Origin of the sequence: Paenibacillus typhae (assembly GCF_900099765.1) — a bacterium.
GTDB classification, from domain to species: Bacteria; Bacillota; Bacilli; order Paenibacillales; family Paenibacillaceae; genus Paenibacillus_AQ; species Paenibacillus_AQ typhae.
On record NZ_FNDX01000009.1, the window covers coordinates 115344 to 173014 of the forward strand.

39 protein-coding genes and 1 pseudogene (1 of these 40 only partly in view) are annotated in these 57671 nt (G+C 51.3%); 14 read left to right on the forward strand and 26 right to left on the reverse strand.

Going from position 1 to position 57671, the window contains the following annotated elements:
- Positions 1-973, reverse strand: the 5' portion of a protein-coding gene (locus BLR64_RS10545; protein ID WP_090714073.1) for a 2-oxoacid:acceptor oxidoreductase family protein. 20 nt of this gene lie to the left of the window's left edge; the window shows 973 of its 993 coding nt (coding positions 1-973); the start codon lies at positions 971-973; its stop codon lies beyond the left edge, outside the window.
- 40 nt (positions 974-1013) lie between these two features.
- Positions 1014-2063, reverse strand: a complete 1050-nt coding sequence (gene hydE / locus BLR64_RS10550; RefSeq protein ID WP_090714074.1) for a [FeFe] hydrogenase H-cluster radical SAM maturase HydE — start codon at positions 2061-2063, stop codon at positions 1014-1016.
- Between the two features lie 975 nt (positions 2064-3038).
- On the opposite strand from hydE, the gene BLR64_RS10555 reads away from it, so the two are divergent.
- The 3 genes from BLR64_RS10555 to tlp all read left to right on the forward strand — a co-directional run bounded on the left by BLR64_RS10555 (position 3039) and on the right by tlp (position 8880).
- The gene (locus BLR64_RS10555) at positions 3039-4271 is read left to right on the forward strand and encodes an MFS transporter (RefSeq protein ID WP_090714075.1); all 1233 of its coding nucleotides are present in this window, start codon (positions 3039-3041) and stop codon (positions 4269-4271) included.
- Between the two features lie 36 nt (positions 4272-4307).
- Positions 4308-8546, forward strand: a complete 4239-nt coding sequence (locus BLR64_RS10560; protein WP_090714076.1) for a sulfite reductase subunit alpha — start codon at positions 4308-4310, stop codon at positions 8544-8546.
- A 109-nt stretch (positions 8547-8655) separates the two neighbouring features.
- Complete coding sequence (gene tlp, locus BLR64_RS10565; RefSeq protein ID WP_090714077.1) at positions 8656-8880, forward strand: small acid-soluble spore protein Tlp; 225 nt, start codon at positions 8656-8658, stop codon at positions 8878-8880.
- Between the two features lie 193 nt (positions 8881-9073).
- On the opposite strand, the gene BLR64_RS10570 is transcribed toward tlp, so the two are convergent.
- Positions 9074-9973: a fumarylacetoacetate hydrolase family protein gene (locus BLR64_RS10570; protein ID WP_090714078.1), complete on the reverse strand. Its 900-nt coding sequence runs from the start codon at positions 9971-9973 to the stop codon at positions 9074-9076.
- Between the two features lie 232 nt (positions 9974-10205).
- Here BLR64_RS10570 and BLR64_RS10575 point away from each other — a divergent pair, with 232 nt between their 5' ends.
- Complete coding sequence (locus BLR64_RS10575; protein ID WP_090714079.1) at positions 10206-11960, forward strand: cache domain-containing sensor histidine kinase; 1755 nt, start codon at positions 10206-10208, stop codon at positions 11958-11960.
- Positions 11950-13644: a response regulator gene (locus tag BLR64_RS10580; protein ID WP_090714080.1), complete on the forward strand. Its 1695-nt coding sequence runs from the start codon at positions 11950-11952 to the stop codon at positions 13642-13644. Before BLR64_RS10575 ends, BLR64_RS10580 begins: the two co-directional genes overlap by 11 nt.
- A 299-nt stretch (positions 13645-13943) precedes the next feature.
- Here BLR64_RS10580 and BLR64_RS10590 read toward each other — a convergent pair whose 3' ends face one another.
- From BLR64_RS10590 to BLR64_RS10655, 14 genes and pseudogenes are all read right to left on the reverse strand, one after another.
- Positions 13944-15497: a hypothetical protein gene (locus BLR64_RS10590; RefSeq protein ID WP_090714082.1), complete on the reverse strand. Its 1554-nt coding sequence runs from the start codon at positions 15495-15497 to the stop codon at positions 13944-13946.
- A gap of 51 nt (positions 15498-15548) precedes the next feature.
- Positions 15549-18299 (reverse strand): FAD-dependent oxidoreductase, encoded by a 2751-nt coding sequence (locus BLR64_RS10595; RefSeq protein WP_090714083.1) that lies wholly within the window; start codon positions 18297-18299, stop codon positions 15549-15551.
- Positions 18300-18318: 19 nt separating this feature from the next.
- The gene (locus BLR64_RS10600; RefSeq protein ID WP_090714084.1) at positions 18319-19155 is read right to left on the reverse strand and encodes a carbohydrate ABC transporter permease; all 837 of its coding nucleotides are present in this window, start codon (positions 19153-19155) and stop codon (positions 18319-18321) included.
- Positions 19156-19158: 3 nt separating this feature from the next.
- Positions 19159-20142 carry a carbohydrate ABC transporter permease gene (locus tag BLR64_RS10605; protein WP_090714085.1) on the reverse strand — a complete coding sequence of 328 codons (984 nt, stop codon included), beginning with the start codon at positions 20140-20142 and terminating at the stop codon, positions 19159-19161.
- Positions 20143-20197: 55 nt separating this feature from the next.
- Positions 20198-21718, reverse strand: a complete 1521-nt coding sequence (locus BLR64_RS10610; RefSeq protein WP_167360646.1) for an ABC transporter substrate-binding protein — start codon at positions 21716-21718, stop codon at positions 20198-20200.
- Between the two features lie 196 nt (positions 21719-21914).
- Complete coding sequence (locus BLR64_RS10615) at positions 21915-25148, reverse strand: alpha-mannosidase (RefSeq protein ID WP_090714087.1); 3234 nt, start codon at positions 25146-25148, stop codon at positions 21915-21917.
- Between the two features lie 32 nt (positions 25149-25180).
- Positions 25181-28333 (reverse strand): alpha-mannosidase, encoded by a 3153-nt coding sequence (locus BLR64_RS10620; RefSeq protein ID WP_090714088.1) that lies wholly within the window; start codon positions 28331-28333, stop codon positions 25181-25183.
- Positions 28334-28520: 187 nt separating this feature from the next.
- Positions 28521-29570, reverse strand: coding sequence for a LacI family DNA-binding transcriptional regulator (locus tag BLR64_RS10625; RefSeq protein ID WP_090714089.1), 1050 nt, complete (start codon positions 29568-29570; stop codon positions 28521-28523).
- 408 nt (positions 29571-29978) lie between these two features.
- Positions 29979-30125 (reverse strand): hypothetical protein, encoded by a 147-nt coding sequence (locus BLR64_RS30280; RefSeq protein ID WP_167360647.1) that lies wholly within the window; start codon positions 30123-30125, stop codon positions 29979-29981.
- Between the two features lie 24 nt (positions 30126-30149).
- Complete coding sequence (locus tag BLR64_RS10630) at positions 30150-32453, reverse strand: amylo-alpha-1,6-glucosidase (RefSeq protein ID WP_090714090.1); 2304 nt, start codon at positions 32451-32453, stop codon at positions 30150-30152.
- Positions 32454-32484: 31 nt separating this feature from the next.
- Complete coding sequence (locus BLR64_RS10635) at positions 32485-34341, reverse strand: glycoside hydrolase family 13 protein (RefSeq protein ID WP_090714091.1); 1857 nt, start codon at positions 34339-34341, stop codon at positions 32485-32487.
- Positions 34342-34454: 113 nt separating this feature from the next.
- Positions 34455-35222: pseudogene (locus BLR64_RS10640) on the reverse strand (nucleotidyltransferase domain-containing protein).
- 318 nt (positions 35223-35540) lie between these two features.
- Entirely contained in the window at positions 35541-36050 is a 510-nt protein-coding gene (locus BLR64_RS10645) for a DinB family protein (RefSeq protein WP_090714092.1), read from the reverse strand.
- 918 nt (positions 36051-36968) lie between these two features.
- Positions 36969-37496, reverse strand: coding sequence for a hypothetical protein (locus BLR64_RS10655; RefSeq protein ID WP_090714094.1), 528 nt, complete (start codon positions 37494-37496; stop codon positions 36969-36971).
- Positions 37497-37812: 316 nt separating this feature from the next.
- Between BLR64_RS10655 and BLR64_RS10660 the strand changes: the two genes are divergently transcribed.
- Together BLR64_RS10660 and BLR64_RS10665 are read left to right on the forward strand one after the other, a co-directional pair.
- Complete coding sequence (locus tag BLR64_RS10660) at positions 37813-38862, forward strand: ArsR/SmtB family transcription factor (protein WP_090714095.1); 1050 nt, start codon at positions 37813-37815, stop codon at positions 38860-38862.
- Positions 38863-39013: 151 nt separating this feature from the next.
- Positions 39014-40651 carry an ABC transporter ATP-binding protein gene (locus BLR64_RS10665; protein WP_090714096.1) on the forward strand — a complete coding sequence of 546 codons (1638 nt, stop codon included), beginning with the start codon at positions 39014-39016 and terminating at the stop codon, positions 40649-40651.
- A 179-nt stretch (positions 40652-40830) separates the two neighbouring features.
- Here the strand turns inward: BLR64_RS10665 and BLR64_RS10670 are convergent, their stop codons facing one another.
- Genes BLR64_RS10670 through BLR64_RS10680 form a run of 3 tightly spaced genes read right to left on the reverse strand, consistent with a single transcriptional unit; the run spans position 40831 to position 42738 of the window.
- Entirely contained in the window at positions 40831-41394 is a 564-nt protein-coding gene (locus BLR64_RS10670) for a 5' nucleotidase, NT5C type (RefSeq protein WP_090714097.1), read from the reverse strand.
- Between the two features lie 26 nt (positions 41395-41420).
- The gene (locus BLR64_RS10675) at positions 41421-42233 is read right to left on the reverse strand and encodes a GNAT family N-acetyltransferase (protein ID WP_090714098.1); all 813 of its coding nucleotides are present in this window, start codon (positions 42231-42233) and stop codon (positions 41421-41423) included.
- A gap of 19 nt (positions 42234-42252) precedes the next feature.
- Positions 42253-42738, reverse strand: a complete 486-nt coding sequence (locus BLR64_RS10680; RefSeq protein ID WP_090714099.1) for a GNAT family N-acetyltransferase — start codon at positions 42736-42738, stop codon at positions 42253-42255.
- A 130-nt stretch (positions 42739-42868) separates the two neighbouring features.
- Here BLR64_RS10680 and BLR64_RS10685 point away from each other — a divergent pair, with 130 nt between their 5' ends.
- From BLR64_RS10685 to BLR64_RS10700, 4 genes are all read left to right on the forward strand, one after another.
- Positions 42869-43456 (forward strand): P-loop nucleotide/nucleoside kinase family protein, encoded by a 588-nt coding sequence (locus tag BLR64_RS10685; RefSeq protein ID WP_090714100.1) that lies wholly within the window; start codon positions 42869-42871, stop codon positions 43454-43456.
- Between the two features lie 438 nt (positions 43457-43894).
- Positions 43895-44713: a glycosyltransferase family 61 protein gene (locus tag BLR64_RS30775; protein ID WP_279615461.1), complete on the forward strand. Its 819-nt coding sequence runs from the start codon at positions 43895-43897 to the stop codon at positions 44711-44713.
- Positions 44714-44853: 140 nt separating this feature from the next.
- Positions 44854-45492 carry a nitroreductase family protein gene (locus tag BLR64_RS10695; protein ID WP_090714102.1) on the forward strand — a complete coding sequence of 213 codons (639 nt, stop codon included), beginning with the start codon at positions 44854-44856 and terminating at the stop codon, positions 45490-45492.
- Between the two features lie 90 nt (positions 45493-45582).
- Positions 45583-46008: a MarR family winged helix-turn-helix transcriptional regulator gene (locus BLR64_RS10700; protein WP_090714103.1), complete on the forward strand. Its 426-nt coding sequence runs from the start codon at positions 45583-45585 to the stop codon at positions 46006-46008.
- Here BLR64_RS10700 and BLR64_RS10705 read toward each other — a convergent pair whose 3' ends face one another.
- The 3 genes from BLR64_RS10705 to BLR64_RS10715 all read right to left on the reverse strand — a co-directional run bounded on the left by BLR64_RS10705 (position 46009) and on the right by BLR64_RS10715 (position 49484).
- On the reverse strand, positions 46009-47676 hold the full coding sequence (locus tag BLR64_RS10705; RefSeq protein WP_090714104.1) for a DUF6138 family protein: 1668 nt from the start codon (positions 47674-47676) through the stop codon (positions 46009-46011). It abuts the gene before it with no gap.
- 222 nt (positions 47677-47898) lie between these two features.
- The gene (locus tag BLR64_RS10710) at positions 47899-48450 is read right to left on the reverse strand and encodes a GNAT family N-acetyltransferase (RefSeq protein ID WP_090714105.1); all 552 of its coding nucleotides are present in this window, start codon (positions 48448-48450) and stop codon (positions 47899-47901) included.
- A 110-nt stretch (positions 48451-48560) separates the two neighbouring features.
- Complete coding sequence (locus BLR64_RS10715; protein ID WP_090714106.1) at positions 48561-49484, reverse strand: NAD(P)/FAD-dependent oxidoreductase; 924 nt, start codon at positions 49482-49484, stop codon at positions 48561-48563.
- A gap of 157 nt (positions 49485-49641) precedes the next feature.
- On the opposite strand from BLR64_RS10715, the gene BLR64_RS10720 reads away from it, so the two are divergent.
- Positions 49642-49866 (forward strand): DUF6199 family natural product biosynthesis protein, encoded by a 225-nt coding sequence (locus tag BLR64_RS10720; RefSeq protein WP_090714107.1) that lies wholly within the window; start codon positions 49642-49644, stop codon positions 49864-49866.
- A 61-nt stretch (positions 49867-49927) separates the two neighbouring features.
- Here the strand turns inward: BLR64_RS10720 and BLR64_RS10725 are convergent, their stop codons facing one another.
- Positions 49928-50749: a helix-turn-helix transcriptional regulator gene (locus BLR64_RS10725; protein ID WP_090714108.1), complete on the reverse strand. Its 822-nt coding sequence runs from the start codon at positions 50747-50749 to the stop codon at positions 49928-49930.
- Positions 50750-50857: 108 nt separating this feature from the next.
- Between BLR64_RS10725 and lacZ the strand changes: the two genes are divergently transcribed.
- A complete protein-coding gene (lacZ, locus tag BLR64_RS10730) occupies positions 50858-53971 on the forward strand; it encodes a beta-galactosidase, LacZ type (protein WP_090714109.1) in 3114 nt (1037 codons plus the stop codon).
- 48 nt (positions 53972-54019) lie between these two features.
- Here lacZ and BLR64_RS10735 read toward each other — a convergent pair whose 3' ends face one another.
- Entirely contained in the window at positions 54020-55801 is a 1782-nt protein-coding gene (locus BLR64_RS10735) for an SgrR family transcriptional regulator (protein WP_090714110.1), read from the reverse strand.
- Between the two features lie 114 nt (positions 55802-55915).
- On the opposite strand from BLR64_RS10735, the gene BLR64_RS10740 reads away from it, so the two are divergent.
- Positions 55916-57157: an MFS transporter gene (locus tag BLR64_RS10740; RefSeq protein ID WP_090714111.1), complete on the forward strand. Its 1242-nt coding sequence runs from the start codon at positions 55916-55918 to the stop codon at positions 57155-57157.
- Between the two features lie 58 nt (positions 57158-57215).
- On the opposite strand, the gene BLR64_RS10745 is transcribed toward BLR64_RS10740, so the two are convergent.
- A complete protein-coding gene (locus BLR64_RS10745) occupies positions 57216-57641 on the reverse strand; it encodes a VanZ family protein (RefSeq protein WP_090714112.1) in 426 nt (141 codons plus the stop codon).
- Positions 57642-57671: the final 30 nt, after the last annotated feature.

A 57671-nucleotide genomic window follows, 5' to 3' on the forward strand; every position in this document is an offset into this window, starting at 1 on the left:
CACGGTGCTGCTCGGCATATCCCGGCTCCTCGCGAAGGCTGCTCAGCGCATCGGTCGGGCAAGCCTCGATACATTTCAGGCAGCCCTTGCAGTACTGGTAATCGATGCCCCTCAGTACTTGTTGCATCCGCCCGCGTTTATCGGCTTCCGCTTCCCACACGAAGCAGTAATCCGGACAGACATTATCGCAGGCCGCGCAGCTGATACATTTCTCAGCATGGAACTCCGGCAGAAGTCCGGCCCGTGAGCCGCCCAAATCCTTCAGAATACTGTTGCCCTGTGCCATAATTACGCCGCCGGGCAGCTGTGTTTGATATCCAAGCAGCGATTGCACCCGCTTAAAGGGCTTGATCTGAGAGCCCTCCGGCACGTCATAGGTCATGAACCTTACCTCATTGAAGCCCCGGTCGAAGGTGCGAAGGTTGGGCTCCACGAGCTGCGGGTACTTTTTCTCAAAGGTCCGGCGGATAACGGTGCGCATCGCTTCAGGATCAAGAAAATCACAGATACGGAACATGGCCCCGAGCATGGCTGTGTTAATCTTGGTCTTCTCCTCCACGGCAATGCCCATCGCATCGATCAGTGCGACTGTACCAGACTCCACATTAAGACTGGAACGGACTTCATCAAAGCCGCGGGTCGTGTTGACCAGAATCACCCCGTCGGGCTGCAGCCCGCTGGCGACATTCACGATTTTGTACAATGCTTCATGAAAAACAGCGATCAGATGCGGCTGCTCAATCGGGCTGTGATCCCTGATCTCAATCTCCGGATCACAGAAACGGACAAAGGTTTTAACAGGAGAGCCCTTTTTCTCGGAACCGTATGACGAGAAATTGGCGGCATTAAAGCCCAGCTCCAGCGCTCCTGTCTCGGCCAGCATTTTGCCGGCCAGATTGGCGCCAAGCCCCCCGATGGACTCCAGGCGGATCTCAAAGAAGCCGAGTGCATTTTTCTTGGTCAAGGTAGACAACGGATTTCCTCCTTAATAGTGAAATTATTCACTTACTGTTTTATAGTTGAACGTTAAATCTGCAGTGATCCCCCCGGCTGAACTCCATCCGGTAGCCGGTGACGGCAATCCGCATTTCAAGACAGCTGCGGCAATGCTCCGGTTCATCGCCCATGCAGATTTTTTGCTCATACAGGGCATATTTGCTGCGGATCTGCAGCGGCGAGAGAATGGGCATGACGACATTTGCACCTGCCTGGAGCGCTTTTTCGCGGCCGGACGGGTCCAGCGTGCCCATAGCAGTAGTTGCAGGCATTAGAGCATCCGGCACCATAAGTCTCGCCATTGCAATCATTACCAGTGTGTCTTCCACCGTCCCGCCGGCCGCATGTTTAAGCGGTGTAGAGCTGTGCGGGATAAACGGGCCGATGCCGATCATCTCGGGCTGGAATTCTTTTAGAAACAACAGATCTTCGGCAAGGTGCCGTTGTGTCTGGCCGGGAAGCCCGACCATGAAGCCCGCCCCCACCTGATAGCCGATCTCCCGGAGGATGCGCAGGCAGTCCATGCGGTGATCATAAGACATTCCAGGATGCAGAGAGTCATAAAGCACGCACGATGCAGTTTCATGACGCAGCAGATAACGGTCAGCTCCGGCATTATACAGTGCACGGTAAAAGGCTTCACTCCGTTCCCCGACCGACAGGGTGACAGCAGCATCCGGAAAACGCAGCTTCAGCTTCCGGACAATAGTGGTCATTACCTGCTCAGAATAATGGATGTCCTCCCCGCTCTGCAGCACGAACGACCGGTAGCCCAGCTCATAGCCCTCCGCCGCACATTCGATAATCTCGTCCTCCGTGAGCCGGTAACGCTCTGCACTGGAATTGGAACGGCGCAGTCCGCAGTACAGGCAGTCCCGCCTGCAGAAGCTGGAAAATTCAATCAGCCCGCGAGAGTAAACGCTTACACCATAATGCTGCTTACGGACCTTTGACGCCCGGCTATAGAGTTGTTGCCGTAGCTCAGGGGTCAGATGCCCTAGAAACCAGACGATTTCTTCCTCAGTCAGTTCTTGCTGTTCAGATAATTTGTTGAGCAATGCTTCCATTGTTCAGCGGCCTCCGTCCTTGCGGCAGGCTTAAGCCATAGCGGAATCCTGTGCCTCATGATTTCCTAAAATAATTTACTCGCTGAGAATACTCTAGACTATGCCGCACCTGATGCTTAAATGCCGGGTTTTGTCTGCAGGTTATGATCTTTTTGGGAATTGTTGAAATGTATATGCATAACGGGTATGCCGACAGGGTTTGTCGGAGATGTGTCATTCTCAATCCAATTGAGAATCGGGGCGGATTGCTTCTACTTAAATAGAAAACAGCTAACGCAAAAATAACTAGGAGGACAAATTCACCACCACGCCAAATGTAGCGATTCCAACTCCGGAGTCCCGTCATTCGGCGGTGCCGTGTCTTGATCCGGTGGAAGAATCGTACATGCGGGGGTTCCCATCTTCGAGCAAAACGGCGCGCACCCCAGCTAGATAGCAATGTCAAATATCGTTTCGTACAGTCATTCGCAATTCCGCTCGGAAGAAACGTCTCCCCGTCGATTGAACTCCTCGTGCAGTTCGGATAATTACCCATTAGAAGAAGATTTCCACTGAGTTAGTGAAACGGGCAGACGTTGAAAAAAAGAGATCGACGACAATTTGCATCTTAATATGTAATATAACCTAACGCAAATACTCTAAAACCGCTTTAAAAAAAGCGTAAATATGAATTATTCAAAATTTATATGTCATCATTATTGACATTATCAGTGTGACTATTTATATTGACAATATAAGATTTCAACGACACAACATTGTGTCAACGAAGGAAACAGCGGGTTCTCCCCACAATGTTGTGGCTGGACGGCTTGTTGTACCGGCATTCTTACATTAGTTTATAAAGTCAGCTACGATGACGTGGCTGCAATTGGCAACGGGGCCGATTAACACAATCCGCAGGTATGCGGGTTCTGTCAGTCGGCCCTTTTTTGTCAATTTACTTACTTGGGGTTTATTAAAAGGAGGATGTCAGCAATGGAAGCAAAAAGTTTTCGCAAGGCGGGGCATGCCCCGAGTCTGTTATCAGCTTTTTTGTACTTTGACGTAAGTTTTATGATTTGGGTACTGTGCGGAGCGCTATCGCTCTATATTACCAAGGACTTCGGATTGTCAGATACCCAAAAAGCAGCCATGGTCGCCATCCCTATCCTCGGCGGTTCGATCTTCCGGATTCCCATGGGGATCCTGGCAGACCGCATCGGGAGCAAAAAAGCGGGCCTGACCGGGATGTTTCTCACCATTATCCCCCTCCTGTGGGGCTGGCTTGGCGGAAGCAGCCTGCTGCAGATTCATATGATCGGATTCCTGCTAGGTTTCGCAGGTGCGAGCTTTGCCGTATCGCTGTCCCTTGCAAGCCGCTGGTACCCTCCGCAATATCAGGGGCTGGCGATGGGTATTGCCGGTGCAGGAAATAGCGGAACCGCGCTGGCCACCTTTTTCGGACCGCAAATCGCCCAGGCTTACGGATGGCACAGTGTGTTCGGATTCGCGCTGATTCCTTTGGGGATCGTAATGATTGTTTTTGCTGTATTGGCTAAAGATGCACCAAATGCCCCTGCGCCCAAACCGCTCAAAGATTACCTCAGCGTCTTCAGACATGCGGATACCTGGTGGTTCTCGATGTTCTACGCCATTACCTTCGGCGGGTTTGTCGGATTCGCCAACTATGCGAGCATTTTCTTCTATGATGTATACGGCGACGGCGCACACCCGGGAGGGCTGACCAAAATCCAGGTAGGATACCTGGTCACCATTACAGTCGTCGCGGGCAGCTTCTTCCGGCCTTTAGGCGGATGGATTGCGGACCGGATTGGCGGCATGCGCCTGCTGCTTGTTTTGTACAGTGTAATCTCGGTATGTGCGTTTGCTATTGCCTCAATGCCGGGTTCATTCCTGGTAATGCTGCTCTATACCAGCGTGATGATGGCCTGCCTCGGAATGGGGAATGGCTCGGTCTTTCAGCTCATCCCTCAGCGCTTCTCCAGTGAGATCGGAGTCATTACCGGCATTGTCGGTGCTGCAGGAGGTCTTGGCGGATATCTGCTGCCGACTTACGTTCTGGGCCCGTTGAAGCAGTCCACAGGCTCACAAGTTACCGGATTTCTCGTGGTTGGTTCCATTGTGCTCCTCACTACGCTTATCTTCTACGCTGTAACAAGATCCTGGAGAAAATCCTGGGCGAAGGCAGAATCCGGGGTTAATTTCTAATCAGCTCGTACAAAAACTTCGGGGCGGTGAACTCACATGACAACTGGCAAAGTTAAAAGCGTCTGTCCTTACTGCGGGGTTGGCTGCGGGATCATACTCGAAGTAACCGATAACCGCGTAGTTAAAATCACCGGGGATAAGGAGCATCCGGCCAATTTCGGCCGGTTGTGCACCAAAGGCAGCACCGCTGCAGCTGCGATTACAGAATCCGGCCGGATCGAGTATGCCTGCATCCGCCCCTCCCGGGGGGCTGAACCTGTAAAAATGGAAATCAGCGCAGCCATCTCCGAGACCGCGAAGCGGCTGCGCAGCATTCTGGAGGAACACGGCCCGGATGCACTCTCCGTCTATGTATCGGGGCAAATGTCGCTGGAGGCCCAGTATCTGATTAACAAGCTGGCCAAAGGCTTCATCCGGACGCCGAATATTGAGTCCAATTCACGTCTGTGTATGGCTGGTGCCGGGAACGGCTACAAGCTCTCCCTAGGAGCGGATGGCCCTCCGGGTTCCTATCAGGATATGGATCAGACCGATTTATTCTTCGTTATCGGCGCCAATATGGCCGATTGTCATCCCATTCTGTTCCTGCGGATGATGGACCGGGTGAAGAACGGCGCGAAGCTGATTGTTGTTGACCCCCGGCGGACGGCAACGGCCGAGAAAGCCGACCTGTTCATGCAGATCCGACCCGGAACGGATCTGGCCCTGCTCAACGGACTGCTGCATCTGCTGGTTAAGAACGGCCATACAGACCCGGCCTTTATCTCCCGGTTCACCTTGGGCTTTGAGAGTATGGAGGAATTCCTGGAAGATTATCCGCCGGATAAAGTCTCCGAAATCACCGGCATCCCGGAAGCGGTTATCCGTAAGGCAGCTGAGTGGATTGGTGAGGCGCCGGAGTGGATGTCCTGCTGGACCATGGGTCTCAACCAGAGCATCCACGGCACCTGGCACACCAATGCTATCTGCAATCTGCATCTGGCTACAGGAACGATCTGCCGTCCGGGGAGCGGTCCCTTCTCCCTCACCGGACAGCCCAATGCCATGGGCGGCCGGGAGATGGGCTACATGGGGCCGGGCTTGCCCGGACAGCGTTCTCTGGTGTCTGAACCTGACCGCAGCTTCATAGAGAAGCTGTGGGAAATTCCCCAAGGCACTCTTCGGACAGATGTCAGCGGCGGTACCATCTCCATGTTCGAAAGTATGATTACAGGCAAGATCAAAGCCTGCTGGATTATCTGCACCAATCCAGTGGCTACCGTTCCGAACCGTAAGAAGGTCATTGCGGCCCTGGAAGCAGCGGAGCTGGTCATTACCCAGGATAGCTTCCTGGATACCGAGACCAACCGGTGTGCGGATATTATGCTGCCCGGAGCCCTATGGGCTGAAGGTGAAGGCGTGATGATTAATTCGGAGCGCAACCTGACCCTGATGCAGCAGGCCGTGAAGCCGCCTGGAGAAGCCATGCCGGACTGGCAGCTCATCGCCCGGGTAGCCGCTGAGATGGGTTATGCTGAGGCTTTTTCCTACTCATCTTCAGCCGAGGTCTACGCGGAAATCCAGCAGGCCTGGAATCCGAAAACAGGATACGACCTGCGAGGGGCAACTTACGAACGGCTGCGGGAAACGCCAGTGCAGTGGCCGAGTGCGCCGGATCAGCCGAACGACCGGAATCCCATCCGGTATCTGAACCGTCAAAGCGGCACAGGACAGCTTGTCCATTCAGATCACAGTTCTCCGGATCTCGTGTTCCCGACAGAAAGCGGAAAGGCTGTATTCTGGGCACGTCCGTATATGCCGCCTGCAGAGCTGCCGGACAGCGACTATCCCTTTGTACTGAATTCCGGCCGCCTGCAGCATCAATGGCATACGCTGACTAAAACAGGCAAAGTCCAGAAGCTCAATAAATTGAATCCGGGCCCCTTTGTGGAAATCCACCCGGAAGATGCTGAATCCCTGGGAATTAAAGACCGGGAGGCGGTGGAGCTCCGCTCGCGGCGCGGGCTGGCCATTCTTCCCGCGGTTCTTTCAGACCGCGTGCGCCCCGGCAACTGCTTTGCCCCTTTTCACTGGAATGATGTCTTTGGGGTACAGCTGGCAGTCAATGACGTTACTAATGATGCCGTCGACCCTATGTCCTTGCAGCCCGAGTTGAAATTCTGTTCGGTGTCTCTGGTCAAGTCCGCGGTTCAGCCTGGCGGGGAACTGCATACGCCGGCCAAAGACCAGAGTCTGGCTTCACAGCCAGCAAGCACTGAGACCGTCCACCCTGAGGAGGCCGTAACGATGAAGCAGATCGACACACTCGCAGGACTGCTAGGGATTGAAGCACCCGCAGCCCTGAATCTGGATAGCCGCGAACAGGCATATCTGTCCGGCTTCCTCACCAGCCTGCGCACCGAGGCTGGCCGGACCACTTCCAATATTCCGGTTCTGCCGTCCAGCGCACCTTTTGAAGCGCCAACCCGCTTCTATGTAGACGGCCTGCTGGCGGGCATGTTCTCCCGCGCCCCGCTTCCCGGGGCGGACGAATACGCAAGAACAGAAATGCTAACAGACTCAGCCCCTTCGAAGCCTGCCCCGCTGACGGAGAGTACCGCTGCTGCGGTCAAGCTTCCGGTAACTATTCTTTGGGCTTCCCAGACGGGAAATGCGGAAGGTGCAGCCATTGACTGCGCCAGGAAGTTACAGCAGGCCGGTTATGATGTACGGCTCGTAAATATGAACCAATACTCCGTGAGCGATCTGACCAAGAACCGGTTTGCCCTGTTCGTCGCCAGTACCTTCGGAGCCGGAGATCCTCCGGACAATGGCGAAAGCTTCTTCCAGTCCCTTCGGGCTGAGAATGCCCCGCACCTTCAGGATCTGCGTTATGCCGTACTCGCTTTCGGAGATTCCAATTACGATCTTTTTTGCGGCTTCGGGCGGAATCTGGACACCCGTCTAACCGAGCTTGGCGCGCAGCGGCTGCTTGACTGTGCCCATTGCGATACAGACTTTCAGGAGCAGGTGGATGCATGGACGCATGATATTTCTGAACTATTGAGCGGATTTACAGATAGCCCGAAGCCCGGTGTACCTGCCGCAGCAAGTGATACGTCGTCCACTCCGGTTGCCGTATCCGCCCAGGTTGTCTCAAGCCCGGAACCGCGCGGATATCACCGGAACCACCCTGTACCGTCCAGGCTGCTGTTCAAGCAGCACCTAAACAAGGCCGGATCTGAAAAAGAAACCCTCCACTATGCCTTCGACCTTTCCGCTGCCGGAATCCAGTTCGAGGCCGGCGATGCTCTGGGCGTGTGGCCTGCCAATTGTCCTGATCTGGCCGGCAAGCTGCTGAATACACTGGGCATTGAGCCCTCTACCCCGGTGCTGGTCAAAGGCCAGGGACAACTGCCGGTGGCCGAAGCGCTGCTCCGTCATTTCGAGATTGCCCGGGTGACACCGGATATGCTCCGGTTCATCCGTGACCGCTCTCAGGATGCCCGGTTAAGCCTGCTGCTAGAGAATGAGAACCCGGCGGAGCTCAAGCAATGGCTGTGGGGCCGTCAGCTGATCGATGTGCTGCAGGAAGTTCCGGTTTCGCTCAGCGCACAGGAGCTTGTGGAGCAGCTTAAGCCTTTGCAGCCCCGTCTCTATTCGATTTCTTCCAGCCCGAAAGCCAGTCCGGACGAGGTTCATATTACCGTTTCCACCGTCCGCTACGAGAACAACGGCAGCCCCCGCAAAGGAGTATGCTCCACCTTTCTTGCAGACCTTGCTACAGAGGATACGGACATCCCCATTTTCATTCAAAAGAATGCCCATTTCCGCCCGCCGGCTAATCCCGATGCCCGGATGATTATGGTCGGTCCGGGTACTGGCATTGCACCGTTCCGTGGCTTCCTGCAGGAGCGCAAAGCATCCGGGGCCAAGGGAAGAAATTGGCTGATCTTCGGTGAACAGCGGGAGGAAAGTGATTTTTATTTCCGCGAAGAGCTTGAGGATCTTCAACAGGAAGGTTTCCTGCACCGGCTGGATACGGCCTTTTCCCGTGATCAGGCTGACAAAGTTTATGTACAGCACCGCATCCTTGAGCATGGAGCCGAGCTCTGGGCCTGGCTTGAGGAAGGCGCGCACTTCTACGTATGCGGAGATGCCCGGCAAATGGCCAAAGAGGTAGATGCCGCGCTGAAAATGGTTATCCGGCAGCACGGCGGCATGACAGCGGATGAAGCGAATCATTATGTAAAAGAAATGTCCTTATCCAAGCGGTATGCGCGGGATGTTTATTAAGCAGAAAGTGTTAGATCATATGGAAAAAAGATGCATAAAATCGTCCGGCAACGATCAACCTACAGGTTAGCGACCTTACGGCGCGTTAATCACAGGAGGCGAAATACAGATGGCAAAGCCGGATAACCGTGCAGACAATGTGGAACATTTACAGCAAAGTATTCAGCACACCATGCAAAACCTGAATGAAGCCGAAGACTATTTAAACGAGTTTTCTTCTGAAATCAGCAGCAAAGAACGTGAACAAATCGAGGCAAAGAACGAACGACGCAAAGAAAGCATCAAAGGCTTCCGCGAGGAAGTTAAGGACGAAGCCGCGCATTCCGAGGAGTAGACAGCTAGTGGCGATGCCCCCCATTTTACCGGGGTGGCATCGCCATTTGTTCCTGAGGAAGACTTTCAGGCGGACGCTAACGTCCCTCCAGCTCCAATATTCCCCTCCGGCACTTTCCTCCATGCAAAACAAAACTTCCCTTTACCGCAACCTCTGCTGAAGTGCAGAGATCAAGGTTTAGCTTGGTAAATAATTAATATGCCGTCATCATATTGGTCAAACTGCCAAGCTTTTCAATCTCAATCGTTACAACATCACCAGCCTGCAGATATACCTGCTTCTCCGGCGGATACCCGAGAACTACACCCTCCGGTGTGCCAGTGAGAATGATGTCTCCCGGCTCCAGTGTCATATGCTGTGAGGCGTAGCTGATGATTTCATCGCAGTGGAAGATCATATCCGACGTGTTGGATGATTGCCGTACCACACCGTTCACACTGCACGATATCCGGAGATTGTTCGGCTCCCGTACTTCACCTGCAGTGACCAGATAGGGCCCCACAGGGGCAAACTTGTCACAGGTTTTGCCGAGCAGCCACTGCTGGGTCTTAAACTGCAGATCGCGGGCAGACAAGTCGTTCGCGCAGCAATAGCCGAAGACGTAATCAAGCGCATCTTCCTTGCTCACGTTGCTTGCTGTACGGCCGATGACAATTGCCAGCTCAGCCTCATAGTCTACTTGCTGTGATACCGCAGGTAAAGGAACATCCTCCAGATGCCCGGCCAATGCATTGTTAAATTTGCTGAACAGAATCGGGGTCTGCGGGATCGCTGATCCCGTCTCTTCCGCATGCTTGCGGTAGTTGAGGCCGACACAGAGGATTTTACCAGGATTAGTCACTGCCGGTCCAAAGATGAGTCCGGATTCATCAAGCAGCAAATGGCTGTTGTCCGGGTTACCGGTAACGAAACCGGCAAGGCTAAGCAGCTTATCGAGAACTGCAGCTCCGCCTGAAACAGCCTGGTGGATATTTAAGCCCGCCAATTCCGCCTGACTGCTCGCTGCCGCAGCACCGGCAACGTTCACAACCCCCGAATCCGTATGTATACCGAGCCGGTAACCGCCGTCTTGCACATAATTGAGCAGCTTCATCGTAATCTCTCCTCTTTGCATAGTGAAATCTTACATAATCGTATTGCTTGATATTCCGATGATACCATGAACAAGAACTTATGCATGCCATAATTAATCTAAGTCCGTCGCGTATCCTACACAGCTACGATCAGGGTGGATAAATCTACCCGCTTTGCCTCATGCATTGACAGTGGCGAAAAAGGGTCGTTAAACTGGTCTTACAGGTCAAAAATGCGGAGGATTGCCGGCTATGAGGAAGCTGCTGCTTTTTATGCACAAAATCCGCTTTAAAATGTTCATCATCATTCTCGCCTGCATGCTGACGGTTGCGCTGTCCATCAGCCTGATCGCCTACCGGTATATTACCGATCTGCTGACCGAAAAACAGATGAGCCAGATGGAATCCTATTCGGACCGGCAGTCGGAACAGCTGGAGCGGATATTGTCGGATATAAAAGCCCCACTCGGCCAGCTGGCCGGAAAGCTGTCGGAAACCGACCAGTCGAGGGAAGGCGTTACCAATGTGCTCCGCATGTACCAATATTCCGTGTACCCTTTTTCCAGAGGCATGTATTTCATTGCTCCGGACTACTCGATCTATGAAACCGCACAAACCACTGTACTGCCGGAGCCACTTATGGATAAGCTGTTTGCTGCTGCCCGGACCTCCTGGACCTCACTGCAGACGGCCGGGCCTTACCAGTCGGAGAATAAAGGGCTTGTGCTGACGATTGCCGTAACCGTTTACAGAGGAATGGACATTCAGGGCATTCTCGCTGCCGACATCGACCTGCTGGCCCTGAACGAGCTGATTGCGGGCATGAATCCCTCTCCTACCACCTCCACCCTGCTGTTCAACCCGGAAATCCAGCCGATCCTCAGCTCAGTGAAAGTACGACAGGACGAATACAGCGGTCTTTTTCCCCAGATCAAAAGCTATCTTCAGCAGGCAGCCGACGGCGTCTTCCCCTTGTATACAGCGGATGAAGAATTTGTGGCTCTGTTCGGCAGCCCTAACTCCCAGAATTGGCGGCTGGTCAGCTTTGTTGACAAGCAGGACATTCTCGCTCCGGTCACTCAGCTGCGGGCTTATGCTATCTATCTGGTGCTCTTTTTTATCCTGCTGTCGCTGATAATCTCCTTCTTCCTTGCCCGTTACATCGACGGACCGATCTCCGGCCTGATTCTGCAGATGCGCCGTATCCAAAAAGGCAATCTGGGGCTGCGGGTTCAGCTGAAGCGTAAGGATGAGTTCCGTACGCTGGCGGACTCCTTTAACGTCATGCTGGATCACATCGGCGAGCTGATCGACGATAAGCTGAGGATTGAAAAGATGAAAAAGCAATACGAATTCCGCGCGCTTCAGGCCCAGATTAACCCGCATTTTCTCTATAATACGCTCAATTCCATCAATGCCCTGGTGGACCTGAAGCGGACGGACGAAATCGCCAAGGTGCTGCATGCGCTCGTCAATCTGCTGAATTATTCGATGGGCAAAGGAGAAGCGCTGACCTCACTGGGCAATGAGCTGCAGGGACTGAAGCATTACGTGTATCTGCAACAGATCCGCTACCAGAACAAGTTTGATGTAACCTTTGAGGTGGACGAGGAAATCCTTGATTGCCAGATTTTGAAGCTGACCCTGCAGCCGATTGTGGAAAATGCCATTTTTCACGGAATTAAGGAAAAACGGCGCGGAGACGGGCAGATCACAGTAGGCGGCAGTTTGTATAAATCCAAAATTGTACAGCTCTACGTTGAAGACAACGGCACCGGTATTGCACCCGGACGTCTTGCCGGACTATTGGAGCCTTCTGATACTGATATTCATGCTGCTGAAGAGCTTCCCCGTTATTCATCAATGGGGCTTAGGAATGTTCATGAGCGGCTGCAGCTGCAGTTCGGAGAGGCTTACGGCCTGAAAATTGAAAGTACCGAAGGGCTGGGGACCAAAATCATCATTTCTTTCACGGCCTTGAGAGGAGGACAGGCAGATGGGCATTAATCAGGTTGTACTGGACAAAATCCGCTGTATCGTTGTGGATGACGAGGCGCTGATCCGCGAGAGATTCCGCTATGCCTTTCCGCTGGAGGAGCATGGGTTTGAGATCGTAGGCGAAGCCGAGGATGGTGAAGAAGCGCTGGAGCTGTGCAGACAGCTCAGTCCTGACATTGTTATTACAGATGTCGTAATGCCCCGGATGAACGGACTGGAGCTGACGGAGGAGCTGAAACGGCTGATGCCGCGGGTTAAAGTGATTATTTTATCGAGCTTTCAGGAATTTGAATTTGCCCGCAAGGCGGTTATGCTCGGGGCTTTAGGTTATTTGCTGAAGGTGACCTCGGGATATCAGGAGCTGATTGAGATTCTCGACCAGGCACGCAATGAAATTGAAGCCGACCGGGAAAAGATGCTGCTGTCCATTGAGGAACGCAAGCATCTGCAGGACAGCCAGCCTCTGCTGCGCAAACAGCTTATCCTCGATATCCGCTCCGGCGCCGTGCAGTCCCTCTCCAAGCTAAACAGTACCTGTGATTTCGTGAACTGGCACCGGCCGGAGGCGGCTTTTGTAATGGGGATGGTCAGCATCGACCGTTATAGTGCGTTGTCCCGGACATTTCATCCCAAGGACCTCTCCCTGTTCAAGTACGTGATGATGCGGATCATTGAGGAGCTGGCCGACAGGAATCTGCTATGCAATGTGTTTGACTGGGACCAGCAAAGCATCGGGCTGTGGATTCAGCTGCCTGAAGCTTGCGTAGATCAGACGGAGCATCTGCTGTTCTATGAAAATATTTTGCATCATGCGAGAAAATATTTGCCGTTCACTGTTTCTGTGCGCATAAGCTCTGAATACCGCATGGATGCAGGTCCGCACGCCTGGCAGGCATCGTTCGGATCAGCCTTCACCGAGTTAGAGGAGTTGACAGCTGACTTGTTCTATCACGGGCACGGCGGGCTGCATGTTTACGGTGCCGGGGTAGCTTCAGGAGAGGAGCTTTCGCAGGGTAAAGAACAAGCTGCTGCAGCCCGTGCCTATAGCCCCGCTATGCCTGAACTTCCTGACCCTGCAGAACGGCTTGCCGGCTGGAGTGATCCGTCACAGCTTCAGCGTCTGGTGCATGACGAATACATACGTCCGGTTACCCGGATGCAGTTCCTGCCTGCTGAGCTGCTGCGCTGGATGGAGGAGCTGGCCATGCGCTGGACTACGGCGGATGCTGATTCCCGCAGCCGTTTTTACTCTGAGCTCAGCGGCATCGAAACCATTTTTGACGCTGAAGAATTTTTGCTGCGCTTGTTCTTGTGGAAGCAGAGCGCAAGCCAGCTGTCCTTCGACCAGCCTGTGCAGCGCAGTGAAATCCAGAAGGCACTGGATTACGTCGCCAGGCATTACCGGGAGCCCGTCAGTGTAGCGGATATCAGCGATTATACAGCCATTAGCCCGAACTACTTCAGCCATTTGTTTAAAGCGCAGACCGGTATCAACTTCTCCGATTACGTAACCCGCTACCGGATCGAGAAATCCAAACAGCTCCTGCGTGAAACGGATAAGCAGGTTGGTGAAATCGCCGAGCAGGTCGGCATACCCGATTACAAATACTTCGCCCGGATCTTCCGCAGGCTGGTCGGCAAGACCCCCAGCCAATACCGGGAGGAGGAAGGCTTCCATAAGGGCAAAGTCTAGTGGCGCATGTAAACAGGAGTACTCCCGCTATGTGTTCGGGAGTACTCCTGTTTGATGTTGCTGGCTGTTTGACCGCGTACGCCAGATTTGGCTGAATCAAGGGCATTTTTGCCCTTCATTTGAGCGCGACAGTCACATTTGGCTGAATCAAGGGCATTTTTGCCCTTCATATGAGCGCGACAGTCACACTTGGCTGAATCAAGGGCATTTTTGCCTTTCATATGAGCGCGACAGTCACACTTGGCTGAATCAAGGGCATTTTTGCCTTTCATTTAGTTGCTGCTCGCCCCTATATTCGACTAGAGCGCATCAGCCGCAACAATCAGTTCGAAAACAGAGCCGGCCGCGAACAGCGTTCCGTCCTTCGGCTTGAAGGTCACAGATGTTACGGCTGCGGTACTCTTCCAGCGTCCGCCGTATAATGACAGTCTGCTGCCGCATGTGCCGGCGATCGACAGAATATGCTTGTGGCGGTCCGTCTCGGCATGCCGGATAACGGAAAGTGTTCCGAAGCCGTACTGCCCGGCCTCTGCACCTGCACCCGTAATGACACCGAGCTCATTATCTGTCAGCAGAGCCGTCTCATTTTCGCCCTGATTTGGAGTTTCTCCATAAGCGGAAGCCCGGCGGATCGCATAACTGGCAGCCGAGCTATCACCATTCAGCTCAACCAGGAGTCTGTCTTCCTTTTCTGCGGAGTTGGTTCTCGCCACAACGACCGCACGCAGGCCGACAGCTCCCGCAGGAACCTGAAGTGTGACCGAGGCTTCACCGGAAGCAGAGACAACGTGCCGGGCTGCCGGAGCCTCTGCTTTATAGGCGCTGATGATGGAACCCGGCAGATAATATTCCCCGCCCATTCCGGGGAAATAATGCAGCCGGGTTAATGCTGCTGTATTTCTTCTGCGGCCGTTCTCCTGACTTACCGGATAAAAGATATCCTCATATGCCGCATGCTGGCTCATCCACGGCTTATGAAAATCCGTGCTGCGGTATTCCGGATACATGACCACCAGATTGCCGAAGGAATCCGCCGGAGCTGCTGCTGCTGTTGACCAGCCAACGCGTTTCTCGTTATAAAATTCGTCAATGACTTTAACATCCGCGATCCCTTCTCCCCCGAAACGATGTAGCGGATAGTTGGCGGCGGTGGTATCGTTGTTAAGCTCCTGATAGACCCGGTCACCTTGACGCGTAGACAGATTATGGCTGGACCGCAGATACATCAGCAGGACCAGATGGTTGGCATCAGTCGGCAGAGTACCAAAGGTGAATTTCCGGGTCTGCGTATCCGGCAGCCGGTCTGCCGCCAGAAGCGTTTCATTGACTGCATACAGGGTGATAATTGAGCCCGCAGCCCACTGGTTAACCCCGCCGGGTACATTTTGCCATGGACGCAGAGTGATAGAGTCAATTGCTTCCGTATTCTCCCAGGCTCCGGCATGACGCTGCAGTCTGGTCTCCAGAGAAGAGCCCATACTCTGCCACAGTTTCAGATTGTCTGTACGGAAGGCAAAAGGAAACAGCAGATACCCGCCCCCGTATCCTGCTGCTGATGGGGGAATATCCACGCCTTGCGCTACATTCGTATTCGTTGTACTGGTTGTGGTAACCGCAGAACCTGTGGCCGCAAACTCTCTGCGGTTATAGTGAGCAGCAGTATCCCCATTCAGAATGACCTCGCAGAATCTGCGCTCGGTGTATGTCTGAGCAGCACTGACTTCGATAATGAGATGACGTGTACCGTCAGGCACCAGTGCTGCCAGAGAACTGAACGTTACATCTGGTAATGGTGTGCCCTCCACCTTGATTTCAGCTACACGCATTAATGGCAAAGAAGATAGAATACTCATGAATAATCGCTCCTTTATATTGGAATAGACATTCTATGAACATAAAGCCTGCTACTTCTGCCAATCTAGCCTTTCAGGCGCAGCAGCATTAAGACCTGCCGCAATTTGCAGGGTAATCCATAAGCGCTCAGCCTTTTCCCCGCCAGCTGCTTCCAACCTATCCGACAGCCCCTCCGGCCACGGTTCATCCGCAATATAGGCGAGCGCAGCACCATCAGATATTACTCCAAGGTTCCGAAGTTTCTCAACCGCAGGCAGCATAAGCAGCTCACCTGTACCTGCTAACTCCGCAAATTCCAGGGGCCAGCGGACATCCAGATAAGCCTCCTCCGGATAATAACCGGGACGGAGCCGTAAAGACAGCCTCTTTCCGCCATGGTTCCATTCCATCCAGCTACATTCTGCCGTTTCACCAAAGGACCCGGAGCTTATCAAAACCGCAGTCAGTGTACCTGGAACGGCCTGCCCTTTAACTCCCGCCCGATCAGCCTGCCCAATAATTCTGCCGGCGGCAACCAGCCCTTTGCCGTTCTTATAAGCAACTTCAATAAGACTCCGCCCTACTGCCTTCTTCTCCTCCAGACAACGCGCCTCATACAGAACGCTTACCCCGGCATTCTGCAAAAGACGGTCTGCCGCCAGCTGCACCAATACAGGCTCCAGCTGCTCTCCGTTCCACGCTCCTTCTTGTCGCAGCAGATCAATCAACTCGTATGCGACTCCGCCAGCAGACTCGTCAAGCCCTTTAAAATAGGTCACTCTAGACCTCGTAACCTCAGTCATCAAAGCACTTCCGTCAGCAATCAGCACCACCTTCCTGCCTTGACGGCCCAACGCTGCCGCACCGATAACCTCTGCGGTTCCAGCACCAATCACCGCTATATCAAACTCACCAAGCAGTGGGACAGCCCCTTCCTTAACCGGCATACCCGTCTCGCTCCAGGGAAGAAGCCGGGCAACCGCATTGCGGACATACCCCCGCGGATCGGCCGCAGCACCAGCCGCACCTCCAATGCCCCACCCTTGCTCCCCGGTCAATTTTGCCAGCAGCGCTGCCGCTCTGAGTTCAAGGCTCCAGCCGAGCGACTCCGGCCGGTCCCCGTGCATCTGGTAATCCATTCCAAGTTCACTGGATGATAGCCACGCCTCAACTGCACCGGCAGCCTCAGCACGTTCCCCGGCGCTCAGCATCGGACAAACCGCCGACAAGTAATCCAGCAAATAGGTGCTGTGAACCGCGCCCGGCTGCTCTTTAAATGCAGCCGCCGCCTGACTCACGCCAGCTGTGCTTTTCAGCATACGCAGCAGAACAAATGAGGCAATCCAGAACGGTACGCATTTGGGATGATTGCTGAGCTTATTCATATCCTTAGCGGTAATGCGTTCCAGCAGGTATGGAATGGCTTCTTCTCTTCCCAGCATAGCCAGTGTGATCGCAGCACAGAACCTTGCCTCCGGTGTGCCTTCATATAGCTTGCTTTCCAGCAAAACGGCGACCTGACGGTCCTGTGCAGCTTCAGCTGAACTGCCCAGCAGCCAGACTGCCTTCCACCGCTCGTCCGTCCCGAAATAATAGGCAAGCTGTTCGGCATGCGAAGCGGCGTTCTCCCTCCTCAGCTCTACACCTGCCAGCCCACCGCGCTTAAAGCGCAGGTTCCGCCCATGAGTCCGCTGCAGCTCCTCAGTCTCCAGCACTCCCCGTTCCACGAGCCGCTTCTGCAGCCCGGAGCGGTCCAGCTCACGCGGTGAAAACCCATAACGGATACTCATTGCAGCGGCAACACCTGCTGCCTCGCCGACCTTGTGCATATCCTTTTGCATCCGCACACCCATTCCAACATCCCGGTCTACAGACAGGGCGCGCCCGGCCACCAGCAGATTTCCGATGCCGGCAGGCAAAAGCGCCCCGTATGGAATATCGCACCACAGACCTTTGACGAACAAGCCCATGACTGCAATCCACAGCTGGCTGAATTCACTTTCATTCCCTGTATCAAAGCCGTGATTATCCAAATGGGAATAGCTGCGGCAGATCACCTCCGGCGAAGGCCGGTCTTCAATATAATCCTCCAGGGTTATTGTAGCGTCTCCCTCAATCAGCCCGCCTTCCCGGACCCCAAGCATAGATGAGACCGCAAAATAATGCGCCCCCTGTGCATACCCTTCCCGGACCCATTCACGGCCGCGGATAAAAGCCCGCGACACATCCCAGGGATCATAAGGATCTACCCATCCGGCATCCAGATTGTCATACCCGATCTCCCCGTCCAGCACTCTGCGCGGAATGAAGGAATAATTGTGATACACACCGTCCAGCCCGCGGCCATATCTCAGCCTGCCGCCTGCCATACGGACGAGATGGGCATTTCCGGTGCTGTCGATGGTAACCTGTGCATGAATTTCCAATTGCCCGTCCGGAGTCAAAACCCGCACACCGGCTACATTCTCCGCCTCTTTAATAACCTCATACACAACTGAATTCAGGTAAACCTCAATTCCCTTTTCCCGGCAGAGGGCGGCAAGCACCACCCGCTTGGCGTCTGGATGAAACCCCTTGGTTTTGCCTCCGAATATTGCAGCTGCCTCCGCGGTCCGGCGGTCAATCTCCTCCTGCAGCCCTCCGGGAGAACCGTAATAGTACCGGTGGATACCGCCTCGGGTAGCAACTCCGCCGAGTGCAGTATCATTTTCGATCAGGATGACCTTCGCGCCTTCCTCAGCGGCCGCAATGGCTGCCATACAGCCTGCTGTTCCGCCTCCAACAACGAGAACCTCCGTCCGGACGGATTTTGACTGGCCCATGCTTACACCTCCTGCCTGATTAGCCTTTGATGGAACCGGCCAGACCTTCGATGAAATAACGCTGCAGGAAGAGGAATACGATGATAATCGGCACCACCGACATAACCGCCCCCGCCGCCAGCCCGGTCCAGTCCACACTGTTCGTACCAAAGAAGTTGTACATCCCCACACCCAGCGTCCGCAGCGACGGCTTGCTTAAAGTGAACGTCAGCGGAACAAAAAACGCATTCCATGCCCCGATAAAGCTGAAAATCGTTACCGTGCCCAGAATCGGCTTGGACAGCGGAAGCATAATGCTGAAGAACATCCGGAAATAACCGGCCCCGTCAATTGTTGCGGACTCCTCCATCTCTTTGGGCAGCGAGGCAAAATAGCCGATAAACAGCAGGATAGAGACGATTTTTGACGGACCAGACTCAGCCAGGATAACCCCCATCAGCGTATTGTTGAAGCCCAGTCCGACGATCAGCTCGAACAGCGGAAGAATCGTGAAGCCTTTGGGCAGGAACATCGAGATGACCAGCATGGTCATGATCAGCTTTTTACCGGGCATGCTGCCTCTTCCCAGCGCATAACCCGCCATTGAGGTAATGATAAGCACGAGCAGGACAACCGAAGCGGTTACGATAACCGAATTGAAGAAGTATTGGTAAAAGTTAGCCAGATCCCACGCCCGTACAAAATTGTCAAGCGTCGGATCCTTGGGGATGACGTTAATGCCGCCCAGGAACATTTCACTTTGCGATTTGAAGGATGAAGAGATGATCCAAATAAACGGATAACTCCAGATTAGGGTGAAGGCAAGCAGCAGGACCTGGGCCGGCAGCTGTCTCAGAAATCGGTTTAGGCGGTACATGGCTTAGGCTCCTTTCGTGCCGGATCTGCGAGCAACTTTTCCGGTCAGCGCCTGAATGATAACAACAACAAGCACGGCCAGACTGAACAGGATGCCTGCTGCAGAAGCGAAGCCGTACCGGGAAGACCCGCTTTCGGGCTCGAACGCATAACGGAAAATATATGTCTGCACCACATCGGTCGCTTTTACCGGCCCGCCTTCAGTCATCGTACGGACCAGGTCAAACGGATCAAGGTTGTTGATAAAAGTGAGCAGTGTTATTACAAGGCCTATCGGCGCCAGCATCGGAACGGTAATCCGGAAAAAGCTCTGCACCTTGCTTGCCCCGTCGATTTTGGCTGCCTCATATAGCTCACCAGGAATCGTCTGCAGCCCGGCGAGCCAGTAGATCATGGGAGTGCCGAAGCTTTTCCAGACAGAAACAGCAAGCAATGTCGGCAGCGCTAGTGAGGTGGATCCGAGGAAATTGATCGGCTCATTGATCAGCCCTATACCCAGCAGCATTTCATTAATTGCGCCGCCCAGCGGGTTCAGCAGAATCGAGAAGATGACACCAATAACCGCTGTTGTTGAGATAACCGGCACAAACAGCAGCAGCCTGTATACATTTCTCCCCGCAAGAAACTGGTTGTTAAGAATGACTGCAACGATCAGCGCCAGCGGCATCTGGATCAGCACATGCGTCAGGGCGAACAGGAACGTGTTCATAAAAGCATTCCAGAAGCCCGGATCGGATGCGACCTCCCTGAAATTGCCGAGTCCGGCAAAGTCCGTAGGCCAGCCGATGCCGTCCCAGTTAAAGAACGAATAATACCAGCTTGCAATCATCGGCCACAAGGTAAAAGCAGCAAAGAACACCAGCATCGGCAGCACGAACAGGTAATGGTAGCGGTGCTTCTTGATCTGTTTGAACAGCTCCGCTCTTTTGGAGAGCGGAGCCTTGCCGGCGTAGGCAGGAATACTCTGCTGCGGTGTGCCGTAACCCATCGTGAATTCACTCCTGTCTGTTTCTGTATGGTTTCTAGGGCTTAAGGGTCAACGATTACTCAATGATGTAATTCTCCATCGGGTTCCAATCCGGATATTTCAGGTCATCTCTGCTAAATTCAATGCCGCCGTCGTTCGCAATCTTGATCTGCTCATCGATAACCTTGTTGGCTTTCGCATCATAATCTTCGGCCAGCGGCACCGGATCCTCGTTGCTAACCACTGCCTTAAGGAATACCTCCTGAATCTTCGGCTTCGGCATGGCATCGCTGATGCTCTTCGAGAACTGGTCATAGTTCTGATTATTCGTATTTACAGCCGGGGCCATCCGGATTGTCTCATCCATTACCTTCACAATCTGCTCCATGTCTGCGGACATCGCAATGCCTTCCATCGCCGCAGGCATCAGCACCAGCTCTTTGGCATACTCGTAATTCGCCCGTTCAAACTCCACTGATCCGAGGAAGTCCAGTACCTTCCATGCGGCTTCCTTCGACTTCGACTGTGAGCTCATCGCATACCGCGGCTCGGCAATCGTCGGCGTATCGCGGTATCCGTTCCGTCCGGCATCGGGTACAGGTGCAGCCGCAATACCCATATCCATACCCTCATTCAGCTTGCGGATTTCCTCCGCCTGCCATGCCGCCCCGATGAACATCGCTACGCGTCCGGCTGCGAACTGCTGGTGCATCTGCGCGGTATCCCAGTTCTCCCAGCCCGGTGCCACGATCTTCTGCGCGTTCAGCTGACGCAGGATTTCCACGACGGGTGTTGCTGACTTCGACGAGAACTGACCGGTTTTCAGGTTGATGATCGTGTTCCCCTCGTACCCGATTACACCGCCTTCAAGTCCTGAGCCGAGGCCTGAAACACTAAGTCCGAACACCGCCGGCGCTTTACCCATCATGGCGAAGCCATATACCTGGCCTTTGCCTTCTTTTGTGATCTTGGTCGCTGCTTCGACGAATTCGCTATGCGTCTTAGGCGGCTCGCTGTAACCGTACTGCTCCAGTATGGTCTTGTTGTAATACAGCGGTCTTACCTTGTCGAAGCGCGGGTCGCGGACCGGAATTCCGATAACCTCCCCGTTCACCCGGGTCTGACTGGTTCTGCTGAAGGCCCCTTCCGGGAAGCGGGCCACAAAAGCATCATCGATATAGCTGTCCAGCGGCTCCACCCATTTATTGTCGTATACCGTTCTCGCCTGCGGCTGGCCGCCTTCAATGAAGAAGATATCGGGGCCTTCGTTAGCGGCAAAGGAAAGCTGCAGCGCATTGTTATACTGCTCCGTCGGATTAGCAATGACCGTCACCTTGACCTCTGGATTCGCTTTCATAAAAATGTCCATTTGTTCCTTATAAAAGGCTTCATCTCCCGGTCTGGCCGAAACGATCGAGAAATTCACCTTCTGCACTTCAGCGGCTGTAGCCGCAGGTGCCGTTGTAGCCGCCGAACCTGACGGCGGTGTTGTTGCATCGCCGCTTCCGGCATTGTTATTGCCGCCGCAGCCGGCCAGTATCCCGGTTAGGACAAAAACCGCAGTCAGAGATCTCATCAGTGAACGTTTTCTTGACACTTGCATGCACTCCCCTTTGTTTAGGATCGATCATCGCTGGAACCTGTTCCTCTAGCTTACAGTGTTATTGTAGCAAGCGCTCACAAATTAACGTATCCCATGCATCTACGATCCGGGTGGAAATATCTATCCGCTTGTGCCGCCACAACAAAAAGCAGCTCCTCCCAAGGGGAGAAGCTGCTTACTAGATAAGCTATCAGTGAATTACTGCTTTCAGTGTAACCACTTCATAGGGTGAAAGCGTGCGGGTTACCGTTCCGTTATTTACCGGCAGCTGCGGGTTCTCCACCGGCTGTTCCATCAGATTTGTCTCGGTGACCCTGACCGGACTGCCCCCCGCACCGTCAGCCGGAGCTTCCCCGCTTGCCTGCTTCTGTCCCTCTGGTCCGCCGGAGAAGGCCAGCCCCATTCGCTCCCTGCCGCCGCCGGATTCATACAGCCGGATTACCGCTCCGCCTGAGTCCTCGGCTATTTTGATTGCATCGACAATACCGTACCGGCTCTGCACCTCCAGTAATGAAACAGTAGAAGGGCGTACGCCCTCATGTGCTGTTGTGGCGAACAATGTCAGCGGCTGATTGAGCTCGAAGCCTTGCCGGACCACACCCCCTTCTCTCCAGCCGCCCTCATGCGGATACAGGGAATACGTGAACTCATGCACCCCGATATCAGCGGTGATGTCCGGCCAGCGCGGGGAGCGCAGCAACGACAGACGCATGACACTGCCCTTGATATCATAGCCGTATTTGCAGTCGTTCAGCAGGCTTACTCCGTAGCCGCCTTCCGACAAATCCGCCCAGCGGTGTCCGCAGACCTCAAATTGGGCCTGCTCCCAGCTCGTGTTGGTATGGGTCGGCCGTTCAATGCTGCCGAACGGGATTTCATAGACCGCCTTGGCGGAGTGGATATCTACCGGAAAAGCTGCTTTTAACAGCTTGTGCTCCTCATGCCAGTCCACCCGGGTTTCAAAATCAACGCGGCGGGATTGATGGTGCAGTATAAGACGCTGTTCGATCAGCGAATCGTTCAGCTGCCAGGAAAATTTCAGGATGTCCCTGGTCTTTCCTTGTAGCAGGACCTCACTGGAGAGCAGAACGGCTTCCGCCGCCGGTTGCTCCGCAAAATGAGGATCAATATCCCAGGCATCCCAGACCGTCGGGCGGTCATGGAACAGCTGCAGATGATTAGCTACAGCGCCAGGCGTAATCAGCTCCCGGCCGGCCGCTTTATCCAGCCAAGAGACAATCCGCCCGGAGTTGTCAAATTGTAAGCTGTAATTCCCTGTTTCCCAGCTTTGCAGATTTGCAGCAGATCTGGCAATCTTCAGTCCGGCGGCAGCTTCTACAGTCCCGCACGTAAGTGTCTCCGCCTCTTCATCCGTCTTATCCCGCAGCCAAACCGTAGTATAGCCCAGCGAAGGCACCTCCCCCGGACAAAAAATCATCTGGTAACTGTCCTTTGATTGCAGCAGATCGAATGGCAGCGGGTTTCCGCCGGCGTCATACGGGTCTTTGTTCAGCAGCTCGGCTCCTCCGGTCAGTATGGCAGCATCGCTGCGGTTCCAGGAAAGGCTGTTAAACAGAATCAGCGGAGTTCCTGTTCCCCGGGTATCTGCAGCTGCAGCCAGTGCCTCAAGCCCACTGCTAAGCGCTTCTTTCCCGCAGCTGAATATTTTCTCATAATGCTCAGCCGATTTAACATACACCTCGGGGATCGAAGTGCCGGGAATAATATCATGGAACTGGTTCAGCAGCATGAGCTCCCAGCCTTCCTGGAGTCCGCCCTGCTGCAGCTCCGCACATTCCTCAAGTGTCGCCGCACCGGACAGATAGGACAAGGAGTTCCAGATTTCGGCTTCACGGTACAGTGCCTCAGCCTTGCGGTTCCAGCGCTTGTTGCTACCGTGTGTCGTGTAGGTTCCCCTGTGCAGCTCCAGGTACATGTCGCCCGACCAGACCGGAAGCTTCGGAGCAGCATCGCGGACGCCGTCAAAGAAATCATGGGCCGTGCTGAACCGGCTCACCGGAAGACCGGGCAATGCCGCAGAACGGCCAATGACCTCCAGCATCTCCCGGGTCACGCCGCCCCCGCCGTCCCCGTATCCGTAGAGCAGCATCTGCTCCGGATGGGCTTTTTTCTGTTTATAGCTGTCCCAGTGCTCACCCACATCTCCCGGGAGTGTGTTCTCGTTAAGGCCATGATTCAGGAAGGACAGAATTTGGGTTCCGTCAATGCCCTCCCAGTAGAACAAATCGTACGGAAAAGCGTTCGTGTCGTTCCAGTTCATTTTGGTGGTCATGAAATAGTCCACCCCGGATTTCTTCAGCAGCTGGGGAAGGGAAGCGCAATAACCGAACGTGTCAGGCAGCCACTCCACCCGGGAGGTTTTGCCGAATTCCCGCTCATAGAAGGCCCGGCCGTACAGCAGCTGCCGGACCAGCGATTCCCCGGAAGGGATGTTCAAATCCGGCTCCACCCACATTCCGCCGACAAGCTCCCAGCGTCCGTCTGCTACACGCTTTTTGATACGCTCATACAAGTCAGGAAAATGCATTTTTACATAAGCGTACAGCTGCGGCTGGCTTTGCGAATACAGGTAATCATCATAATGCTCCATAAGCGTGATAACGGTTGAGAAGGTACGGCTGGTTTTACGGACGGTCTCCTTCAGCGGCCACAGCCAGGCGAGATCGATATGAGACTGGCCGACCATATGCATCGTTCCGGCGTCCCCCGGATTCCGGCTGCCCGCGGCGGCCTGAAGTTTGTTCAGCAGCTGCTCCTCTGCCTGCCGGAAGATTTTCTCGTCCGCCTCCGCAGAGTCCCCGATAAACAGAATGGCATCCTCAAGCGCTTGCTCAAGCTGAAGACGTTCAACCGTTCGCTCCGCCAGCCGGTTCAGGGTATCCAGACATACGGTCACTGTGAAATACAGGCTTTCTGCAGCCGGGTTTACAGTCACCAGGCGGGCTTCCTGAAAATGCACCGGCGGGGCATCATTATCCTTCTGGCCGTTTAAAGGATCGTCAGGAATCAGAGGCACATGGTACAGCTCTACGCACAGCTTCAGCTCACCGCTTGCCGTAAGCTCCTTGGACAGAGGGACAAAGCTTCTGTTCTTGTCGAGTCCGTGATAAGGCGATCCGTTAATGGACAGCAGTCCCTCTCCCCCTGCCTTGAATATAATACCGGCTTTTTCGTCCGCCCAATCCTCCGGTATTTGGACTGCCGCTTCCAGAAACAGCGTCTCTCTAACCTGGCTCTGCAGCCGGCCGGGAGCGGCGGTCTCCTTTTCAGCATCATACCGGTACTCTCCTTCATCCGCATAAAACGCCCTTTGCAGGGACCATTCTCCAATGTCACGGCTTTCCTTAATCCAGCGCAGCTGCAGCTCTTTCTGCAGCCGGTTCACTCTTCTGATCAGCGGCATGTTCATTCCTCCCGGGTAATGAGTTCGCAGAGCTATTCAAAGAATTTGATAAGCAGGGTATGAATTTCATAAGGCTTGAATTCAAGCTCAATTTCGCCGCCGCTGGTAACCCCTCCCTGAGGGCGTTCCATGAGATCGCACAGCTGCCAGGAATGGACGGCATATCCGCTGCCAAGCTTGACTTTCCGGCGGCCGCCGAAGAATTCATGCAGCCGGATCACACAGCTGTCACCCTGCTCAGACCATTTGACGGCATCGATGGCGACTCCTGCAGCGTCCGTACGGAACAGCGATTTGCCTGTTGCTCCGTTGAATCTTCCCTGTTCAGCCCGCAAAGGATTATTAAGCATCCACGCTTCCTCTGCAGTACGGCCCTCTGCCCAGTCCCCCTCATGCGGAAGCAGACTGTACGTGAACCGGTGTTCACCCTGGTCGGCCTGCCAGTCCGGTGCGGTTGCTGACTTGATCAGCGACAGGCGCATCACATGATCCTTGATGTCATACCCGTACTTGCAGTCATTAAGCAGGCTTACTCCATAACCCCGCTCCGACAGATCCGCCCATTGATGCCCCACACTCTCAAAACGCGCATAGTCCCAGCTTGTATTCCAGTGGGTCGGGCGCTTCACATTACCATACTGGATATCATAAGTGGCCTCTGTCGAACGGACGTTTACCGGAAAAGCAACCTTAAGCAGCTGATGCTGCTCATGCCAGTCAACCAACGTCTCAAAGTCGATCCTGCGGCTTCCGGCATACACCTTCACCTTCTGGATAACCGTGGAGTCCATGTACTTCCAGGAAAACTGTAACACTGCTGCCAGCGGGCCTGACTCAACCAGTTTGATGGAGACAAGTCCGGTGATTTCCCGTTTTTTCTCCTGATAGTACAGATCAATGTCCCAGGCATCGTACTGCTTCGGCTTATCCTCGAACACCTGCAGCACATTTCCGCATTCACCCGGAGCGAGCACCTCACGGTCAGCATCACGGTCATACAGACGGCATAGCTGGCCTGAGGCGTTCCATTCCATAATATAATGGGGCGTAGCCAGAATGGAGTTTTCCCATACAAAAGAGTCCGTTTGAGCTTCTGGTTCAACATGGTCAGTAAAATGTGCACTAATGACTGCTGTTGCCAGCATCGGAATCTCCGGCGTTTCAATCAGCCATTCGTTGCCCAGCTGCTGAGCGTTCAGCAGTGAACCGTTTTCATCCCGCCATTGTCTGTGCTCCGAATCTTCGGCAGTCACGGTAAGCAGTCCTGTATGATCAAAGGAAGCCCCGTTAAATACCGTATACACTTTTTTGTCTGTATCCTGATCGGAGAAACCTGTTAAGGCCTCTGCAGCTGCCCGGGCCGCCTGATTACCAATTTCCTCTGCTTCCGCATACTCGGCGCGCGAATCCTCGTAGACCTCACGGATGGAGGAGCCCGGGATAATATCATGGAACTGGTTGCGCAGGATGATTTTCCAGCCCTCATCTAATTCCTGCTTTGGATACCTCACAAAGCTGCCCGACTCGGCAGCCAGCAGCACCTGAAGCCATTCCGCTTCACGGTACAGCAGCTCCAGGCGGCGGTTCATTTTTTTATTGTAAGCCTGGCTGGTATATGTTCCTCTATGGTACTCAAGGTATAGTTCACCATCCCACGTATGGACATACTGGTCCGTGCTGCGGAGGGTCTCGTTCAGACGCTCAAAATAATCATCCGCCCGGCCCGGCTTCACATTAGGCACCCCCGGTATGGCATCGAGCCGGCGCCGCATCTCCAGATGCTCCCGGTTAACCCCGCCGCCGCCGTCCCCGTATCCGTAGGCCAGCAGCAGCTCGCGGTTCAGGTTTTTGTCCCGGTAGGAGTCCCAAATGCCCTGAACAGCAAACGGTTCCATTAAGCCGTTGTAGGTATAATACCAGGCGCTGGATTCCGGGCCTTCCGGTGTTGTAATAAAGTGGGCGAGCACCTCGCTGCCGTCCATCCCCCGCCAGTGGAACGTATCATGCGGCATGCGGTTATACTGGCTCCAGCTGATCTTAGTTGTCATAAACGTATCTATACCGGATTTGCGCAAAATCTGCGGCAGCGCCCAGCTGTAGCCAAACACATCCGGCAGCCATAGATACTTACATTCCACACCGAACTCTTCCCGGAAAAATGTGGTCCCGTACAAAATCTGACGCACCAGCGATTCGCCGCTCGTCAGGTTACAGTCTGCCTCCAGCCACATCGCTCCGCCGGCTTCCCAGCGGCCTTCACTGACCCGTCTGGAAATTTCCGCATACAGCTCAGGGTAATCCTGCTTGATGTAATCGTACAGCTGAGGCTGTGTCTGCAGAAAAATATATTCCGGATATTGCTTCATTAATCTCAGCACAGTGGAAAAAGAGCGCGCCGCCTTCTCCCGGGTATGCGTCAGCCGCCACAGCCAGGCAACGTCAATATGGGTATGCCCTATAGCCGTTACCGTTACCGGATGCTTCTGTTCCATCTCCTTAAGCCGCGCTGCCAGCTGCTCATCCGCTTCCCTGACTGAAGCATAAAAAGCTTCGCTGCCCGGCCTTGACCAGTCCAGCAGGCGGAAGGCCCGGTCCAGCAAGGTCTGCAGCTCCTGCTTCAGCGGATCACTGCCGCCCAGCGACCGGTATACGGCCAGCATCGCCCGGCCGGTGTAATACAGATTGTCGGCTGCCTCATCAAGCCATGCGAGCTCCGCCCGTTTGATCCGGTGCTCCTGCGGCACCGGCAGCCCGCCGCCTTCAAGGCCCGACCATAGCCGGAAGGTGAAGCTGACTGCCGTACCGGCCGTCTCCGGCTCCAGAAAAACCTCCTGGTGATTGGAGTCCACCCCCTGGTACGGCTTCCCGTTCAGAAACAGCAGAGACTCGAAGCCGCTGTTATTTCCGCCGCCCGTACGGCCGAAATCGAACAAGCCGACGATACGTTTGTTCTGCCAATGTGCCGGTACCTCTACCATCCTGTGCAGCCAGAGATACATGTCCCTTCCCGTCCAGTAATCACCAACCTGGTACGAATCGCCCTTCTTCAATTCCGGCGGGTATACGCCATTTGCTCCCTCAACGTCTTCAAGTCCAAGCCATTCTGTTAAGACAATAGCCTCCCGGTACCGGTAGCGCTCCAATTCGGCGATTCGTGCATCAAGCTTCTCATCTGTCCAAAACAACGCTTTCATCCTCCTTTATATAACACGTGTTATATGCTAAAAAGAAAAGGCAATCCACTATGGGCTATGCCATTTCCAGTGCGGTCCGGCTGATGGCCGGGTCCGCTTTTTGGATAACGATTTTCGTAAGCCTAATAAACCTATCAAGCCTGATCAGCACTGTTTCTCTTGCTCAGTAAAGCAAACTTTATGCACTCTCTCCAGGTCTCAACACTGCCGGCAGCCACAGTTTGCCTGGCTCACCAGCGGACCCTTGTTCCAGCTGCTTCAGGATGCAGCGAACTGCCTCTTCTCCCATACGTACATACGGAATTTCAACGCAGCTAAGCCGGGGAACACTCAGGCGGTCACCCTGGATAGTATTATCCGCAGCCATAACCTTCAGCGTATCACCTATGATTAGATTGAGCTGACGTGCAGCACGGTAGAGGTCGGGAATTGTACTTGACCAGTTTACCAGCACCGGCGGCAATGTGTTGCCGGACTGCGCCTGAAGCCCGGTCAGCCAGCTGATCCAGCCTTGGGCGCCCTCTAATTCATCCATCCGCCGGATCTGCGGATGATAGCCATGGCTGCTGCACCAATCTTTATAGGCATTGCGGCGGTTTTTCTCGGACCAGTTGATCCGTCTTCCGTCTGTCCCGTGATGTACCTCCGCATAGACCGGCCCCGACTGACACGCTGCTTCCTCCCTGCAGAGATAATCCAGTGCTGTAAGAACACTGCCTCTATAGTCTGCCAGCACAGAGTAGACTCCTTCTGTCTCTGCGTATCCTTCGACGGAAACGTAGGGAACACCGGCGTCATGCACTTTAGATGCCCAGTCTGCACTGCGGTAGCTGGTATTGTCCAACGTTACAATCCCGTCTATCTTGCGCTGGTGATACAGGTCCAGCAGCGCACTCCTGGCTTCACCCGGCCTTCGTTCCCCCGGTGAGCAGAGCAGAATGTGGTATCCGCGTGCTTCGCATTCCCGCTGCATCCCTTCAAGCAGCCGCATAAACAGCGGATGTCCGGTGTCTCCGAATGCAGCCAGCGTCATGCTGCGGCCGGTCTTCATGCTGCGTGCCTGGGCATCCACATGATAGTTCAGCTCTGCAATCGCGTTCAGCACCGCCTCCCGGGTCTGGGCGCTTACCCCGATCCCCGGTGTATCATTCAGCACAGCGGACACAAGGCTGCGGGATACGCCCGCCAGCTTGGCTACATCGTGGCTGGTCACTCTTTTTTTGCTCATATCAGCACCTCGGCAAAAGTATAACACGTGTTATTAGATGTGCATAGACCCCATTTCTGCGTTGCGGGAGCCCACTTAGCGGTAGGTGAGCCTATGGGCTGGTAGCCGGGCTGGAATCAAAGGGATAAATCCCTTTGATTCAGCCTTTCCACCCCAAACTGGGCCTTTTTAATGGGAAAAATCCCCTTATTCAAGCTCGGTCACCCCATACTGAGCCACTTTAATGGGAAAAATCCCACTATTCCAGCCCTTTCACCCCAAACTAGGCCTCATTAATGGGAAATATCCCCTTATTCAAGCTCGGTCACCCCATACTGAGCCACTTTAATGGGAAATATCCCACTATTCCAGCACTTTCACCCCAAACTGAGCCTCTTTAATGGGATAAATCCCACTATTTCAACCTTTTCACCCCAAGCTGGACCTCATTAATGGGAAAAATCCCTTTATATCAGCATTTTCACCCCAGGCAAGCCAATATAAAGGGATATTTCCCTCTATGTCTCCAAGCAGGCATACCGGCTCAACATTATTGAGCGCTTCCAGCGCCTCCATCACTTACCCTGCCCACAAATATATTTACTCCTCTGACTTTCCATCCAACGCAGCTGTCTCTCTCTCCAACGCGGCTGTCTTTCCGTCCGCCGCAACTGTCCGCCGCTCCATTACGAGATGTTCCGATAAAGCCAGCGGCTCCGCAAACTGTATTCCATCAAAGATCCGGCCGCTTTGAAGCTGCCGCGCGGCTCTGTCAGCAGACACATCCGCTGCCCATTGTCCTGCCAGCTGCCCGTTCCCGTCCAGCAGCTCGGCCATCAGCTTCTCCCCGGCAATCTTAATCCGCAGCTCAGTGCCGTCAGCCACCGGTATTTGCACTGGCTCAAACGGCACGATATCGACGACGGCGGCCAGCTCTACTCCTGCAAAACGATAAACGTACAGCTGCTCACTGCCAGCGGCAGCAAAATCCGCCTCTATGGCACCTTCCCCCGCCTTCACCCGAACCTGCACATCGGTCAGCTCCTGCGGCATCCGCGGGGCAAGCGTAACCTTCCCAAGAATCAGATCCGGGCGGATTCCCAGGAAATATTGATACCATACCCGCAGCTGCTCCGAGTTTGACCAGGCCTGCAGGTAAGCGCCGGTCAGCTTCGCGCGGCTTGCTCCCTCCTGCGGATAAGCATCCTGATTTTCGCTGAGTCCGCCAACTACACCAAGCTCCAGAGCCTGCCGGTTCATATTGCTGAACAGCTCATAGGCCGTCTCCTCCTGACCGGCTTCGATCATCCGCTGCATGGCAATGCCGTTCAGCCAGGTCCATAAGGTACCGTTATGATAGGCTTCGTCCTTATGATACTGCTCCGTCAGATGGAACGGATGAAAGAACGGGTGACGCCGGTCCAGTGAGGCCGTGCCCCAAGGATAAACCAGCTCCTCCCATGCCGTGCGGACAGCCGTATCCTTGAATTCCCGGTCATCGAACAGGTCAAAGGCAAACAGCTGATTCGGGCGCAGCGAGAATTCCGGCACGCCATCCTTATCCAGACGGTCAGCCAGATACGGATACGCCGGATCACGGAAATCGGCAGCAAAATTCTTTTGCAGCCTGTCAGCCACACGTCCCCACTGCTCCGCTTTCTCCTGATCCTGCATATAATCGGCAAAATAAACCCCTGCCCGCAGCTGGCCGTACCACAACGCCTGAATATCATTGGCCCGGGTATCACGCGGAGAGTATGATTTCAGCTCAGCATCCCGCGCATCCATCCATGTCTCATTGTCATCATGGGTAAGATAGCCCTTATCGTCCACCCAATGCCGGAGCGAGCCCTCGATACTGCTGCACACGGCCGGATACAGCTGTTCAATAAGCGCAGTGTCTCCGGAATATTTTACATAATCCTGCAATTGGATGATAAACCGCGGTGTGCCGTCTGTAGTGTGGTAATCGATGTTTTCAGGAGCCAGAATGTTCGGGACCCGCCCATAATATTTGGAAGCCGCATCCCTGTTCTGATATTCCGCAAAAGACAGAAGAATCTGCCTCGCCGTTTCGAACTGGCCGCTGACCAGCACTGCACCTGGCATTGCTATAAACTGGTCACGCCCCCAATACTCGTTGAACCACGGAAGTCCGGCATAAATCCCCTCGCCCTGCTGTCTGGTCACCAGCTGATCCATCGTCAGACTGATCCAGTTCAGTGCTAGAGTCAGCTCCTCATTGCTGCTGCGCAGGTAAACATTATTCTGCAAAAATGCCGCCAAACGCCGGACACGCTCTCCTTTTAATGCGTCAGCCTGCCGCTCTGTATCCTCTATCAGCTTGACTGCTTCTTCAGCCGTCCGGGCACAAGCGATGAAAAAGCCTCCCGCCGCAGCCGTTGTCAGAAAGACACCGCCCTTTTCACTAACCGGCTGATCTTTTCCGGGACGCAGGGCAACGATCCAATCCCCCTCCATCGCTTTGAACAATGCCGTTTTCCCGTCAAGCTTCAGATATTCCAGCGCTTCTCCCTTTAAGGAGATGCCTATCTCAGTTCTTGCCCCTGTAACAATGACCTCCAGTACATTCCGGTAATCGAACAGCCACAGCTCCTCTGTCAATCTGCCATGGGCGCGGACCATTGAATAGGGACTAACTGTAACTTCAGCCCGTTCATTATCGAGCAGCCGCCCGTCTGCATATAAAGTGTATCCGCCGAAAATCCGGTTTTTTGCCACATTCATCCCCTCAAAATAAGCATGCTCGGGATGATCATTCAGATGGGATTGCGTGTAATAATAGGCAGCTTCTTTATTGGTAAAAGAGACGGCACGGTTGTCCTCACGGCTGACCCTTATCTTCATTTGCTCCAAAAGCTCTGGTACAATATCGACTGTCATAGCATCTGCCTCCAACTGATATTCAACTTGCCTACTCCCCGTCTGCCAGCAGCAGGAAGGAATATGGCTCCATACGGATTTCCGAAGCGGTTGCCAGCTCCAGGCCGTTATACAAATCTGTTAACCTGCGGTTTTGCAGCTCATATGGCAGCTTAACAACAGCAGCATCGGCCGAGTTGTGAAGCAGCACGTACAGGGTAGCGCCGCCGGCGGATTTTTTATAAACCACTGTTTCTTCGCTTTCCCCGGCAGACAGCCATTCCAAATCAATCTCTTTGAAAAGCGGGTTCTGCCGCCGTAGTCCGATCAGTCTGCGTACGGTATCATACAGATCCTGATTTTGCTCCTCCGGGTTCCAGGGCATACACTGCCGGTTATGATGCTCGTCACCGCTAAGCCCGACTTCCCCGCCATAGTAAATACTCGGAGAACCGCCGTACGTCAGCTGAAAAACATAAGTCAGCTTGACCAGCTCCGTGTTGTCTCCGCAAAAATGCAGAATCCGCGCCGTGTCATGGCTGTCCAGCGGATTGAACATATTGCGGGCTACATGCTTGGGATAGCTGACGAGCAGCTGGTTGATGGCATACTGGAAATCCTCGGCAGTATACTGTTCTTCCGCCGGGACATTTGTCCCGAAGAAACGGGTAACCGGCCAGGTGAATTCATAATTCATCACCGCATCGAACTGGTCGCCCTGCAGCCACGGATTGGAATACAGCCAGTTTTCCCCGAGGATATAGATATCACTGCGGATAGCCTTGATTCTTTTGCGGAATTCCCGCCAGAAATCATGGGATACCTCATTAGCCACATCGAGCCTCCAGCCGTCAATGTGATAACGCTCCGTCCAGTAGACGGCTGCACTGATCAGATACTCACGCGCAGCCGGATTTCCGGTATTCCATTTCGGCATCATCTCTGTATAGGCAAAGGTGCGGTAATTCAGGTGCTCTCCGAAATAATAGCCTTCCCTGGCGGCCAGCTCCGTGTCCGGAACAATCTCCTTATCTCCATCCAGTATATAAAAATAGTCATAAAATGGCGAACGTCGGCCATGCTTCAGTACATCCTGCCAGAACGGATGCTCATACCCGCAGTGATTGAATACCGCATCCAGCATCACGCGAATGCCCCGCTTGTGCGCTTCCTCCACCATTCTACCGAACGTTTCATTGTCGCCGAAGCTCGGATCAATCTTGAAATAGTCTCTTGTATCATACTTGTGGGAGCTCGGTGAATCAAACAGGGGGGTAAAATAGATTCCCGTGCAGCCGAGATCGCGGATATAGTCAAGCTTTTCGCTGATTCCCTGCAGATTACCGCCAAACTTTTTACCGTTGCCGTCAAGCTGGTCACTGCCCCATTCCAGAATTTCTTCAGAAGGAGCAGCAGCGGCACTTCGGTTGAACCGGTCGGGAAAAATCTGATACCACACAGTATCGGGAACCCATTCCGGCGCTGCATACAGGTCCTCCTCCAAAATGTACGGATAATTATAATAGTTCGTATAATCCTTAGGCGGAGTCCAGTCCCGCTCAAGCGTCGTAAAACGCTGGCAGCCTGCGAAGCAGCACTCCTTGCCGTCATCCAGCACAAAAGCATATTTAATTCTTCTCCAGTTAAACCCGGTAAGCTCGGCAAACCAGCAGTCATGATAACGGGTAACATATTCCTTTTTCATCTCAACCCGCTGCATCATATCAACGGCAAATGCATAGACATGCGAATCTTTGGATACCGGCTTCCAGTTGAACGGGTCCATCGCCAGTACAGTGACTGACTTCAAGTCGTCTTTTTTGGTCTTGATGCGGATATGCAGTGTTTCAGTATCGTAGGCGTACGAGAAAGGCCCCTTGGGCTCATGATAAAAGGATGCTAAATCCATGCGGTACACTCCTTTAAAAGGGATTATAACTTAACTTATACGTTTAAGTTATGTAAGTATATCGCTCACTCAAAGAGTCTGTCAATCAGCTTTCTGTTCGAGGGAAAATACAATTATCCGAAGGAAGTTCTGGAAGCAGCCATAGTATTTAAGGCGTTCTCAAAATAGCTATATACTTCATCTGCAATCCCCAAAAACTCTTCAACAAGTACATTACTATCCAAGTAACAAGCATACAGATAATCAACTAAAGCGGAGTCAATCTCACAATAGTTTAATATGTCATTCTTCATCTTATAAATATCATCTTGCCATACACCCGTATCCTCTAAAATCAAAGAGTATAATGCACGAATTAATCTCTTAGAGTAACCTTTAATATATCTAGTTTTCAATGTGTTATCACTAGCATTAGAAAGTAAATTATGTATACGATCTACTTCCTCCTTGGTCTCGGTATTCAAGTCTAAAATGAACGCTGGAGAAATAATTATCGGTGGTACTTCTTCACCAACGTCAAGACCATATATGCAAACACAAATGATCTTTACTCAAAAACCCCACTCATTCGGTTTACTTAATACATCGTCAATCGAGCAAATTATCGTATCAATTTTAGTTACTACTGGATATTCTTCCAAAAGCCTGTCTTTAATAGTTGACAATCTTTCGTATTCAATATCTTTCGGATTTACACATACAATAGTAAAGTCTGCATCTGACTTAAAAGGTTTAGCAGTTCCTTTTGGAATCGAGCCGCACATATAAATGCTATGAATCTTACCTTTAAATTCGGCAAGTATAGTATTTGTATACTTATCAACTAAATCCTTATATTCACTTTGTATTGAAATTCTGTTTATAACTTTTTCTAATATCATATAGACTCCTCCTAAACTAAGAGCATCTTTCGGCTAACGTCTTTTTTGCGAACTTCGTACATTCGTCATGACTTAAGTTATTCGCGAAATCATTCAACTATCCTGCCCTTAGATGAACAAAAGCAACCGATCGACGTGATCAGCTGCTTTGGTGATTTCATTGGGTTAACGTTTTGTAAGAGATTATTATTTACTATTCATTCATTTTCAGATAAAACTCCAGTCGGCAACCAAACGCCGCTGTTTTTTCAACCCGTCTTGTCCTCTCTTCATATCAGTCTATGAACTGGGTGGAAGGGTCCTATAAAGTAAGGACGACTAACTCAGGTAACGATCTCGGATGACCCCCATGTGATGAAGTTCGTGTCCTGCGATGCCGTAAGCGAGGGCGCGCGCAGTAATTCTTACGTTGTTGGCTGTGCCCTTGCGAGACCAAGCTTCCGTCGGCAACCCTCGCAGCAGTGTGATCGTCGATTGCCGTACCGCCCGGTAGTCTTCGGCCAATTGCGCAGTTGTCCAGCTCCCGAAAGGAGGAATGAACAATTCCTGGTCGAAACTGGACAGAGGTGTCTGATCCCCTCTTGCAAATCGGAGCAGGCGGTATGTCATGACGCGTTCACTGTCTGTGATGTGGCCCACGACTTCTTTCAGCGTCCATTTTCCTTCCTCATACCGATACGCGCTCTGGCTTTCGGTCAACGATGCCAGCAGCTCGGTCATTTGCTTTTCTTGGGCGAGCAATATGTCGATGATGCTGCCTTCCGGTACCAACCGGATATACTCGCTGACGTCCCCGGCGTATTCTTCTTCAGACGGTCTTTGGTTCATGCGTAATCACCTTTCCATGAAGATATAGATAATTAAAATGCTCGTTCCAATGTTCTACCGCGATTTTTTTACGAAATTCGTAACTTTGGCATGTCTTATGAATTCGCGACAGAAAAGGACTTTCCTTCCAACTATAGAGAGTAAGCAACTAATTTGTTGATTGGCCGCCACGCTATCCTGCCCGTTAGTTGAACGTAAAATTTAAATATGGCTCATCATTAATCAGTGATAGCTCCATCTCCTTCAGGTATTCTAGCTGTTGTTCCGTTAATTGGCTCTTATCAGCATAGATGGAGTGATACGTAAAAGAATATAGGTGTCTGAGTTGAATAAAGTAATCAATATCCTGAGTGAAGTTCGTATCTGGGTTCCCCCGAACATATCCCTCCATAAATTCTTCATATAACGTCTTATGAAATCGTTTCTTTCGTTCTTTATTATTGCTTGTGTAGTGTGGTAAATTACAATCGCTAAATCATAAGCGTACCAATGATAATCGCTGTCTCCGAGATAACTCCCCTCGAAAGAAGGAAATCCAACCATTCCGATTCAGCTAATGATTTCAGTTCACGAACAACACAATCTTACAAAATCTTAACAGTTATTGTATCCGCCTATTAGTTTGTAGTCCGATTGGTCTAAATCCAATAGAGATAATACTTCCTCTATTAGATCTTGTCCCATCTCCCCCCAGTAATATCCAATGTAACGATCCAGTCATCCTAAATATTATTCAACTTTTGTTACTTCAATGGAACAGGGAGCAACGCTGCGGTAGCCTGCTCCCTGTTCTGGTTGAACTATAGTTTCCCCTTAGCGTAATGATGTTAGATTCGATCCGAGGGCCGAATGGTTCGAAGCGTAAATGTGGTGTTATATTAAGTCCCCCGACTTCTTGAGTTGCTCTCAAAATTGATTCTAGTTCTTAGTTAATTTATTAAATAAAGTCTTAGAAAGTCTCAGTTGTTCCTCCAAGACAAATAAATCTCCCCCTACTTCTTCACGATCCTTCAAATCCAAAACAAGTGTTTCAGATAACTTATATACACTTGTAAATACTTCATTGAACCTGCAATAAATATTCTTGGATATTAGTTTTCCTTCCTTTGAAAATATTGAATGAATTATGTTTTTGTGATTCTTAACATTCCTTTGAATTAATTTTATTGATAAAACTTCATTGTCAACTAATTCAAATGTTATGAAGTTATTTGTATCAGGATAAAAATATACATGACGTTCCGATATTGTATTACTTTTTGAAATTAGTAACCTCAATTCTTTCAACATAAATCTCAAAGTTGTAATTGGAAGACCATTGTAATTCCTAGTCGGAAAAGTGAGGTCTGCTGTTTCAATGAAAAATTCAGTCATAAAAGTACTGTGTTCATTAGACAAAAATATGTGACTCTGATCTATTTTGAATTCAAGTGCAGTTAGTTTCACTAAATCACTACTTTCAAATCGTTTATTAGACTCTTGAGGGATTTCAATAATAACATATTTACGAATTTAACTAATAATCCTTACTTAGATTATTCGCGAAGTTATTAAACTAACCTGCCCGTTATCTTAATGCAGCATTGGAAGTCTAAACCTTTATTTTCCTAGTCTAACACTTTATTTTTCAATCCAGAACTTTATTTTCTTTTGACGTTTCTCCGTATCAGTGTCAGTGTCAGACCCGCTACCTTGCCAATCCAATTACACCACAATATAATTAATTAGATGAGTACCAAACCACTGAATTGACGGAGGCGCTATGAAACTGCATATTCATGAACAGCTCGACCCGGTTTTTGAAACGATGGGATTATTATATGTAAGCTATCAGCCGTCTTACCGGAAAATAATGGTCGAAGACCTTGAACAATTTGGCCTGGATGGGGAAGCTTTTTACAACAAGCACCTAAAAATCATGGAAAAATACATCGGCAGCTTCGCCAGACACAGGAAAACGGATGATACCGCCGTATTCTTTTTTAATGATGATACAACAGACTTCTTCTTGCTTCTGCAGGTATTGCTTAGTGAAAATCCGGATTGGCTTACTTCACTGGAAGGCATAGCTGAGACGGCCGTTCAGGATAAAATCCTGAAGACAATTAACGAAATGCAAGCGATGCAAAGTCATTCTCCCCGTGAACTTGAGCTGTCGTCCATTCAGTCTTTGGAGGAAATGATCCGCTTTCTTAATGGCAGTCCGCTGAAGGAAGCTACAAAGTGGAAGCTGATGACGCTACTGCACCAGCCGCGTGAACACCTCCTTTCCCTTATAGAAATTGTAAAAATGAATCTGCCCGCTTTTGAAAAAGCCCGCCGAGAGAATGAGAAGCAGATCAACAAGCTGATACCTGCATACGTTCAGTCCATTCAACGGCAACAGGATGAGCAGTTTATTAAGTTTGTGGACATGTTAGATCATGAGAATCCGGAGGTTTATCCTACCCTCATCCTGCCGCTCGGCCAGATGGTATTATCCGGCAAGCTTTATTACGGGTTATACGTAGATATGCTGCCGATTGCCAGCAAGCAGTATTCTGATTCCAGGGAGCTTTTGCTGCTAAGGATGAAGGCGCTGGCCGATAACAGTAAATTACAAATTCTTGCCTCACTTAAGGTAAGTCCCAAATACAATCTGGAGATTGCCGACCAGCTGGGGCTGACAGCAGCAACGATGTCTCATCATATGAACGTTCTGCTTGCCTGCGGAATGGTCCGGGTCGAGAAAAACAACGGCAGAGTATATTATCATCTCCATACAGAAAACATGCAGGCGCTGATCGAAGATCTTCAACAGTTTCTTTTATAATGGATGAATGACTTCCCGTAACCATAATGCGGGGAGTTTTTTTATACATATAAATTCGATGATAATCTAATATATTTGACTTTATTATAATTTATATGTTATCTTCATCTTACAAATTATACCGAAATCTAATCATGGAGCTGATTTAGAGATGAAACACGCTTTGAACCGCAACAAGGTGCTTCTGGCTGTAACCCTGCTGTTCAGTATGATTGCCGCTGCCGCCGGTGTACTGATTGCTCTTGTTCTGCAAAAAGTAATTGATGCCGCTCTCCAGGGAGATTTGCAGCTTTTCCAGCGTATTCTGCTGGTGTCCATTATCTATGTGCTGATGCTTTGCCTGACCGGCTTCATCCATTCTCTATGCAGTAAGGCTCTTGTCCGTAATGTTACTGTGTCGATCAGGGAACGGATATTCCGAGGTGTGCTCTACAAAAAAACAGCTGACTTCAAAGCGGCCAATACCGCAGACTATCTGTCAGCACTGACCAATGACATCAAGCTGGTTATCGAAAATGTCCTTCAGCCTCTCCTGCATACCTTTCAAAACGCTGTTATTTTTATAGCCTCCCTTATTGTTCTCCTCTCGTTAAGCCCGCTTATTACACTTATTCTCGCGATCGGCATGATTCTGATGTTCACGATCCCTTCGCTGTTCGGAAAGCTGCTGCAGAGCAGGCTCAATGCCGTATCTTCCGAGATGTCCCGGTTCACTGCACAAATTAAAGATCTGCTGGCCGGATATGAAGTGATCAGATCCTTTGGCCTTAAAAAGCAGAGTGAACAGGGATTTCAGCAGGCCAATCAAAATGCCGCCATTGTCAGCTTTGCTGCGGACCGGTTATTTGCTGCTAATGAAAGCATATCCGAGGCATTGGCTATATTAAGTCAGCTTACCGTCATCTTTGTTGCCGCCTACCTGATCATCACCGGTCACATTTCCGCAGGCAGCCTGGTTGCACTGGTCCAGCTAAGCGGCGGACTGGTCGGTCCTGTACTCGTTATCATGCAGAATGTTCCCAAGATCAGAAGCATGAAACCGATACTTGAGCGCATTGAACAGCTCGCTGGCGAAGCAGGACAGCCTTCGGAATCAGAACAGCCTAAACCAGTGTTTGAACATTCTTTAGAAGTGCGCCGGCTCAGCTTTAGCTATCACCAGGGTCAACCCGTCCTCAAGGATATAAATTTCAGGCTGCACAAAGGACAAAAAATCGCCTTAATCGGACCAAGCGGCTGTGGCAAATCAACGCTCGTTAAGCTGCTCAGCGGGTATTACGAAGATTATGACGGTTCTGTCTCTTTGGACGGTACCGAGCAATCAGCGCTAGACAGCGAATCCATGCTTCTTTTAACATCAATGATTCATCAGAATGTATTTCTATTCGACTCAGACATTAAACACAATATCTGTCTGGATGAACCGTTTCCGAAATCGGTGCTGGAAGCGGCACTCCGCAGCAGCAGCCTGTATTCCTACGTCCGGCAGCTGCCGGACGGACTATCCACTGCAGTCGGCGAAAATGGTTCCCGGCTCTCAGGCGGCCAGCGCCAGCGGGTTGCTGTGGCCCGGGCACTGATCCGCAGCAAGCCGATCCTGATTCTGGATGAAGGAACATCTGCAGTTGACAGGCAGACTGCCTATGAGATTGAGAGCAGCCTGCTAGCCCTGCCGGATCTCACGCTAATCACGATTACGCACAATTTGAATGATGAGCTGCTTGAGCAATATGACGAAATTTGGTTTATGGAGGACGGCAGAATTACCGAGAGCGGCAGGCTAAGCTAAATGCGGGATTACGGGGGCAGCTTCAGCCGCTTTTACCAGAGACAAGAACCTGATCTTCAAGTGGCTGACAGCTTGCCAGTCTATTAATCTCTGAATGCAAAAAACTCCTCTATGCCTGAATGTCCGTTGGATAAAGGCAGTCAGACGGAGGAGTTCCTTAGGTTTTTTGGGTCAGCGGATTAACGCTCCATCAGCAGCAGCTCATCAATCCGCTCCTTCGCCCCCTTCCAGGACGTCATCAGCGGAAACGCATACTCCTCCCTTGCTCTTAGATTCCACGGATGCGGGATGCACAGCACTTTTTTGCCTTCCTGAACAGCAGGGAGCAGATTATGCGGCCCGTCGTCGATCAGCAGATCAAAATTAATCAGATGCTTCCGCTTGGCCGTAAAGAAATTTTCGGCCGGAATGAACGGCATATGCTTCTGCAGCCAGTTCCATTTTTCAGTAACGGACTTTGGTGAAGCCGCAGTAACGATTATGACATCATAGGCGTTGTGCAGCTTTTCCATTTCCTCCACCACATGCTCGTCGAACAGCTCCAGCTCCTCATACAGCCCGGGCCTCCCGAAAAAGAGCTCCTGTGTACTGTCGGGGTGGCGTAAATGGTCTGTATTCCAGTCGATCATATCCTCATAGCGGAGGAGATGTGTCGGGAAATCATTATTGTTATGGTAAATAGCCCGTTTGACCAGATGACAGATAGTATCATCCATATCTACGGCGATGACCGGTTTTCTCATAGGCAGCTCCTATTCATGCTTGTATATTAGATTAGACTCCAGATCGAGCGTGTCCAGGCGATCCGGAAGCCTGTCCGCTCCATATTGTTCTGGCTAACCGATCCAAAAGCGGCTTGTGCAGCAACTAACCTGCAGCCTGCTTCATGGGCGGCGTTTAATCTGTGCCGAAGCAGTGCAGTCTGTATGCCGCGGTTGCGGAAATCAGGTGCAGTCGCTGCCAGCGCGCATGAAGCAACGTTACCGCCGATATGCATTGCCGCTACCCCGGCAGGTACATTATCAAGAAGTGCCAGGAACAGCTTCCATCCACTCCTGTTAAGCAATCCGATGTTATTGTTAATAAAATGAGGCTTGGCAGACAGCGGCATGCCTGAGCCGAGACAATGTATTTCAGCATAAGCGTCAAAGTGAGTCTGTTCCCGGATTTCAATAATTTCAATATTGGACGGCGGGGTTGGCGGTTCTGGTAGAGGCAAACCGTATAACACAGAATGAAATGCTGTCTGGCCCAGACCGTTAGCTCTTAACGCTGCGAGCAGTCTGGGACTGCAATGATACGGATCAACATCAACCTGGAAGTCCCGATCCCGTTCACGATAGAACCGGACCCATTCTCCTATCTGATCCTCTTCAGCAGCTGTTAACCCTTTTACCGAATTAAATAGGCTCCAGGGCATAGTCCTTATGTAAAAAGCAGTCGCTTTCCCAAAGCTTCTGATCTCAACACCCTCCGGATTTCCATCCCGTTCCGCAATGGACTCTATTCTGGAAGCGAGGAAATCTATTTCGGATTGCCGGATTTGGGCAGCAAGCTTGTCATTGACAACCGGAAATTGCACGCTCAACGCCTCCCTCTAGCTAATTATGCTTTTCAAGCGCTTTTATATACCAGGCATCACAGGCGAAATGCTCAGATCCGGCCAGCGGCTCTGCGAGCATAGTGAAGCCGTGCTTCTGATAAAACCTGTTCGCTGCCCCCATCGTCTGCAAGGTTTCCAGATAACATTGCTTATAATGCAGAGCGGCAAAATCCAGCGCAGTCTTCAGCAGCTCAGCCGCAATACCGGTTCCTCTGGTGGCGCTGGCAAGATACATCTTTTGCAGCTCACAAACCTCATCCGACTCTGCAAAAGGTGCAATTCCGCAGCCGCCCAGCACCTGACCATTCTCCTCAACAATCCAGTATGCCCGGTTATCAGCAGAGTTGTAATAGCTGTAGAGATCATGCATGCTGTCATCAGCCCAGGCGAGGCCTTCACGGTTGCCGCCAAATTCGATCAGACATTCTCTGATGATTTGTTCAATGAAACGGTTGTCCGTTTTTTCTATCTGTCTAATCTTCATTTGCCCATTGCCTCCATCTTGAACGATTTACTTTTGTAATTATACAAGATAACCGGGCAATGAACTATACTGGTAAAAGGCCAGAATCCGCTTACTGTACACTTATGACAACTATAAAGGAGAATTGATGATGAACAAGCTTGTCTTTTTTCTCGGTCCTGGCGGCGCCGGCAAAACAACCTTGGCCAAAGCCGTGGCTTCCCGCCGTAAGGCGGCGGTACTGGATATGGATATCCTGTTACGCCCTGCCGCCACGGCAATAATGACCATGCACGGACTTGACCCGGATGACCGGGATTCGGACGAATATAAAAAGCTCTGCCGCAATTTGGGTTACCGGATTACTATGGATGCCGCACTCGATAACATCGGACTCTCTGCCGATCTTTATGTCGTTGGACCCTTCACCAAGGAGGCTGCCGATCCGGAATGGATTGAGGCTGAGCTGCAGCGGATCGGCATGACCTTGCAGGAGGTTGAAGTGAAGGTGGTGCTGGTCACCTTGAAGGACGAAGAGCTGTTTCGTGAGCGGATTGCCGGCCGTAACTCTCCGCTCGACGACTGGAAGTTCCGGAACTGGGAGCAGTTCCGCTCCGCCTTCAGCCCCCGAACAATCGCCTGGCCGCTGCCGGAAGGTAAAGTAACGGTCATTGACAACTCGAGTCCTGAGCTTGATGTGACTGCGGGGATAGTGGAACAGTTTATCTACGCAGAATAAGCCGGGTTAACTGAGTGCCGCCTATTTTTTCCGTGTTCGTCCCCGTTAAGCCCGGACCGCATAAAATAACTTCAAGATAACAGGGAGATGGCGGGATGAATAATGGAAGAAATGAGCGGAAAGGCTAACCCGGCAGGCACAAATCGATGTGCATCCGGGTTTTACCAAGACGTATGGGAATGTCATGCTTCGTCTTCCTCCGGAGACGAGATCAGGCTTGGTTCTTTTGATTTTGGCGAAACCGCTGTATATGAAGCCCCCAAAACGGTTAAAACGGAAGTTCACCCGTACTTGAAATCCTATACCCTTCAACCCGAAGGCGGATATATTGCTTACATTCCAAATGGGCGCGTCTGGGGGCCCTCTGGTTCAATCCTGACATCGGAAGATAAACTGATCTACGACCTTTCTCCGGAATACGATGGACACCTTAACAGAATGCTGACAGCGGAGGAACACCCGGCTTTGCACTGCCAGAAAGCCCGGGAGCATTACGACCTTCAGGGGACGGCTGCTGCATTGACCTTTTGCGGGAGTCCTAATTATTTTCATTGGTTATATGATGTGCTGCCGCGTCTGGGTATGCTTAGAATACTAAACATCCCTTTTCAAAACCTCATTATGAACCCGAATCCTTATGGGACTTTCGTAGAGCAGACTTTAACTATGTTTGGAATAGCAGAATCGTCCGTAATTTGCACTGGAGATGACCGGCAAATTCAGGCCGAACTGCTGGTAGCGCCTTCGCTGTTGATGAACTCCCATTACCCGCCTTGGGCCACTTCTACCCTGCGAAAGTTTATGCTGCCGGGACGAGACACCACGCTCCATTCTCCGGGCCGTATTTTTATCTCCCGGAGTAAAGTCTCTTCCCGCCGGATCATCAATGAGAACGAAGTAATCCATTGTCTGGAGTCATACGGCTTCGTTCCTGTACGTATGGAGGATTGGACCGTAGCCCAGCAAATTCAGCTGTTTGCTTCCGCCGAAGCGATTGTTTCGCCGCATGGTGCAGGCTTGTCCAATCTTGCTTTTTGCATGAAGGGAACCGTTGTTGTCGAAATTTTTCATAGACGGCATGTAGTGCCTACTTACTGGATGATCAGCAACCACAACAAACTTGATTACTATATGATGTACGGGCAGGCTGACGAAACGGTACAGGACCGTTTTTCGGGATTTGCGGACTTCTCAGTGGATCTGGATCAGCTGAAGCAAACGCTTGGTTTAACCGGACTGAACAAGCAAAAGATATGAACAGACCATTCGATAGCGCAGATGTAATATCATTCCTATTGCATTCGCAGCGAATCTGAAATATATTGAATATATAAATAGTTGACCCCTCAATTATTGATGGATCAAATAAAAATACAAAATTCAAGGAGAGAACCAGCATGAAAGAATTCCAGCAAACCAATGATTTTAATGAGATCGTATATGGACGCCGGTCCATCAAAACCTATGATCCCTCTGTGAAAATCAGCAGAGAAGAAATGACAGAAATTCTGAAGGAAGCCAGTACGGCTCCCTCGTCTATCAATATGCAGCCATGGCGCTTCCTGGTAATTGACAGTGAAGAAGGCAAGCAAAAGCTCGCTCCCCTCTCGCGTTTCAATAAGGACAAAGTTCTGCAGGCCTCTGCTGTCATTGCAGTCTTTGGCGACATGAACAATTTCGATTACGCAGAAGAAATTTATGGCAAAGCTGTGGAGCTCGGCTATATGCCGCAAGAAGTGAAAGATTATCAGCTGAATGCCTTTAAGCCGCTGTATTCACAAATTAGCGATCAAGATATGCGCGATATTATTCTGCTCGATGCCGGACTGGTGTCCATGCAGCTGATGCTGGTGGCGCGTTCGCACGGGTACGACACGAATCCGATCGGCGGCTATGAGAAGGACCAGATCGCTGAAGCCTTCGGATTGGACAAGCAGCGCTATCTGCCGGTGATGCTGCTTACCATCGGTAAGGCTGCCAGTGAAGGCTTCAATTCTTACCGTCTGCCAGTTGACCAAACAACGGTTTGGGCTTAAGGTAAACATAATCTGCTTACATGAATAACTATTGCAGAAGACGGAGAACAGCTCCGTCTTCTTTTAACATCACATCAAGGAGGGAACATCATGAATTGTTCAATGGAACAAGAGGCTGTATTGTACCTGCTCAAAAAAATGGGCAATGAGCTCAGCCCGAAGTTCGAGCGCTGTACCGGCATCGGCTCTTCGAGGTACGATCTTCTATATCAGCTATATCTCGCGGATGAGGTGACCCAGAGTAACCTGCAAAAGGCCATTCACATCGACAGTGCTGCAATTACCCGCCACTTGAAGCAGCTTGAGGCCGAAGGCATGGTGACCAGAAGACGCAACCCGGAAGATCAGCGGGTGACTTTTGTGCGGCTGACCGAGGAAGGCCGGAGCCATATTGTAAACTTTAACAAGGAACGGACCGAATTCATCCGGCAGCTGCTTAACAGCTTCAGCGAGCAAGAAATAAATCTGATGACAGAAATGCTCACCAGGATGCTTCACAATCTGAAGGGTCTTTAGTTAGCCGCGTCTGCAGGCTTGCATCAGCTCTTCAAAAACCTGCTTCTTATCCCCTTCAGCCTTGTCAGCAAGCTTCTTCAGCTTGTCCTTACCGCCCCAAATGAGGTACACAAGATGTTCCGACTGGTAGTACTGGAGGCCGCGGACCTGAGAGAGCAGCAGTCTGAGCAGCTTTTCATCCTCCAGCTCTTTCATCAGCTTTAGCTTTAATGAATCCGTACTATACAGCATACACGTCACGAGTACTGGAAGAGTCTCCGTGTTAATGCCGTAATGCCCATACAATGCCGCTGTGAACCCATTCTGGACCGACTGATGTTCAACGTCTACCTTTTCCATGTATTCTCTGACCACCGGGAAATATGTGCGGTCCGAGAGACCAAGGCCAAAGACCGCGTAGCTGCCCGGCATGCAGCACTTCTCCCCTTCCGTATCTGTATACCATTCGAAGGTTTCCATGGCAGCCCTTGCGTACTCTTCCAGCAACGGGTGGACCTCAGGGTACTCAAGCGCATTCGCAAAAAAACGGTGCGTGCCCGACTTGGCCAGTCCCTTGACCGGCAACCAGCTTTTAACTGCGGATTTCAGCTTAATCTGATAGCTTTTTGGAAAACCCTGTTTAAGCAGCGTTATGAGGAACCGGAGCGCCTGACCGTAGCTCTCCCCTGACTCCTGCTTCATATGGATACTTACCTCAGCAAACACATCATTAGCTATACCTTCCACCAGCTCAGTCTTCAGTCGGGTAACATCCTCAGCCAAGGCTCCGCTGCCCTCCCGGATTAGCCGGTCAGCCCGGGTGCTGCCGAGTGCGGTCACGCAATTCAGGAAGGTGAGACCGGTACTTCTGCTGTAGGAAGGCTCATATCTGAGGATGCTTACTGCGCCATAGATCACCAGCTCTACAGCTTCTTGCCCGCTCCCGCTCTGCTCCAGCACTGCACCGCTCTTCCTCGTATATTCCTTCTCCCATTCGCTGCCTGTATTCTCAAAGTATCGGGGCAGCCACTGCTCCTCAACCCAATTCCTTAGAGCCACGGTCAGTGTATTGCGGTGCTCTGCAAGATGTTTGCTTCCCTTATTCAGCACTTGTATCCGCTCATACAGTCCAATGATTCTGCCGGAATCCAAGACGGGAAACAATTCTTCATCCAGCAGATGCCGGGCTAAAAAAAACGTTTCTAACGGTTTGGTAGGATATTTGCCGGCTTCGAGCTTGCTGGAGATATAAGAGCCGATCCGGTCCAGCAGCTGCTGCTTCTTCGCTTCGTCCACATATTTGAGAATGGGCACTTTAACAGTGCCGCCGTTGACGACTTGGAAGTTCCCTTCAAAATCAAACCGGTAATCCAGCACGGCCTGAGGGAGTGAACTTAATCTATGCTGCATATGACGGGCAAGCTCAGGCACAATCTGCTCCCGCACCTGCTCCTCTGTAAGCCCGCCGCCGGTACTCAGCCTGCTTTTGCCCGGCACAGATAAATCCAGCGGGTAATCCGTCACATCCACTCTGCCACCCTCATATTTAAGGAGCGCGTACCCGTGAATGCCGACCTGCAGCGTAGTGCGTTTTACAATTTTCTCAGCGTCTTTATCGTTGATAAATGCGATCCACTTGTCTATTTCCTGCTTCATTTCCTCAATAATAGGTTCCATTGAATAATCCATAGCATTACCTGCTCCTTTACACAGCAATATCGGCAGTGAGGCTGCCCGGTCTACTCTATTAATAATTACATTAAATAGTACAGTATCCTCATATACTGTTCAAATTTGCTCCAGACAAGGAATGGCCTGCTCTGTTAACCGCTGATAACCTGCTGGTTAGGTGGTTAATCTACGGTGAATAAGTCAAAGAGCAGCCGGGGGCTGCTCTTTTTTTTTTGACAATCATATAGCTCCTTTTACGATTCCGTAGTAATGCTTATCATCGTATTCTCCAGTATCGTTATAATAGTAACTTTCTTTATGTGTACCTTCATACTGCATGTGAGCTTTCTGCATCACCTTTCCAGATACCGCATTCTTCCCGCGGTGATATGCCTGCAGCCGGTGCAGTGAAGTATGGGTAAAGGTATACTGTATTACTGCTGTTAAAGCCTCAGTGGCATACCCATTATTCTGATAGGATCGTCCGATACAATATTCAATTTCTGCAAGACGATGATCCATGTCAACCTGACAGAAGGCAATTTGTCCAATACAATCCTCATGATCTTTAAGAATGATTGCCCAGCGGTAAAAGTCACTTTTTTTATAGGACAACACCCATTTGTACAGTAACTCCTCTACTGAAGCTATACTACTATAAACAGGTTCGCCGTAATTTTCTTGGATATCTTTGTCATTGATCCAGTTAGCATGCATACCCGGGGCATCTTCCATCGTAAATGGTCTTAGCTTCAACCTTGCGGTATTTATGATTCCAGTTGCCGCCCGCATTGATTTCCCTCCAGCATTACAGGATTGTTCTGCAGATAAATCCATTTTACCGGCAGAATATATAAGCGGCCATATACTAACCAACAGTAGATTTAGACTTCCATACTGCACTATTCCACGGTCACATTCGCTTCCCAGGCCTCCCCGTTCAGCTCACCGTTAATCATAATAGCAGTCAGTGCGCCGGAAGCAGCTGCGGCAATGGCCTGATACTTTTCAGAAGCGGCATCACCGGCAGAGAAAACCCCGGAAATGTTTGTTTTGCCGTATTCATCTGTGAGGATGCTGCCCGTCTCGGTCATTTCGCAGCCCAAAGCCAGCGGGAGATCCGAGCCACTTGTCAGCTTGGGAGCGAAGAAAATCCCCTCACACGGAAGCCGGGTTCCATCCTCCAAAACCACCTGCTGCACCATTCCCGCCTTTGATTCTATTGTTCTTATTGCTGGTTCATGCACCAGCACCCCATGCCGCGTCAGCTCCCCTCGATCTTCATCCGTCAATTCCGCCGGCCCGTTGGTACAAATGCTGTAATCTTTCGTCCAGCCGGAGATTACTTTAGCCAGATGCAGTGCGTGGGTTCCATCCACAATAAGGATAAGCTTTTTGTCCCGGAGCTCCCAGCCGTCACAATATGGGCAGACAAAGGCGCTTGTGCCATAGACCTCAGCGAGTCCGTCAACGGACAGCGGAAGATCTTTTTTCCCAACAGCAAAAAGCAGTTTCTTACTAGAATACATCGCGCCTGAGACCGTCGTAATTTCAAAATCATCCTCGTTCTTCGTAACCGCTGCAGCGGTATCACTGACACGGCTCACTGATGGATAAGCCTCCAGTTCTTCATGCGCCGCCTTGCGGAACTCTCTTGGACTTACTCCATCCCTTGTAAGGAAGCCGTGTGTCTCACGGGTAACAATATTCCTTGGCTGCAGATCGTCAATGACAATAACGGATTTCCGGGCCCGTCCCAGAACTAATGCCGCATTTAGACCCGCCGGACCCCCGCCGATAATAATCACATCTACTTTAGTATTCATATTAAACACCCTTCCCGGAGTTATTATGTCCACGATTTTAAAAAGCTATTGCAGACTCTTTATGTCTACGATAACCGGAACAGGTATTTAAAGCAAGTCTTTTTGTTGCATCGTAGTGTATAATTTATCCATATAACCGTTGAAAGGAGCTGATGGTATGGCCCTTGGAATAATATTGCTTATCTTTGGCATTGGATCGATCGTATTTGGCTTATATATCCGCAAGCACCCTGACTATGCCTGGAAAATGAGTGAGGCCTGGAAGGTAAAAGGAGATTCCGAGCCCAGCAGCAGTTATATCAGTCTTATGACATTCAGGGGGGCTGTAGGCATCTGGATCGGAGCATTTTCCACAATATTTGGCCTGCTTCAGTTTCTCTAATATGCTTAGGCACGCTCTGCTGTCCACCCCGGACTATGCGGAACGTGCCTTTTCCCTGCTATCATGTATCCAGCCCGTGCAGCTGTTTGAACTGCTCCGGCTGCATCCCGGTCAAACGCTTGAATACTGCGCAGAAGTAACTCGCATTCTCGAACCCGGTCAGCTGGGCAATCTCATACAGCTTTTTCTCCCGATGCTGGAACATCAGCTGCTTGCTGCGGTTAATGCGCTGCTTGTTGATATAGGTCACCGGCCGGTCATGAACCGTCCGCTGAAACAGCCGGCACAGGTATTGCGGCGAAACGGAAATCACCTCTGCCAGCTCCTTCAAGGGCAGCGCCCTGTGCAGATGAAGCTCAATATGCTCCAGCACCGGCTTGATCCGCACCAGCTCATCCTCCTCGCTGGCAGGCGGGAGATTCCGCTTCAGGTCGAGCAGCATCGCATACAGCAGTTTGGAACGCTCCAGATTGTTGTCCAGATCATTGGCATCCGGCAGCTTAAGCAGCTCCTGAAACGGAACCAACAGCTCAATATCCCTTAATCTCCGGACTCCTGTCTCACGGATACCTGCATAAGAAAGCATACCTCCCGCCTCTCTCCCGTTAAAAGATATCCACGCCAGCTCCCATTCCCGGCTGATTGGTGTGTAGGAATGAGGAATATCGGGGAAAGTGAAGAATATCTCTCCGGGTCCGACCACATACCGCTTCTCTCCGACTGTCAGCTCACCTTTGCCGCTCAGCACCTGATGCAGCTGGTAATCGGGAAATCCGGCAGGACGGGCGGTTTCTTCCTGATGCTCCCAGTATCCGATCGTCGTAGCGTACAGCGGCAGCTGAATCGTATCATCCACCGCGCAGAATACCATCATGCTCTCCATAATTGTCCACCTGTTTCATATTTTATTATAAGATACTAATATCCTTTTATATCCTATAGCCTTTTGGCGTTCTATAATATGAATATAACAATACAAGGAGATGTTAATGTGCGCAAGAAGCTAGACTACCAACCACCATCCAACGGTTATCCCGAATGGAATAACAATCCCGAAATCTTTCAGCTGAACCGCCTGCCGGCTCATGCCTCTATGATCTCCTATACAACTGTAGAGCAGGCACTTCAAGGCGAGTTTGCAGCATCACCTAACTATCATTCCCTTAACGGCAGCTGGAAGTTTGCTTTTGCAGAGACTCCGGAGCAGCGGATTAAGGATTTCTATACCTTGGATTACGATAACAGCAGCTGGGCCGAGATTCCGGTGCCTTCGCATTGGCAGCTCCAGGGCTATGACTACCCTCAATATACCAATGTCCGTTACCCGTGGGCCGTTTCTGAGCCTGACTTGAAGCCGCCGTTTGCACCTACCAAATACAATCCGGTCGGCTCTTATACACGCACCTTTACTGTGCCTGAAGGCTGGGCAGGACAGCCGGTATTCATCAGCTTCCAGGGGGTCGAAGCGGCCTTTTATGTATGGGTGAACGGTGAGCTGGTCGGATACGGAGAGGACACCTTTACGCCATCGGAATATGATATTACCGCATATCTGCGGGAAGGCGAGAACAAGCTGGCTGTAGAGGTCTACCGCTGGTGTGATGCTAGCTGGCTGGAGGATCAGGATTTCTGGCGTCTGAGCGGAATCTTCCGCGACGTCTATTTGTATACTACTCCGCAGGTTCATCTTACTGACTTCTCTGTAGTAACAGAGCTTGACGAAGCCTATACGGATGCCGAACTGAAGGTCAAGCTCCAGCTGGAGAATTATTTTAACAGCGGAATGAATCCTTATTCAGTTGAAGTACAGCTCTATGATGCGCAAAAGCAGGCGCTGTGGGATCAGCCGCTGTCCGCCGCTGTTACTTTTAACGGAACAGATGTGCAGGAGATTCAGCTGAGCCGGCATATCGCAAATCCGGAAAAATGGAGCGCCGAGAAGCCATACCTGTACACGGCAGTGATCAGCGTTATTGACGACCAGCAGCAGGTACAGGAATTTATCAGCACCCGAGTGGGCTTCCGCACCTTCGAAATTAAAGACGGCCTGATGAAAATCAACGGCAAACGCATTGTCATGAAAGGAACCAACCGGCATGAATTCTCCTGCGACACCGGACGCGCCCTCTCCAAAGCGGATATGATCCGTGACGTTCAGCTGATGAAGTCGCATAATATCAATGCCGTACGCACCTCCCACTACCCGAACCAGTCCATCTGGTATGAGCTGTGTGATGAATATGGCTTGTACGTCATCGATGAGACCAATCTGGAGACCCATGGCTCCTGGCAATACGGGCAGGAAGAGCTCGTTGAGACGAACGTTCCGGCAAGCAGACCGGAGTGGCGGGCCAACGTTATCGACCGCTGTAATTCCATGATGCAGCGCGATAAGAACCATCCGTCGGTCATCATCTGGTCGCTGGGCAATGAATCCTTCGGCGGCGACAACTTTATTGCCATGCATGACTATCTGAGAGAAGCGGATCCGACCCGTCCGGTGCATTATGAAGGGATTTTCCACTACAGACCTTCTGAGGCTGCCAGTGACATCGAATCCACCATGTATATCAGACCAAATGAAGTTGAGCACTATGCCAAAAACAATCCGAAAAAGCCTTACATTCTCTGTGAATACAGCCATGCAATGGGTAATTCCTGCGGCGGGCTGCATCTCTACACAGAGCTGTTCGATCAATATGACATCATCCAGGGCGGATTTATCTGGGACTGGGTGGATCAGGCGATCCGGACCAAAACTGCAGATGGTATCGAGTATCTGGCCTACGGCGGTGACTTCGGCGAAACGCCGCATGACGGCAACTTTAGCGGAAACGGCCTCTTGTTCGCTGACCGTGCGGTAACTCCGAAATTGCTTGAGGTTAAAAAATGCTATCAGTACATCAAGCTGACTGCCCTTGATCTGCAAAAAGGCAGCTTCCAGATCAAGAACAACTACCTGTTCACCAACCTGAGCGAATATCAGCTGCAGTGGAATGTGTCCCTGAACGGTGAAACTGTACAGGAAGGCTCTCTGCAGGTAACTGCAGCACCGGGTGAAACCGTTGAAGTCGCCATACCTTTTGAAGCCGGCGATCTGCTGAACGATAAGGAAGCTGTACTGACCCTCTCCTTCACCCAGCCTGAAGCTACAGAATGGTCAGAAGCCGGTCATGTTATTGCGTGGGAGCAGTTCGTTCTGGTGCCATGGATTGCCGCAAGCCGCCCTGCCGTTGGCAGCGGATCGCTTCAGGTGACCGAGAAGGAAGATACTGTTACTGTTTCCGGGGAGGCGTTCTCCGTCTCGTTTAATACAACAAGCGGTGAGCTTTACTCTTATGTGGCGAATGGTAAAGAACAGCTCCTGCAGCCGGCCAGAACCAATTTCTGGAGAGCGGTGACCGATAACGACCTGGGTAACGGCCTCGACAAACGCAGCGCTGTATGGAAAGAGGCTTCAAGCAGCCAAAGCCTGATCCGCTTCAGCTTTGAGGCTCAGGACAACCGCTGCATCATCTCGGCAGACTATGTATTGTTCACTGGCCCGGATTCCATCCTGCGTGTGAAATATGAAGTCCTCAGTAACGGCTCCGTTGAGATCAGCCAGGAGCTGAATCCGGGCAGCAGCAGCCTGCCTGAGCTTCCGGAATTCGGCATGATGTTTGTGCTGGACAGCGGACTTGATACCATCTCCTGGTACGGCCGCGGCCCGCATGAGAATCATTGGGACCGCAATACCAGCGCAGCCGTCGGCAGCTACAGCGGCAAGGTCAGTGACCAGTTCACCCCTTACCTGCGTCCGCAGGAATCAGGCAACAAGACCGATGTCCGATTCGCTTCTCTTACAAGCGGTGCAGACGGCCATGGATTTAAGATTGAAGCTCCATCCCTGTTCGAGCTGAATGCAATGCCATGGACCCCGGATGAGCTTGAAGCAAGCGATCACGTATATAAGCTGCCTGTCTCAGACAAAACCGTACTGCGTGTGAACTACAAGCAGATGGGGGTCGGCGGCGATGACAGCTGGGGAGCACCGATTCACAAGGAATATTTGCTGCCTGCTAACCGGCCGTACTTCTTCCGGTTTACCATTTCCCCTAAATAAGACGTATTGTTAGTTGAAAGGAGAGCCCGCGTTAAGCGGGCCCTCCTTTTATTTTACCCAGACGTCCTTATAGTTGATCTTCCCCCAGGCATTAAGAGCGATACCGTGAAGAGAGCCATCGTAGCCTACCTCCTGAACACTGTGGTATACAAACAGTACATTCAGCTGCCGCTTCAGCTCCTCCTCAACTGCTCTGAGCATCGTTAGGTGCTTATCCCCGCTGGTTTCAGTCAAAGCATCAGCGAGTATGGCATCTATTTTAGCCCTGAGCGGAGATCGCAGATGATTGCGGATATACCCGTGTTTCGAGCGGTACATTTCTATTAAAGTGATGATGGACTGATCCCCCAGCACTTCTCCGGCATAGATCATATCCGCCTGCAAGATCACCTCCGCCCGGGATAACTCCCGGATTGGCAGGATGGTCAGTTCGATTTGCACTCCAATTTGGCTGCATGCTGCCATAATCCAGCGGGCATCCTCCTCATTGCTGAAATATTCATAGGTATAGAGCTGCAGCACTTCTCCGTTATAAGAGGATTGCTCTAAGCTATTTCTTGCTGCTTCTATAGATGCATTTCTTCCATAGTCAGCCTCATAATAACCGGGATAAAAACCTGATGAGGGCTTATTTCTTCTTCCTTTCAGCTCCCGGATCATTTGCTCACGGCTAAGAGCCAGGTGTATAGCATTTCGCAGACTATAATCCTGCAGAATTCCTGGCTTAGAGAGGTTGAAGGTAAGCACTGTGCTGCCTGATTCCATCTGATTCAATTTTTGCTTGGAAACTCCCTTATCCATCGCTTCAAAATACAGCAGCTGTGGTTGTCCCAAAGGCTGTGTATGCCGCAGCTCCTCCTCATAATCAGGCCAGACCCACATTTCAATGACATCTAAAAACGGACGTCCTGCAAAGTAATGCTCATTAGCGTCCATGATCAGCATCGACTCTGTATTGCTCCGCATACAAAATGGTCCGGTGCCTACAGGCTGCCGGGCATAGTTATGTCTGGCATCGAGCTGCTCAAGATCATCCGGTACAATTGAGAAACGTTCAGTAGCCATAAAATGTGTAAAAAGCGCATTGCTTTCCTTCAGCTCAAAGCAAACACTGTATGTACTGGTAACTTCAATAGCCTGTACACTATTAATCAGCCAGTCTTCTCCGTTCCACTCCCTGATCCTGTCAAAGGTATACTTTACATCCTCAGCCTTCAGCTGCTTCCCGTGATGAAACAGCACACCTTTGCGCAGATAAAAGGTCCAGCGTCTGAATGTCCCGTCATGCTCCCAGTGATGAGCCAGCCCGGGCTTTAGCTTTTTACTGAACCGATCATATTGTGTCAAGGTGTCAAACAGCTGGCTGATCAGATGCGCTTCTGTACGCCGGACTACCTTCATCGGGTCCAGATCCGGGACAGGCCTGTAAAACGGATAGCGCAGAATATCCTGCTCACTCCGCTCCTTCTGCACACCGAACCGGTTTCCCAGCCATGTATGAAATTCAGCCTGAACCGATTCCCGCTCACTTGCCTGTATACATGCAAAGGCTTCACTCAGCTGTCCATTTAGACACAAGCTCTGTGCCCTGGCGAGAGTTAATTCATCTTTATTGCGCAGCAGGGCCAGCTGGGATGAATTGCCCCTGCCCAGTCCGGATTTCCAGCCGATGAAATGCTGCTCTTTCAGCTTTTGAATCAAAAATTGCGCATTACGGCGGGTGCAGTCAAAGACTAATGCAAGTTCATTTATGGTGACCGGAAACCACTCGCCGTCAGCTTGTGAAGTGTAATGACTTTTTAGCTGCAGATAATATTCCTCTATGTCCACTTCTACTCCTCCTCTAAAAGGCGAAAGGATGAAAATGATCTTTCTATTTTTGTTCTACTTTTATAAAAGTATAATTTGAGGCAACCCGTTAGTAAAGAGGAGTGTGTGATTCAAATGATCAAAGCAACAATACAGTCAGAACCGGCAGTCCCTTCAGTCTGGCGCAGCCCGGCCTTTATGGTTCTGCTTGGCGCCGGAGCCGTTATGGCGTTGGGAAACAAAATTTACGAGCTTGCGCTCCCCCTTATACTCTATGATTTCACGGAATCCTCTGTAGTCATGTCCGCGATGCGCGGGATTGAGTTTCTGCCGAACCTGCTGCTGGCTATGTTCATCGGTGTAATTGTGGACAGGGTGCATAAGAAACGATGGTCTTTAACAGCTATTCTACTGCAGATTGTCATTCTGGCTGCACTTTATCTGGCGATTGAGCACGGGTACCATTCTGCTCCAATGTTCTATGTGGCCGGCTTTATGCTAATGACCTTCGGCTATGCTTATTCCAATGCCAGGGTAGCTATGGTCAAGCATTCTCTTCCTCTGTCGATGTTAACACCCGCGAATGCATCCTATACTTTCGTCACCACCTTTATCAGCATTGCCGGTCCGGTATTGAGCGGACTGCTGCTCATGCTGCCTAAGATGCATGAAGCCCTGCTGCTTACAGCTGTTGCCTTCAGTCTGGCGTTCGTAACCTTAAGCTTTATCAGAACCAATGAGCCTGTAAGGCCTGCAGCCGGCAGCAAAGAGGGCTTCTGGAAAGAGCTGCAGGCAGGCTGGGCCGAGCTGCGCAGCAATCGCCTGCTGCTGTCTATGAGCATTGCCGTGGTCTTTCTGAACAGTACATCGGGCATGGTGGATACGACTATTATTTTCTTTGCTAAGGATGAGCTTATGCTGAGCAGCCTTGAACTCGGGATTGTGTTCTCGGCTGCCGGGCTCGGCGGACTGGCCGGGAGCCTGCTGATTGTTAAATTACGGAGTCTGTTTCCGGTTGGGAGATTAATTACGCTGTCATGCTTATTAACAGGACTGACAGGGATTCTGTTTTATATGTCACATTCAGCATATCTGCTCGCCGGAGGCCTGTTCTTGTATGGCTGCTTCGAGACCGTAAGCACAGTCAGCATCTGGACGTTCCGCCAGGAGACGACACCTTATCATCTGATTGGCCGGGTAAGCGGGATTACCGGTTCCATCTTCAAGCTGGGTATGCCGTTTGCGATCATAGCTTCCGGCTGGATCTCAGAGCTGTCAGGCCCGCGTACTGTGTTCCTGATCACCATTGCTGCTAATCTGCTGATTTTCACCGGCTGCCTGCTGAGTCCCCTATGGAGACAACGCCAATCTGGTTAAAAGAAAACGACGCCCATTCTGTTTCTTAGAATGAACGTCGTTCTTTTCACACAAATGATTACCTGCGTCTTGCCTGTAGCCCGGCAGCTCCGGACCACCTTTTAACCACTGCTATAAGAATGATACCGGCGACGATCCCCGCAGAGTCATTCACCATGTCGTAGATTCTCCCGTCCCGCCCGAAATAAAGCTGGAAAATTTCTGTGGACACAGCGAACGCAATAGACCAGACGATGCTTTTTATGTAACTGCAGTTAATCCGGAACAGCAGCATTCCAAAGACTGCAAAGCCAATAAAGTGGCCGATTTTGCGGGTGATGAAGAGTTGAGTATACCTTATGTCCATCTGGAGCAGGTTATGAAAATCCGGGTTCGGGGTCAAGTGAAAATAGGGCATTACCCCTTTACTCCAAAAGCTTGAATCAGCGGCGCAGGTGAAAATAAACAGGACAATTCCCCAAAGGAACAACATTACGGCTTTCATAGTAATCCTACTTTCTGGTGCGGGTTGGAA

Coding starts and splice junctions, on each gene's coding strand:
- hydE (WP_090714074.1), bottom strand. CDS start 2,063: ATGGAAGCATTGCTCAACAAATTATCTGAACAGCAAGAACTGACTGAG.
- BLR64_RS10555 (WP_090714075.1), top strand. CDS start 3,039: ATGGAAGCAAAAAGTTTTCGCAAGGCGGGGCATGCCCCGAGTCTGTTA.
- BLR64_RS10560 (WP_090714076.1), top strand. CDS start 4,308: ATGACAACTGGCAAAGTTAAAAGCGTCTGTCCTTACTGCGGGGTTGGC.
- tlp (WP_090714077.1), top strand. CDS start 8,656: ATGGCAAAGCCGGATAACCGTGCAGACAATGTGGAACATTTACAGCAA.
- BLR64_RS10570 (WP_090714078.1), bottom strand. CDS start 9,973: ATGAAGCTGCTCAATTATGTGCAAGACGGCGGTTACCGGCTCGGTATA.
- BLR64_RS10575 (WP_090714079.1), top strand. CDS start 10,206: ATGAGGAAGCTGCTGCTTTTTATGCACAAAATCCGCTTTAAAATGTTC.
- BLR64_RS10580 (WP_090714080.1), top strand. CDS start 11,950: ATGGGCATTAATCAGGTTGTACTGGACAAAATCCGCTGTATCGTTGTG.
- BLR64_RS10590 (WP_090714082.1), bottom strand. CDS start 15,497: ATGAGTATTCTATCTTCTTTGCCATTAATGCGTGTAGCTGAAATCAAG.
- BLR64_RS10595 (WP_090714083.1), bottom strand. CDS start 18,299: ATGGGCCAGTCAAAATCCGTCCGGACGGAGGTTCTCGTTGTTGGAGGC.
- BLR64_RS10600 (WP_090714084.1), bottom strand. CDS start 19,155: ATGTACCGCCTAAACCGATTTCTGAGACAGCTGCCGGCCCAGGTCCTG.
- BLR64_RS10605 (WP_090714085.1), bottom strand. CDS start 20,142: ATGGGTTACGGCACACCGCAGCAGAGTATTCCTGCCTACGCCGGCAAG.
- BLR64_RS10615 (WP_090714087.1), bottom strand. CDS start 25,148: ATGCCGCTGATCAGAAGAGTGAACCGGCTGCAGAAAGAGCTGCAGCTG.
- BLR64_RS10625 (WP_090714089.1), bottom strand. CDS start 29,570: ATGAGCAAAAAAAGAGTGACCAGCCACGATGTAGCCAAGCTGGCGGGC.
- BLR64_RS30280 (WP_167360647.1), bottom strand. CDS start 30,125: ATGGAGGCGCTGGAAGCGCTCAATAATGTTGAGCCGGTATGCCTGCTT.
- BLR64_RS10630 (WP_090714090.1), bottom strand. CDS start 32,453: ATGACAGTCGATATTGTACCAGAGCTTTTGGAGCAAATGAAGATAAGG.
- BLR64_RS10635 (WP_090714091.1), bottom strand. CDS start 34,341: ATGGATTTAGCATCCTTTTATCATGAGCCCAAGGGGCCTTTCTCGTAC.
- BLR64_RS10645 (WP_090714092.1), bottom strand. CDS start 36,050: ATGAACCAAAGACCGTCTGAAGAAGAATACGCCGGGGACGTCAGCGAG.
- BLR64_RS10660 (WP_090714095.1), top strand. CDS start 37,813: ATGAAACTGCATATTCATGAACAGCTCGACCCGGTTTTTGAAACGATG.
- BLR64_RS10665 (WP_090714096.1), top strand. CDS start 39,014: ATGAAACACGCTTTGAACCGCAACAAGGTGCTTCTGGCTGTAACCCTG.
- BLR64_RS10670 (WP_090714097.1), bottom strand. CDS start 41,394: ATGAGAAAACCGGTCATCGCCGTAGATATGGATGATACTATCTGTCAT.
- BLR64_RS10680 (WP_090714099.1), bottom strand. CDS start 42,738: ATGAAGATTAGACAGATAGAAAAAACGGACAACCGTTTCATTGAACAA.
- BLR64_RS10685 (WP_090714100.1), top strand. CDS start 42,869: ATGAACAAGCTTGTCTTTTTTCTCGGTCCTGGCGGCGCCGGCAAAACA.
- BLR64_RS30775 (WP_279615461.1), top strand. CDS start 43,895: ATGCTGACAGCGGAGGAACACCCGGCTTTGCACTGCCAGAAAGCCCGG.
- BLR64_RS10695 (WP_090714102.1), top strand. CDS start 44,854: ATGAAAGAATTCCAGCAAACCAATGATTTTAATGAGATCGTATATGGA.
- BLR64_RS10700 (WP_090714103.1), top strand. CDS start 45,583: ATGAATTGTTCAATGGAACAAGAGGCTGTATTGTACCTGCTCAAAAAA.
- BLR64_RS10705 (WP_090714104.1), bottom strand. CDS start 47,676: ATGGATTATTCAATGGAACCTATTATTGAGGAAATGAAGCAGGAAATA.
- BLR64_RS10710 (WP_090714105.1), bottom strand. CDS start 48,450: ATGCGGGCGGCAACTGGAATCATAAATACCGCAAGGTTGAAGCTAAGA.
- BLR64_RS10715 (WP_090714106.1), bottom strand. CDS start 49,484: ATGAATACTAAAGTAGATGTGATTATTATCGGCGGGGGTCCGGCGGGT.
- BLR64_RS10720 (WP_090714107.1), top strand. CDS start 49,642: ATGGCCCTTGGAATAATATTGCTTATCTTTGGCATTGGATCGATCGTA.
- BLR64_RS10725 (WP_090714108.1), bottom strand. CDS start 50,749: ATGGAGAGCATGATGGTATTCTGCGCGGTGGATGATACGATTCAGCTG.
- BLR64_RS10740 (WP_090714111.1), top strand. CDS start 55,916: ATGATCAAAGCAACAATACAGTCAGAACCGGCAGTCCCTTCAGTCTGG.
- BLR64_RS10745 (WP_090714112.1), bottom strand. CDS start 57,641: ATGAAAGCCGTAATGTTGTTCCTTTGGGGAATTGTCCTGTTTATTTTC.